This is a genomic window from Erythrobacter dokdonensis DSW-74, from assembly GCF_001677335.1.
GTDB lineage: Bacteria > Pseudomonadota > Alphaproteobacteria > Sphingomonadales > Sphingomonadaceae > Erythrobacter > Erythrobacter dokdonensis.
In genome coordinates, this window is sequence record NZ_LZYB01000002.1 from 223,119 (window position 1) to 279,983 (window position 56,865).

General features: G+C 64.3%; 52 protein-coding genes and 1 tRNA gene (2 of these 53 running past the window's edge). 33 read left to right on the forward strand and 20 right to left on the reverse strand.

All coding sequences use genetic code 11. The features are described from left to right. The 9 genes from pspF to rbfA form a co-directional block, all read left to right on the forward strand. Positions 1-997, forward strand: the 3' portion of a protein-coding gene (gene pspF / locus I603_RS05095) for a phage shock protein operon transcriptional activator (protein WP_068862799.1). It extends 53 nt beyond the left edge of the window; 997 of the gene's 1,050 nt are visible here — the last part of the coding sequence; its start codon lies beyond the left edge, outside the window; its stop codon occupies positions 995-997. Positions 998-1,061: 64 nt separating this feature from the next. Continuing rightward, a complete protein-coding gene (locus I603_RS05100; protein WP_068862801.1) occupies positions 1,062-1,355 on the forward strand; it encodes a hypothetical protein in 294 nt (97 codons plus the stop codon). Positions 1,356-1,457: 102 nt separating this feature from the next. Next, a complete protein-coding gene (locus tag I603_RS05105; RefSeq protein ID WP_068862802.1) occupies positions 1,458-1,865 on the forward strand; it encodes a PilZ domain-containing protein in 408 nt (135 codons plus the stop codon). Between the two features lie 148 nt (positions 1,866-2,013). After that, positions 2,014-2,577: a ribosome maturation protein RimP gene (rimP, locus tag I603_RS05110; RefSeq protein ID WP_068862805.1), complete on the forward strand. Its 564-nt coding sequence runs from the start codon at positions 2,014-2,016 to the stop codon at positions 2,575-2,577. Further along, a complete protein-coding gene (nusA, locus tag I603_RS05115) occupies positions 2,577-4,205 on the forward strand; it encodes a transcription termination factor NusA (RefSeq protein WP_068862807.1) in 1,629 nt (542 codons plus the stop codon). Before rimP ends, nusA begins: the two co-directional genes overlap by 1 nt. Next, positions 4,186-4,977, forward strand: coding sequence for a DUF448 domain-containing protein (locus tag I603_RS05120; protein ID WP_084439861.1), 792 nt, complete (start codon positions 4,186-4,188; stop codon positions 4,975-4,977). The genes nusA and I603_RS05120 overlap by 20 nt, the downstream gene beginning before the upstream one ends. 9 nt (positions 4,978-4,986) lie before the next feature. Then, positions 4,987-7,509: a translation initiation factor IF-2 gene (gene infB, locus I603_RS05125; protein WP_068862809.1), complete on the forward strand. Its 2,523-nt coding sequence runs from the start codon at positions 4,987-4,989 to the stop codon at positions 7,507-7,509. A gap of 151 nt (positions 7,510-7,660) precedes the next feature. Beyond that, positions 7,661-8,107: a PaaI family thioesterase gene (locus I603_RS05130; RefSeq protein ID WP_068862810.1), complete on the forward strand. Its 447-nt coding sequence runs from the start codon at positions 7,661-7,663 to the stop codon at positions 8,105-8,107. Continuing rightward, entirely contained in the window at positions 8,107-8,523 is a 417-nt protein-coding gene (gene rbfA, locus I603_RS05135; protein WP_068862812.1) for a 30S ribosome-binding factor RbfA, read from the forward strand. Before I603_RS05130 ends, rbfA begins: the two co-directional genes overlap by 1 nt. Positions 8,524-8,526: 3 nt before the next feature. Here rbfA and I603_RS05140 read toward each other — a convergent pair whose 3' ends face one another. Then, on the reverse strand, positions 8,527-9,108 hold the full coding sequence (locus tag I603_RS05140) for a YceI family protein (RefSeq protein WP_068862813.1): 582 nt from the start codon (positions 9,106-9,108) through the stop codon (positions 8,527-8,529). Between the two features lie 81 nt (positions 9,109-9,189). On the opposite strand from I603_RS05140, the gene I603_RS05145 reads away from it, so the two are divergent. Continuing rightward, the gene (locus tag I603_RS05145; protein WP_068862814.1) at positions 9,190-9,765 is read left to right on the forward strand and encodes a thymidine kinase; all 576 of its coding nucleotides are present in this window, start codon (positions 9,190-9,192) and stop codon (positions 9,763-9,765) included. A gap of 53 nt (positions 9,766-9,818) precedes the next feature. Next, positions 9,819-10,544 (forward strand): site-2 protease family protein, encoded by a 726-nt coding sequence (locus I603_RS05150; RefSeq protein ID WP_068862816.1) that lies wholly within the window; start codon positions 9,819-9,821, stop codon positions 10,542-10,544. Here I603_RS05150 and glpD read toward each other — a convergent pair. Next, positions 10,502-12,046 (reverse strand): glycerol-3-phosphate dehydrogenase, encoded by a 1,545-nt coding sequence (gene glpD, locus I603_RS05155; protein ID WP_068862819.1) that lies wholly within the window; start codon positions 12,044-12,046, stop codon positions 10,502-10,504. The genes I603_RS05150 and glpD overlap by 43 nt on opposite strands. A 48-nt stretch (positions 12,047-12,094) precedes the next feature. On the opposite strand from glpD, the gene truB reads away from it, so the two are divergent. From truB to I603_RS05180, 5 genes are all read left to right on the forward strand, one after another. After that, complete coding sequence (gene truB, locus I603_RS05160) at positions 12,095-13,111, forward strand: tRNA pseudouridine(55) synthase TruB (RefSeq protein WP_232305252.1); 1,017 nt, start codon at positions 12,095-12,097, stop codon at positions 13,109-13,111. A 13-nt stretch (positions 13,112-13,124) separates the two neighbouring features. Beyond that, positions 13,125-13,394 (forward strand): 30S ribosomal protein S15, encoded by a 270-nt coding sequence (gene rpsO, locus I603_RS05165; protein ID WP_068862823.1) that lies wholly within the window; start codon positions 13,125-13,127, stop codon positions 13,392-13,394. A gap of 175 nt (positions 13,395-13,569) precedes the next feature. Beyond that, positions 13,570-15,852 (forward strand): polyribonucleotide nucleotidyltransferase, encoded by a 2,283-nt coding sequence (gene pnp, locus I603_RS05170; protein WP_068862825.1) that lies wholly within the window; start codon positions 13,570-13,572, stop codon positions 15,850-15,852. Positions 15,853-15,932: 80 nt separating this feature from the next. Beyond that, on the forward strand, positions 15,933-16,610 hold the full coding sequence (locus I603_RS05175; RefSeq protein WP_068862826.1) for a spermidine synthase: 678 nt from the start codon (positions 15,933-15,935) through the stop codon (positions 16,608-16,610). A gap of 58 nt (positions 16,611-16,668) precedes the next feature. Continuing rightward, positions 16,669-17,307 carry a hypothetical protein gene (locus tag I603_RS05180; RefSeq protein ID WP_068862829.1) on the forward strand — a complete coding sequence of 213 codons (639 nt, stop codon included), beginning with the start codon at positions 16,669-16,671 and terminating at the stop codon, positions 17,305-17,307. On the opposite strand, the gene I603_RS05185 is transcribed toward I603_RS05180, so the two are convergent. Both I603_RS05185 and I603_RS05190 read right to left on the reverse strand, forming a co-directional pair. After that, positions 17,304-18,263, reverse strand: coding sequence for a DUF481 domain-containing protein (locus tag I603_RS05185; protein WP_232305253.1), 960 nt, complete (start codon positions 18,261-18,263; stop codon positions 17,304-17,306). The genes I603_RS05180 and I603_RS05185 overlap by 4 nt on opposite strands. Positions 18,264-18,349: 86 nt before the next feature. Beyond that, a complete protein-coding gene (locus I603_RS05190; protein WP_068862833.1) occupies positions 18,350-19,066 on the reverse strand; it encodes a GcrA family cell cycle regulator in 717 nt (238 codons plus the stop codon). A 96-nt stretch (positions 19,067-19,162) separates the two neighbouring features. Between I603_RS05190 and I603_RS05195 the strand changes: the two genes are divergently transcribed. Continuing rightward, entirely contained in the window at positions 19,163-20,065 is a 903-nt protein-coding gene (locus I603_RS05195; RefSeq protein WP_084439862.1) for an ABC transporter permease, read from the forward strand. An 82-nt stretch (positions 20,066-20,147) separates the two neighbouring features. On the opposite strand, the gene hspQ is transcribed toward I603_RS05195, so the two are convergent. Next, on the reverse strand, positions 20,148-20,528 hold the full coding sequence (gene hspQ, locus I603_RS05200) for a heat shock protein HspQ (RefSeq protein ID WP_068862835.1): 381 nt from the start codon (positions 20,526-20,528) through the stop codon (positions 20,148-20,150). A gap of 181 nt (positions 20,529-20,709) precedes the next feature. Between hspQ and I603_RS05205 the strand changes: the two genes are divergently transcribed. Both I603_RS05205 and I603_RS05210 read left to right on the forward strand, forming a co-directional pair. Next, positions 20,710-20,799: transfer RNA gene (locus I603_RS05205), tRNA-Ser, on the forward strand. Between the two features lie 257 nt (positions 20,800-21,056). Then, positions 21,057-23,870, forward strand: a complete 2,814-nt coding sequence (locus I603_RS05210; protein ID WP_068863299.1) for a M16 family metallopeptidase — start codon at positions 21,057-21,059, stop codon at positions 23,868-23,870. A gap of 75 nt (positions 23,871-23,945) precedes the next feature. Here I603_RS05210 and I603_RS05215 read toward each other — a convergent pair whose 3' ends face one another. The 3 genes from I603_RS05215 to I603_RS05225 all read right to left on the reverse strand — a co-directional run bounded on the left by I603_RS05215 (position 23,946) and on the right by I603_RS05225 (position 28,404). Beyond that, positions 23,946-26,228 carry a penicillin acylase family protein gene (locus tag I603_RS05215; RefSeq protein ID WP_068862837.1) on the reverse strand — a complete coding sequence of 761 codons (2,283 nt, stop codon included), beginning with the start codon at positions 26,226-26,228 and terminating at the stop codon, positions 23,946-23,948. Between the two features lie 134 nt (positions 26,229-26,362). Beyond that, positions 26,363-27,385, reverse strand: a complete 1,023-nt coding sequence (locus tag I603_RS05220) for a DUF6733 family protein (protein ID WP_084439864.1) — start codon at positions 27,383-27,385, stop codon at positions 26,363-26,365. A 224-nt stretch (positions 27,386-27,609) separates the two neighbouring features. Next, complete coding sequence (locus tag I603_RS05225) at positions 27,610-28,404, reverse strand: SDR family oxidoreductase (protein WP_068862839.1); 795 nt, start codon at positions 28,402-28,404, stop codon at positions 27,610-27,612. Between the two features lie 198 nt (positions 28,405-28,602). On the opposite strand from I603_RS05225, the gene I603_RS05230 reads away from it, so the two are divergent. The 7 genes from I603_RS05230 (at position 28,603) to I603_RS05260 (ending at position 36,196) form a co-directional block, all read left to right on the forward strand. After that, positions 28,603-31,434 carry a TonB-dependent receptor gene (locus I603_RS05230; RefSeq protein ID WP_068862844.1) on the forward strand — a complete coding sequence of 944 codons (2,832 nt, stop codon included), beginning with the start codon at positions 28,603-28,605 and terminating at the stop codon, positions 31,432-31,434. 13 nt (positions 31,435-31,447) lie between these two features. After that, positions 31,448-32,491, forward strand: a complete 1,044-nt coding sequence (locus I603_RS05235) for a phytase (protein WP_068862845.1) — start codon at positions 31,448-31,450, stop codon at positions 32,489-32,491. A gap of 9 nt (positions 32,492-32,500) precedes the next feature. Then, on the forward strand, positions 32,501-33,862 hold the full coding sequence (locus tag I603_RS05240; protein WP_068862847.1) for an alkaline phosphatase PhoX: 1,362 nt from the start codon (positions 32,501-32,503) through the stop codon (positions 33,860-33,862). A 23-nt stretch (positions 33,863-33,885) separates the two neighbouring features. Further along, entirely contained in the window at positions 33,886-34,449 is a 564-nt protein-coding gene (locus I603_RS05245) for a hypothetical protein (protein ID WP_068862849.1), read from the forward strand. 120 nt (positions 34,450-34,569) lie between these two features. Beyond that, positions 34,570-35,031 carry a Dps family protein gene (locus tag I603_RS05250; protein ID WP_068862851.1) on the forward strand — a complete coding sequence of 154 codons (462 nt, stop codon included), beginning with the start codon at positions 34,570-34,572 and terminating at the stop codon, positions 35,029-35,031. Between the two features lie 71 nt (positions 35,032-35,102). After that, positions 35,103-35,723, forward strand: coding sequence for a 6-phosphogluconolactonase (locus I603_RS05255; RefSeq protein ID WP_068862853.1), 621 nt, complete (start codon positions 35,103-35,105; stop codon positions 35,721-35,723). Then, complete coding sequence (locus I603_RS05260; protein WP_068862855.1) at positions 35,723-36,196, forward strand: NUDIX domain-containing protein; 474 nt, start codon at positions 35,723-35,725, stop codon at positions 36,194-36,196. The genes I603_RS05255 and I603_RS05260 overlap by 1 nt, the downstream gene beginning before the upstream one ends. A gap of 6 nt (positions 36,197-36,202) precedes the next feature. Here I603_RS05260 and dinB read toward each other — a convergent pair whose 3' ends face one another. Further along, complete coding sequence (dinB, locus tag I603_RS05265) at positions 36,203-37,327, reverse strand: DNA polymerase IV (protein WP_068862857.1); 1,125 nt, start codon at positions 37,325-37,327, stop codon at positions 36,203-36,205. 128 nt (positions 37,328-37,455) lie between these two features. Between dinB and I603_RS05270 the strand changes: the two genes are divergently transcribed. Beyond that, positions 37,456-38,709, forward strand: a complete 1,254-nt coding sequence (locus tag I603_RS05270; protein ID WP_068862859.1) for a multidrug effflux MFS transporter — start codon at positions 37,456-37,458, stop codon at positions 38,707-38,709. 122 nt (positions 38,710-38,831) lie between these two features. On the opposite strand, the gene I603_RS05275 is transcribed toward I603_RS05270, so the two are convergent. From I603_RS05275 to crtY, 7 genes are all read right to left on the reverse strand, one after another. Continuing rightward, positions 38,832-40,385: an acyl-CoA carboxylase subunit beta gene (locus tag I603_RS05275; protein ID WP_068862861.1), complete on the reverse strand. Its 1,554-nt coding sequence runs from the start codon at positions 40,383-40,385 to the stop codon at positions 38,832-38,834. A gap of 107 nt (positions 40,386-40,492) precedes the next feature. Further along, positions 40,493-42,364, reverse strand: coding sequence for an acetyl/propionyl/methylcrotonyl-CoA carboxylase subunit alpha (locus I603_RS05280; RefSeq protein WP_068862863.1), 1,872 nt, complete (start codon positions 42,362-42,364; stop codon positions 40,493-40,495). Between the two features lie 106 nt (positions 42,365-42,470). Beyond that, a complete protein-coding gene (locus I603_RS05285) occupies positions 42,471-43,448 on the reverse strand; it encodes a phytoene/squalene synthase family protein (protein WP_068862865.1) in 978 nt (325 codons plus the stop codon). Between the two features lie 10 nt (positions 43,449-43,458). Continuing rightward, positions 43,459-44,040, reverse strand: a complete 582-nt coding sequence (locus I603_RS05290) for an LOG family protein (protein ID WP_068862866.1) — start codon at positions 44,038-44,040, stop codon at positions 43,459-43,461. Continuing rightward, on the reverse strand, positions 44,037-44,462 hold the full coding sequence (locus I603_RS14460; RefSeq protein WP_143736748.1) for a hypothetical protein: 426 nt from the start codon (positions 44,460-44,462) through the stop codon (positions 44,037-44,039). Before I603_RS14460 ends, I603_RS05290 begins: the two co-directional genes overlap by 4 nt. After that, positions 44,459-46,024 (reverse strand): phytoene desaturase, encoded by a 1,566-nt coding sequence (locus tag I603_RS05295; protein ID WP_084439866.1) that lies wholly within the window; start codon positions 46,022-46,024, stop codon positions 44,459-44,461. Before I603_RS05295 ends, I603_RS14460 begins: the two co-directional genes overlap by 4 nt. Then, positions 46,021-47,283 carry a lycopene beta-cyclase CrtY gene (gene crtY, locus I603_RS05300; protein WP_084439868.1) on the reverse strand — a complete coding sequence of 421 codons (1,263 nt, stop codon included), beginning with the start codon at positions 47,281-47,283 and terminating at the stop codon, positions 46,021-46,023. Before crtY ends, I603_RS05295 begins: the two co-directional genes overlap by 4 nt. A 174-nt stretch (positions 47,284-47,457) precedes the next feature. Here crtY and I603_RS05305 point away from each other — a divergent pair, with 174 nt between their 5' ends. Beyond that, entirely contained in the window at positions 47,458-48,486 is a 1,029-nt protein-coding gene (locus I603_RS05305; RefSeq protein WP_084439870.1) for a MipA/OmpV family protein, read from the forward strand. Between the two features lie 16 nt (positions 48,487-48,502). Here I603_RS05305 and I603_RS05310 read toward each other — a convergent pair whose 3' ends face one another. Then, the gene (locus I603_RS05310; RefSeq protein WP_084439871.1) at positions 48,503-49,246 is read right to left on the reverse strand and encodes a DUF2059 domain-containing protein; all 744 of its coding nucleotides are present in this window, start codon (positions 49,244-49,246) and stop codon (positions 48,503-48,505) included. Positions 49,247-49,328: 82 nt separating this feature from the next. Further along, the gene (locus I603_RS05315) at positions 49,329-50,267 is read right to left on the reverse strand and encodes a hypothetical protein (protein ID WP_143736747.1); all 939 of its coding nucleotides are present in this window, start codon (positions 50,265-50,267) and stop codon (positions 49,329-49,331) included. Positions 50,268-50,432: 165 nt separating this feature from the next. Between I603_RS05315 and I603_RS05320 the strand changes: the two genes are divergently transcribed. The 5 genes from I603_RS05320 to I603_RS05340 all read left to right on the forward strand — a co-directional run bounded on the left by I603_RS05320 (position 50,433) and on the right by I603_RS05340 (position 55,526). Continuing rightward, positions 50,433-51,701 (forward strand): metal-dependent hydrolase family protein, encoded by a 1,269-nt coding sequence (locus I603_RS05320; protein ID WP_068862872.1) that lies wholly within the window; start codon positions 50,433-50,435, stop codon positions 51,699-51,701. Between the two features lie 105 nt (positions 51,702-51,806). Beyond that, positions 51,807-52,274, forward strand: a complete 468-nt coding sequence (locus I603_RS05325) for a hypothetical protein (RefSeq protein ID WP_143736746.1) — start codon at positions 51,807-51,809, stop codon at positions 52,272-52,274. 228 nt (positions 52,275-52,502) lie between these two features. Beyond that, positions 52,503-54,371: a phosphomethylpyrimidine synthase ThiC gene (thiC, locus tag I603_RS05330; protein WP_068862875.1), complete on the forward strand. Its 1,869-nt coding sequence runs from the start codon at positions 52,503-52,505 to the stop codon at positions 54,369-54,371. Continuing rightward, the gene (locus I603_RS05335) at positions 54,364-54,972 is read left to right on the forward strand and encodes a c-type heme family protein (protein ID WP_158093660.1); all 609 of its coding nucleotides are present in this window, start codon (positions 54,364-54,366) and stop codon (positions 54,970-54,972) included. Before thiC ends, I603_RS05335 begins: the two co-directional genes overlap by 8 nt. Then, positions 54,969-55,526 (forward strand): DUF3833 family protein, encoded by a 558-nt coding sequence (locus I603_RS05340; RefSeq protein ID WP_068862879.1) that lies wholly within the window; start codon positions 54,969-54,971, stop codon positions 55,524-55,526. The genes I603_RS05335 and I603_RS05340 overlap by 4 nt, the downstream gene beginning before the upstream one ends. Positions 55,527-55,549: 23 nt before the next feature. Here I603_RS05340 and I603_RS14465 read toward each other — a convergent pair whose 3' ends face one another. Both I603_RS14465 and I603_RS14470 read right to left on the reverse strand, forming a co-directional pair. Beyond that, the gene (locus I603_RS14465) at positions 55,550-56,203 is read right to left on the reverse strand and encodes a methyltransferase domain-containing protein (protein WP_143736744.1); all 654 of its coding nucleotides are present in this window, start codon (positions 56,201-56,203) and stop codon (positions 55,550-55,552) included. Continuing rightward, positions 56,193-56,865, reverse strand: partial view of a hypothetical protein gene (locus I603_RS14470; protein ID WP_143736743.1) — the 3' portion only. Its footprint extends 62 nt past the window's final position; 673 of the gene's 735 nt are visible here — the last part of the coding sequence; the start codon falls outside the window, past its right edge; the stop codon is at positions 56,193-56,195. Before I603_RS14470 ends, I603_RS14465 begins: the two co-directional genes overlap by 11 nt.

The window sequence follows — 56,865 nt, forward strand, 5'->3', positions numbered from 1 at the left end:
CGAGCGTGCCAGCCGAGCGGCGGCGATGAACCGCCCGGTACTGGTCATCGGCGAACGCGGGACAGGCAAGGAACTGATCGCTGAGCGCCTCCACAGATTGTCCAGTCGATGGGACGAGCCGCTCGTTACCATGAACTGCGCAGCCCTGCCCGAAACCTTGATCGAGGCAGAATTGTTCGGCCACGAGGCAGGGGCCTTCACCGGGGCCACCAAGGCGCGTGCCGGCCGCTTCGAGGAGGCCGATCGCGGTACGCTGTTCCTTGACGAACTGGGCACGCTTTCGATGGGCGCGCAGGAGCGGCTGCTGCGAGCGGTCGAATATGGCGAGGTCACACGCATCGGCGCCTCGCGGCCCATCCGGGTCGATGTGCGCATTGTCGCTGCCACCAATGACGATCTGCCCGCCCTTGCCACAAGCGGCGAATTCCGCGCTGACCTGCTCGACCGACTGAGCTTCGAGGTCATAACCCTTCCGCCCTTGCGGGTGCGCGAGGGCGACATTGGCGTTCTGGCGGAATATTTCGGCCGTCGCATGGCTGCCGAGCTCGACTGGCACGGCTGGCCCGGGTTCGCGCCGCATGTCATGGAACAGCTGGAGAACTACGACTGGCCGGGCAATGTCCGCGAGCTGCGCAACGTGATCGAGCGCGCGGTTTATCGTTGGGCTGATCCTGAAGATCCGATAGCGCATGTCCAGTTCGATCCCTTCGACAGCCCCTGGCGCCCGCGTCCGCCCGCTCATCGCGGCAGCGCTCCCGGTGTGGCAAAGCCGGCCGCTGCCGCGCCGGCGGTCCAGACTCCCCAAGATCTGGATGCCATCGACGATCTGCGCGCGGCGGTTGATGCGCACGAACGCGCGATCCTTGAACATGCGCTGGGCAAGCATCGCTGGAACCAGCGCCAGACCGCGAGGGCGCTGGGCCTTACCTATGACCAGCTGCGCCACGCGATCCGCAAGCACGGATTGATGGAGGGGCAGGAAGCGAACGGAGCCTAACCGCTTGATAAGGATTTGCGGTTATCGCGCATCCTATCCGCCCTGCTGCACCCGAGACGTTTCCATGCGCGCGTTTATCGAGCTTTTCGAGAACCTCATCAACGGGGTTCGAATCATCATCGGCCTGATTGTTCTGGCGATCATGGGCTTGGGGCTGATGTTCTCTGCAGGCGTCTCTTACGTTGCTCCCAAGGCTGCCGATTCCTTCGCCGGAAGTGCTGAGCGAGTTGGGAGCAAGGCGATCGAGGCGCGACAGAAAGCGCGCTTTGCCGAGGATATGGCAAAGGACGGCTGGAGCTACGACGCCACAACCGTTGCGACCGGTCAAGACGGCGTGGATGATGGCTGGGGTGATTAGGCTCTATTCTCCCGCTTCAATGCGGTAATGATTCTGGGGCAGTAGTAATCCTTAGAGCGCGGTTTCGCGGCGCTTTACCACGCGAGCGCAGATTGCGCGGCGATGCCCCATTCTGGCTTCTCTTGCGAACAGTCGATACTCCCGCCGATCGGACGGCGCGCAGCCGCGCGCCTGCGGCTGGCCATTCCGGCAAGGCTGCGCACCACGCAACGCAATACCGGCTGCGTGCTGCTCGACCTGTCGTGTACCGGAGCGCGGATCGGGATGGAGGGCCCTCTTGCACCGGGCACCCTGCTTTATCTCGAGATTGCCCGGCTCGACATCTTTGCCGAAGTCGTCCGGCGCCATCGTGGGCAAGGTGGCGGCGTCAATGGCTTGCTATTCGACCAACCTCTGTCAGGCGACCAAGTGCTGATGGTGCGGCACCATGCCGAGACATACGAGCAGCGCCAACACGAAGCCTTTCGCGATCAGGTGCGGCGCTGGGTCAGGGGGGAAGGCCACCTGTGAGGCAAGCCGTGCGCTGGGCTCTTGCCAAATCGCGCCGACGCGCCTAATTGACCGCCATCCCGACATTGTCGTGACAAGGTTTGGATGCTGGCGCCGCACGGGGCCGGCCCGAACCGCGTTGCAATGATGCCACCCTGCTGGAGACCCGATGGCCGATATCGCGCGCCTGACTGCATTGATCGAACCCGAGGCTACCGCGCTCGGTTTCGACCTCGTGCGCGTGGCGATGCTGCCTTCGGAGGCGGGTGATGGCGGCATGGCGCTACAAATCATGGCCGAGGATCCGGCCACGGGACAGCTGGTAATCGATCAATGCGCCGCGCTCTCGCGCCGTGTCTCGGATGTGATCGACGCAGCCGAAGAAGCGGGCGAGGTGCTGGTCGAGGGCGCTTACCATCTCGAAGTCTCCTCCCCCGGCATCGACCGCCCGCTGACCCGCGAGAAAGACTTTACCAACTGGGCCGGACACGAGGCTCGGATTGTCATGCTCAAGGGCTTTGAAGGTCAGCGCGTCAATAAGGGACTGCTCCATGGGCTCGAAGGGGGTATGGTGCTTCTCACCGACGCCAAGGCGGGCGATGTGCGCCTGCCGCTCGACCAGATTCATTCGGCCAGGCTCGTCCTCACCGACGCGCTGATCGCCGCCACCCGTCCGCTGGATGCCAGCGGCGCCGACGAACTCATCGAAGAAGAAGAAAAGGCAGACGACTGATGGCCAGTGCCATTTCCGCCAACAAGGCCGAACTCCTCGCGATTGCCAACGCGGTCGCCTCGGAAAAGATGATCGACAAGTCGATCGTCATCGAGGCGATGGAAGAGGCGATCCAGAAATCTGCGCGCAACCGCTACGGCGCGGAAAACGATATCCGTGCCAAGCTCGATCCGCTGACCGGCGATCTGACGCTGTGGCGCGTGGTAGAAGTGGTCGAGGAGGTCGAGGACTACTTCAAGCAGGTCGATTTGAAGCAGGCCGAAAAGCTCCAGCCCGGTGCCAAGGTCGGCGATTTTATCGTCGATCCGCTGCCCCCGGTCGATCTCGGCCGCATCGACGCCCAGTCGGCCAAGCAGGTGATCTTCCAGAAGGTCCGTGATGCCGAGCGCGAGCGCCAGTTCGAGGAATTCAAGGACCGCGCAGGCGAGATCATCACCGGCGTGATCAAGTCGGTCGAATTCGGCCACGTGATCGTCAATCTCGGCCGCGCCGAGGGCGTCATCCGCCGCGACCAGCAGATCCCGCGCGAGGCCGCCCGTGTGGGCGAGCGCGTGCGTGCGCTGATCACCAAGGTCGAACGCAACAACCGCGGCCCGCAGATCTTCCTGTCCCGCGCGCACCCGGATTTCATGAAGAAGCTGTTCGCACAGGAAGTTCCCGAAATCTATGATGGCATCATCGAGATCAAGGCCGCTGCCCGCGACCCGGGCAGTCGCGCCAAGATCGGCGTGATCAGCCATGATTCCAGCATCGATCCGGTTGGCGCCTGCGTCGGCATGAAGGGTAGCCGCGTTCAGGCAGTGGTGCAGGAATTGCAGGGCGAGAAGATCGACATCATCCCCTGGTCGGAAGACACCGCGACCTTCGTCGTCAACGCGCTCCAGCCCGCTACCGTCAGCCGCGTGGTGCTCGACGAGGATGACGGCCGCATCGAAGTGGTGGTCCCCGACGAGCAGCTCAGCCTTGCGATCGGCCGCCGCGGCCAGAACGTGCGGCTGGCGAGCCAGCTCACCGGCCACCAGATCGACATCATGACCGAGGAAGAAGCCTCGGAGAAGCGCTCGAAGGAATTCGCCGAGCGTTCGAAGATGTTCGAGGAAGAGCTCGACGTCGACGAAACCCTCTCGCAGCTGCTGGTGGCCGAAGGCTTCGCCGAGCTGGAGGAAGTGGCCTATGTCGATCTAGCCGAACTCGCCAGCATCGAAGGCTTCGACGAGGAACTGGCCGAGGAACTCCAGAGCCGCGCGATCGAAGCGCTCGAGCGCCGCGATGCCGCGTTCCGCGAACAGCGCCGCGCGCTCGGGGTCGAGGATGCGCTGGCCGATATCCCGCACCTCTCCGAGGAAATGCTGGTCACGCTTGGCAAGGCCGGGATCAAGACGCTCGATGATCTCGCCGATCTCGCCACCGACGAACTGATCGCCAAGAAGCGCGAGGCGCCGCGGCGTCGCAATACCGCTGACGGTCCGCCGATGCGGCGTCCGCAGCGCGAAGGCGACAAGGGCGGGGTGCTGGGCGAATACGGCCTTTCCGAAGAGCAGGGCAACGAGATCATCATGGCTGCTCGCGCACACTGGTTCGAGGACGAGCCGACCGAGGAGGCCGCCGATGCGGACTCCACCCAATGAGCGCCTGACGTCCGACATCGTTGAAGCCCCTCTTCCGGCCACTTCCGGGAGCGAACGGCGCTGCATTCTGTCCGGCGACAATGCCCCGCGCGAAGCGCTCGTGCGGCTGGCGATTGCACCTGACGGTCTGGTGCTGCCCGATCCGGCCGGCAAGGCGCCGGGGCGCGGCGCGTGGATCGGCGTCAGCCGCGCAGCGCTTGAAACCGCGCTGGCGGAGGGCCATCTCAAGCGGGCGTTGATGCGCGCCTTCAAGGGTGCGCCTCTCACCATTCCCGATGATCTGGCCGCGCGTGTCGAAGCTGCGCTGGCACGCCACCTGGCCGACCGGCTTGGGCTGGAACTGCGTTCGGGCAATATCGTGCTTGGCTCCGCCCGGATCGAGGAACAGGCCCGCGCCGGACGGCTTGCGGCCTTGCTCCATGCCAGCGATTCCAGCGAGGACGGGCGGCGCAAGCTGGACCAGGCTTGGCGCGTGGGGCGCGAAGCGGAAGGATCGGGGGAGCGCGGGCTGGTCTTGCCTCTGGACCGCAATGCATTGTCTGTGGCATTGGGCCGCGACAATGTGGTTCACCTCGGCGTTGCCGGCCATTCCGGCGACATGCGCGCTGCGGCGCGGGTGCTGCAGGCGGTCTTTCGGCTATCGCGTTTTGTCTTCGGCGATCCGGCCGATGCGACCGCGGACTTGGTGAACAACCACGGTCGGGATGTGCCCGGCCACGGCGATCGGCCTCAGGCTGGCCGTTCGACACATGATGAATACGTGAAGGATTGACGAGCGATAATGAGCGACGACAACAACCAGCGCCCGCGCAAACCCCTTGGCCTCAAACGGTCGGTCGATGCGGGCGAGGTCAAGCAGACCTTCAGCCACGGCCGCACCAACAAGGTGGTGGTCGAGGTGAAGCGCCGCCGTGTGCTCAAGCCGGGCAGCGAGGCTGCTCCGCCGCCGCCGCCTCCGCCGCCCCCGCCGCCGGTCGCGGCTGCCCCAAAGCCGGCGTCGCGTCCTGCCAAGCCGGCGCCTGCTGGCGAAACCCCGCAGGAGCGCGTCAAGCGGCTCCAGCTCGAGGCTGAGGAAGAGCGGCTGCGGATGGCAGAGGAAGCGCGCAAGCGCGAGGAGGCCGAAGCCCGCGAGCGCGAGGAGGACGAGCGTCGTCGCGCCGAGGAAAACCGCAAGGCCGAGGAAGAGGCCGAGCGGCAGCGTGCAGAGGCAGCTGCGAGCGCTCCGACGGATGCCGAAGCGCCGGTCGCGGAACCGGTCGAGGCGGAGACCCCTGCCGCTCCGGCTGCGCGTCAGGAGGCCGCACCCGCAGCGCGCAAGTTCACGCCGGTCGAGCGCCCCGAACCCAAGCGCCCTGAGAAGAAGAAGAAGGAAGACAAACGCGCCGCACCGATCGACGGCGACAAGGACAAGCGCCGTTCGGGCAAGCTGACCGTCACCCGCGCGCTGAACGAGGACGAGGGCCGCCGCGCGCGCAGCCTCGCCGCCCTCAAGCGTGCCCGCGAGAAGGAGCGTCGCCTGCAGGGCGGCGGCTCGTCCAAACCGCGCGAAAAGCAGGTGCGCGACGTTGTCGTGCCCGAAGCGATCACGGTGCAGGAACTGGCGAACCGCATGGCCGAAAAGGGCGCGGATCTGGTCAAGGCGCTGTTTTCTATGGGAATGATGGTCACCGTCAACCAGACCATCGACCAGGATACCGCCGAGTTGCTGGTCGAGGAATTCGGCCACAATATCACCCGCGTTTCCGAAAGCGACGTCGATATCGACACCAGCGAGGACATGGATCCGGAAGAGACCCTGCGTCCGCGTCCGCCGGTGGTGACGATCATGGGTCACGTCGATCACGGCAAGACCAGCCTGCTGGATGCGCTGCGCGGGACAGATGTGGTCAAGGGCGAGGCTGGCGGTATCACCCAGCACATCGGCGCCTACCAGATCACCACCAAGGACAAGCAGAAGATCACCTTCCTCGACACCCCGGGCCACGCCGCCTTCACCGAAATGCGCGCGCGGGGTGCTAACGTGACCGACATCGTGATCCTGGTCGTCGCTGCCGACGACGGTATCATGCCGCAGACGATCGAGGCCATCAATCACACCAAGGCCGCAGGCGTCCCCATGATCGTGGCGATCAACAAGTGCGACAAGCCCGAAGCCAATCCGCAGAAGGTGCGCGAGCGTCTGCTCGAGCACGACGTTATCGTCGAGGCGATGAGCGGTGATGTGCAGGATGTCGAACTCTCGGCCAAGACCGGCGCGGGGCTCGACAAGCTGATCGAGGCAATCAACCTTCAGGCCGAATTGCTCGAACTGAAGGCTCGCCCCGATCGCGATGCCGATGCCACCGTGATCGAAGCCCAGCTCGACAAGGGTCGTGGGCCCGTGGCGACCGTGCTGGTCACCCGTGGGACGCTGAAGCGCGGTGACAACTTTGTGGTTGGCACCCAGTCGGGCCGCGTGCGCGCGATCATCGATGACAAGGGACAACAGCTCAAGGAAGCCGGTCCTTCGATGCCGGTCGAGGTGCTGGGCCTGGGCGGAGTGCCTTCGGCGGGCGATAACCTCACCGTCGTCGAGAGCGAACAGCGCGCCCGCGAAGTCGCCAAGTATCGTCAGGAAAAGGCTACCGAAAAGCGCACCGCGCTGGCGCCCACCAATTTCGATACCATGTTCAACAACCTGGCCTCCAACGTCATCGAATATCCGGTGGTCGTGAAGGCCGACGTGCAGGGCTCGGTCGAAGCGATCGTGAACGCGCTCCACAATCTGTCGAACGACGAAATCAAGGTGCGCGTGCTCAACGCAGGCGTGGGTGCGATCACCGAGAGCGATGTGCTGCTGGCGGCGGCCTCCAAGGCACCGATCATCGGCTTCAACGTGCGTCCCAATGCCAAAGCGCGGGACCTCGTGAAGCGCGACGGGGTTCGGATGATGTATTACGATGTCATCTATCACCTCACCGAGGAAGTCGCCAAGGAAATGGCCGGCGAGCTCGGGCCGGAGCGGATCGAAACTGTCGTGGGCCGCGCCGAGGTCAAGCAGGTGTTCCCTGCGGGCAAGAAGGACAAGGCGGCAGGTTTGCTGGTGCTGGAAGGCGCGATCCGCAAGGGTCTGTTCGCGCGTCTTACCCGTCAGGACGTTATCGTGTCGGCCACCAAGATCGCCTCGCTCCGTCGCTTCAAGGACGATGTCGACGAAGTGCGCGCCGGGCTCGAATGCGGCGTGGTGCTGGAAGACACCAACGACATCAAGCCGGGCGACATGCTCGAAGTCTTCTCGGTCGAGGAGCGTGAGCGGACGCTGTAGTCCGTCGCGTTCCCGACTTCCGGCGCGGAGTTTGCATGCCTTATAGACCAAACAAGTGGCCTAGATATGCTGTCGCGGTCGGCTTGGCACCGGTCGCTTTGGTCATGCTCTTGTTCGGCCTTTTTGTGCTCTGGGGCACCGGGGTGGGGCTGTGAGTTTCTCTGATCCGCACTACTCAGACGATGCCGGGCAGTCGCCGCACACGGCGCTGCTCGGCTCCGAGTTTGTCAGCTTCGACGAGGCGACCCAGACGGCCACCATGCGCTTTACCGTGAAGCGCGAGATGACCACTTGGCGTGGCGGCGTGCAGGGCGGGCTGATCGCGGGCTATCTCGACGATGTGATGGGCTATGCCTTTGTCGCGGCGACCGGGGGCGAACTGGCGCCGCTCAACCTCGACATTTCCATGACCCTGATCCGCCTGATCCCTGATGGAGCGACCATTATCGGCAAGGGCCGGGTGGTGAAGGCCGGGCGGCGCGTGGTGTTCCTCGAAGGCGAGCTCCTTGCCGAGGACGGTACGATCTACGCCCGCTCGACCTCGACCGCTCTGCCGACGCCGCGCCCGACACCGACCGACACGGGTATGGGCGTCTGATGGCGCGCCAGCCTTTCACCGCCGAGCAGCAATCGGTGCGGGTCCTCAAGGTCGGCGAGCGGGTACGGCATATCCTGTCCGAACTGCTCGCGCGGGGCGAGGTGCATGACGATATCGTCAGCGCCGCGCATATTTCGGTGACGGAAGTGCGCATGACCCCCGATCTGCGCCATGCGACCGCCTATGTGAAGGCGCTGCTCGGGGCGGGCCCGAAAGTCTCGGACGATGATGTTGTCCATGCGCTGCGGCAGAACACCGCCTTCCTCCAGCGCGAGGTCGCCCAGCGGCTGGGCCTGAAGTTCGCGCCCAAGCTCAAGTTCCGCAAGGACGAAAGCTTTGCCGAGGCCGACCGGATCGAAGCGCTGCTGCGCGATCCCAAGGTGGCGCGCGATCTCGACGGGGACGAGGAAGAATAGGTTCTAGCGGGGGACCATTCGCGCCCGCAGCGTAATGTCGACCTTGTTGCCGACAATCAGCTGGTAGCTTTTCATCCCGAATTGTCGCCGGTCGATCGTTGTGGTGCCGGTGAAACTGACCGGCTTGCCCGCGAGCGCAACCGGATCGGCTGCAAAGGTCACGTCAAGTGTTGCCGGTCGGGTCACACCGCGCGCGGTCAACTCGCCCTGCACCGTGCCACGGGTCGGGCTGGTAAGGTCGAGCGAGCGCCCCACGAAGCGGATCGCGGGATATTTCTCGACCCAGAAGAATTTTTCCCCGCGCAGCCGCTTGAGCGTTACTGCGTCGGGCGCCTCGATCGCGGTCGCATCGAAAGTCACGTCGATCACCGCGCGTTCGGGTGCGCCTGGTACGATGGTGACCGCGCCTTGCATCTTGGGAAAGTTCGCGGTCTTGCTGGCAAGGCCGAAAAAGGGAACCTTGGCTGATACATTGCTCGCCGATGCGTCGAGCGTGTAGCGTTGCGGCGCACCGATGTTCGCCAGCGCGAACAGCGCCAGCAGCGGCAGCAACACGAAGCGGGCAAGGGTGTTTCGGTCGTTCATCACACAGACAATACGCACGAGATGGGCAAAAGGTTCAATCATCGTCTCGCGGGGATCACGCCGAACGGGTAGGCAGACGCGATGGCCAAGCTCTATTTCTACTATGCCAGCATGAATGCCGGCAAATCATCGCACCTTTTGCAGGCCGACTTCAATTACCGCGAGCGGGGCATGCGTACCATGTTGTGGACCGCCGCCCTCGACAGCCGTTCGGGCGGGTTGGTCAAGAGCCGCATTGGCCTGGAGAGCGCAGCGCATCGCTTCCACCCCGATACCGATCTTTGGGCGGATGTCAGCGCAGCGCACGCTGCAACGCCGTTCGACTGCGTTCTCGTGGACGAGGCCCAGTTCCTCGGTCCGAAGCAGGTCTGGCAGCTTGCCCGGCTGGCGGACGAGGCTGGCATACCGGTGCTTTGCTATGGTTTGCGAACCGATTTCCAGGGTGAGCTCTTCCCGGGTTCCGCGGTGCTTCTGGGCATCGCCGATGCGCTGGTGGAGTTGAAAGCCGTGTGCCATTGCGGCCGCAAGGCCACCATGAACCTGCGCGTCGATGAAGGCGGGGCGGCGGTGAAACAGGGCGCGCAGACCGAGATCGGCGGCAATGATCGCTATGTCGCGCTATGCCGCAAGCACTTCTCGCAGGCCCTGCGCGCATGAGGGCGCTGGCCTGCCTATGGTTTTCGACGCGCAGGCCTCCTATCTGAACGGCAATGACTGAAACCTTCGCTCTTGCCCTTGTGCTGATCCCCGCGCTGGTGATCGCGATCGTGTTTCACGAGGTCGCGCATGGCTACGCCGCCAAACTCCTGGGTGATCCCACAGCATCCGAACGCGGGAGGCTGACGCTCAATCCGCTACGCCATGTCGACCCTGTCGGCACGCTGCTTGTCCCCGGCGCACTGGCACTTCTGGGCGGGCCGGTGTTCGGCTGGGCCAAGCCGGTGCCGGTCAATAAATGGCGGCTCGACAATCCGCGGTTCGGGATGATGGCGGTCGCGGCGGCCGGACCAGGCAGCAATTTCGTGCTCGCAGGCCTTGGTGCGGTGCTGCTTGGGCTGACCATGCCGGTTGGCATCGGCTTTGGCGGCGATTCCGAGGCAGGGGCTGCGCTGCTGGTCGGCCAGTCGGGCGAGCCGCTGTGGCTTGCGACGGGGCTGTTCTACTTCATCCTGGTCAACATCTTCCTCGGACTGTTCAATCTCCTGCCGATCCCGCCGTTCGACGGGTCTCACATCGTTGGCGGGTTGCTGCCGGCGCGGTTACGGGCTGGTTGGGAGCGGTTGCAGGGCATCGGCATGGTGCTGCTGGTCGGTCTGATCGCGGCCAGTTGGGTGTTCGGGACCAGCTGGCTCGGAGAGGTGCTGATGCCGCCGGTCGGCTATGCGATGGGGTTCTACCTGGCGCTGGCGGACTCGATCGCGGCGCTGATCGCCTGATCTTCTACCCGGGCCCGCGCGAACCAGTGGGCGAGGGCGGCGCGCTCGTCGGCGCTCATATGCAGCCCCAGCTTTGAACGCCGCCACAAGACATCCTCGGCGCTGCGGGCGAATTCGTGGCGGACAAGGTAGATCACCTCTGCGGCTGTCAGTTCGCCCCCGAAATGCTGGCCGAGGTCCTCGAGGGTGCGTGCATCCCCCAGCACCTGTGTCATCCGTGTGCCATAGGCGCGGGCGAGGCGGCGCAGCATGGATCCGGGCAGCCATGGCCGGATCGCGGCTTGCGCGGCGACAAAGCCTTCGAAATCGAGCGCAGGAACATCGCCGCCGGGCAGCGGGGCTTGCGCTGTCCACGATCGCCCGCCGATAGCCAGCTTTTCCAGCGCGTGTTCGGCAAGCTTGCGATAGGTCGTGATCTTGCCGCCGAAGATCGACAGCAGCGCCGGCTGCTGGCCGTCGGGGCCGCGGTCGAGCTCGAAGACGTAATCGCGCGTGACGGTCGAGTTGCTGGCCGACTGGTCGTCATAGAGCGGGCGCACCCCGGCATAGGACCATACGGCCTGATCGGGCGAGACATCGGCGGCAAGATATTCGTTCACCGCATTGCAGATGTAATCCGCTTCCTCCGGGCTGATGGCGATGCCCGCCGGATCGCCCTGGAAAGCGACATCGGTCGTGCCAACCAGTGTGAATTCGCCTTCATAGGGAATGGCAAAGACGATGCGCCCGTCGCGGTTCTGGAAGATGTAGCAATGTTCGCCCTCGTAGAGCCGCGGGAAGACGAGGTGGCTACCCTTGACCAGCCGCAGGTGCGCGGCGTTGCGCCCCGGCATGGCGCGGGCGAGCACCTGATCGACCCAAGGGCCTGCGGCATTGACCACTATCCGCGCGGTCACGCTCTGCTCGCCGGTCGGCCCCTTAAGCCGCGCATGCCAGCCCTCGCGAGCGCGTTTCAGCCCGGTGCATTCGGTGCGGGTGCGGATGTCCGCTCCGCGCTCGGCCGCGTCCATGGCGTTGAGCACCACCAGCCTTGCGTCCTCGACCCAGCAATCGGAATATTCGAAGCCGCGCGTCAGCCGCTCCTCCAGTACCCCGGCATGGGGCGGACGGGTCAGATCGACACCGCGCGCCGGCGGCAGCAGCTTGCGCCCGCCGATATGGTCATAGAGGAACAGGCCGAGCCGCAACAGCCACTTGGGCCTGAGGCCTGCATCATGCGGCAGCACAAAGCGCAGCGGCCAGATGATATGCGGAGCGATGGCCAACAGCCGCTCGCGCTCGATCAGGCTCTCGCGCACCAGACGGAATTCGTAGTGCTCAAGGTAGCGCAGGCCACCGTGGACCAGCTTCGTCGAGGCGGAAGAGGTCGCTCCCGCAAGATCGTCTTTCTCGACGAGGCATACAGACAACCCGCGCCCGGCCGCATCGCGCGCGATGCCAGCACCGTTGATGCCGCCGCCGATAACCAGCAGATCGAATTCTTGGGGCCCGGTAATGTCCATGCGTTACGAAACTTGGCCTTTTGCGCGCGGCTTGGCTAGGGGGGCGAGGTGAACGAGCCTTTGCAATCCTCCCCCCGCACGCCACTTAGCGGCTGGCTGATCCTCGACAAGCCGCGCGGTCTCGGCTCCACCCAGGCGGTCGGAGCGGTCAAGCGCGCACTGCGGCAAGGCGGCTATGCCAAGACCAAGGTCGGCCATGGCGGGACGCTTGATCCGCTCGCTGAAGGCGTGCTTCCGATTGCGCTGGGCGAGGCGACCAAGCTCGCCGGTCGAATGCTGGATGCAAGCAAGATCTACGCCTTCACGATCAGCTTCGGCGAGGAGACCGACACGCTTGATGCAGAAGGTGCGGTGGTGGCACGCTCCGACCGCTTCCCGCCGCTGGCAGCGGTGGCGGCGGTGCTTGACCATTTTACCGGCCCGATCCGCCAATTGCCGCCCGCGTACTCCGCGCTCAAGGTCGACGGCAAACGCGCGTACGAGCTGGCAAGGGCAGGTGAGGAGGTGGAACTCGCGGAGCGCGCGGTGACGATCCATTCGCTTGAACTTGCCGGCGGCAATCCTGGCAGGGAGCCGATTGAATCCGCCTTCCAGACCACTGCAGGCCGGCCTGATCCCTATGATCCTGCCGCCCCGCTAGAATTGGCCGAAAGCGTTACACTCCTCGCGCATGTCTCCAAAGGCACCTATATCCGCAGCCTTGCCCGTGACATTGCCCATGCGCTCGGCACAGTCGGCCACATTACCTATCTGCGTCGCATCAAGGCCGGTCCGTTCCTTCAGGAACAGGCGATTTCGCTGGACAAACTGGAGGAAACCGCTAAGGGCGCGAGCCTTGAACACCTAATCCTGCCGCTGGAGGCAGGGCTGGACGACATCCCGGCCCTTTCCCTCGACCAGACAAGCGCGCAGGCGGTCCGACAGGGCCGGGTGCTGTCTGGCATGCCCCAATCATCCGGGCTCTATCTGGCGAAACTGGGCGATGTCCCGGTCGCGCTGATGGAAATCACGGATGGGACGGCGAAGGTCGTCAGGGGCTTTAACCTTCCCGATGTCGCTGAGTAGAAAGACACAACACATGTCGGTGACCGCCGAAAAGAAGCAGGAAATCATTTCCGATAACGCCCGTGATCCCAAGGACACCGGCAGCCCCGAAGTCCAGGTCGCGATCCTCACCGAGCGCATCCGCAACCTGACCGAGCACTTCAAGGATCACCACAAGGACAACCACTCGCGTCGCGGCCTGCTGATGATGGTCAACAAGCGCCGCACGCTGCTCGCCTACCTCAAGAAGAAGGATGTCGAGCGCTACAACGCGCTGATCCAGAAGCTGGGTCTGCGTAAGTAAGAGTTTAGCGGGAAGGGCGGCTCTAGGGGCCGCCTTTCTTGCATTTGGGGCTAGCGGGCATCCGGCTCGCTGCCTTGGGGCCAAATCAGCGCCCCGCACCGGACCGGGACGGTTCTTTCCCCGGCACAAGAGGCCCCGCCCGGCAATGTGGCCGCGCGGGTCAGAAGGAAAATCCATGTTCGACACGAAAACCGTATCGCTGGAGTGGGGCGGAAAGACCCTCACTCTGGAAACCGGGCGTATTGCCCGTCAGGCCGATGGGGCCGTGCTGGCGACCTATGGCGAAACCGTCGTGCTGTGCGCTGTCACCGCCGCCAAGAGCGTCAAGGAAGGCCAGGACTTCTTCCCGCTCACCGTCCACTACCAGGAAAAGTTCTCCGCTGCCGGGCGCATCCCGGGCGGCTTCTTCAAGCGTGAACGCGGCGCGACCGAAAAGGAAACGCTCACCAGCCGCCTGATCGACCGTCCGATCCGTCCGCTGTTCCCCGAAGGCTTCTACAACGAAATCAATGTTATCTGTCAGGTTCTGTCGTTCGACGGCGAGACCGAAGCCGATATCCTTGCCATGATCGCGGCTTCGGCGGCGCTGACGATTTCGGGCGTGCCCTTCATGGGCCCGATCGGCGCCGCGCGCGTCGGTTATGTCGATGGCGAATACACGCTCAATCCGAAGCAGGACAAGGCGCTCGCCGAAGGCCGTCTCGACCTCGTCGTTGCCGCCACCGACAAGGCGGTGATGATGGTCGAATCCGAAGCCAAGGAACTGACCGAGGATGAAATGCTCGGCGCGGTGATGTTCGCGCATGACGAGATCCGCAAGGTCATCGGCGCGATCGTGGACCTCGCCGAAAAGGCTGCCAAGGATCCGTGGGACATCGACGTTTCCGACAACACCGCCGACATCAAAGCGAAGCTCAAGGAGCTGGTCGGTGCCGATATCGCTGCGGCTTACAAGCTCACCGACAAGTCGGCGCGTTCGAACGCGCTGAACGAGGCGCGGGCCAAGGCCAAGGCGGCATTTGCCGACGAAACCCCCCAGACCCAGATGGTCGCGATCAAGACCATGAAGAAGGTGGAAGCCGACATCGTGCGCACCGCCATCCTCAAGGAAGGTTCGCGCATCGACGGCCGCAAGCTCGATCAGGTCCGCCCGATCGAAGCGATCGTCGGCTTCCTGCCGCGCACCCATGGCTCGTCGCTGTTCACGCGCGGCGAAACCCAGGCGATCTGCACCACCACGCTCGGCACTAAGGATTCCGAGCAGATGATCGATGGTCTGGAAGGCCTGAGCTATTCCAGCTTCATGCTGCACTACAACTTCCCGCCCTATTCGGTCGGTGAAGTGGGCCGCTTCGGAGCGCCGGGTCGCCGCGAAGTCGGCCACGGCAAGCTCGCCTGGCGCGCGCTCAACCCCGTGCTGCCGAGCAAGGAAGACTTCCCCTACACCATCCGCGTGCTGTCGGACATCACCGAGTCGAACGGCTCGTCCTCGATGGCGACCGTGTGCGGCGGCTGTCTGTCGATGATGGATGCTGGTGTGCCGGTGAAGGCTCCTGTGTCGGGCATCGCCATGGGCCTGATCCTCGAAGGTGACGAATTCGCCGTCCTCTCGGACATTCTGGGCGATGAAGACCACCTCGGCGACATGGACTTCAAGGTTGCCGGGACCGCCGAAGGCATCACCACGATGCAGATGGACATCAAGGTTGCCGGCATCACCCAGGAAATCATGGCCAAGGCGCTGGAGCAGGCCAAGGCCGGCCGCCAGCACATCCTTGGCGAGATGGCCAAGGCGCTGACCGGTGCCCGCACCGAAGTCAGCAAGCACGCCCCGCGCATCGAGACGATCCAGATCGACAAGTCGAAGATCCGTGACGTCATCGGTACCGGCGGCAAGGTGATCCGCGAGATCGTCGCCGAAACCGGCGCCAAGGTCGACATCGACGATGAAGGCGTGATCAAGATCTCGTCTTCCAACCTCGACGAGATCGAAGCGGCGAAGAACTGGATCCTCGGAATCGTCGAGGAACCGGAAGTCGGCAAGATCTACACCGGCAAGGTTGTCAACATTGTCGATTTCGGCGCGTTCGTGAACTTCATGGGCGGCAAGGACGGCCTCGTCCACGTCAGCGAAATGAAGAACGAGCGTGTCGAAAAGCCGACCGATGTTGTCTCCGAAGGCATGGAGGTGAAGGTCAAGGTGCTCGAGATCGACCAGCGCGGCAAGGTCCGCCTGTCGATGCGCGTGGTCGACCAGGAAACCGGCGAAGAGCTGGAAGACACCCGTCCGCCGCGCGAACCGCGTGAACCGCGCGGTGATCGTGGCGATCGCGGCGACCGTCGCGGGCCAAAGGGTGGGCGCGGCGGCGATCGTGGTGGTCGCGACCGTGGCGGCGACCGCGGCGGGCGTGATCGCGATAGCGGCCCGGCGGGTCTGCCGGACTTCCTGAAGGACTAACCGTCCGCGAGACCGAACAAACAGCCCGCCGGGAGCAATTCCGGCGGGTTTTTTGTCTCCGCTTGGGCTAGGGGGCACCCATGCTGAAACGCGAACTGATCGACACGGCGCAAATCGAGGATGGTGTGCTGCTCAAACTCTACAGCCACGGGCGCGATTTCATGATCGTGCTGGGGCGCAACGAGCTGATGAGCACGCGGATGCGCTTTTCCGAGGAACAACTGGCGGAACTGACGCTCGCCAAGCTCGGCAAGGACAATCCCCGCATCCTGATCGGCGGCTACGGCATGGGCTTTACCTACCGCGCCGCAGCGGAGCGGCTGGGCGAGCAGGCACAGATCGTGATCGCTGAAATATCGGAAAAGATTGTCGAATGGGCGAGGGGGCCGATGGCCGAGCTGACCGGCGAGAGCCTGTCGGATCCGCGCCTCGACCTGAAAATCTGCGACGTCGCGGCCCTGATCGATGATGCCAATGACGGCACCTGCGAGAAATTCGACGCGATCCTGCTCGATGTCGATAACGGGCCCGATGGTCTCGTGCGCGATGCCAACAACCGGCTGTATTCCCGCACGGGTCTTGCCAAGGCCCGCGACGCGTTGAAGCCGGGCGGTATCCTGAGCGTGTGGTCAGCCGCGCCCGATCCCGCCTTCCGCAAGCGCCTGAAGGATACGGGGCTGGACGTGGAGGAACGCGGCATCCGCTCGCGTCCGGGCAACAAAGGCGCGCATCACATCATCTGGTTTGCCGCCAAGTGATCGCGGGGTAAGCTCGCCCTTGCGATCCGCCACTATGAGGCCGTTCGGGAGACCTTGCATGATTGCTGGCGAACAGTCCGAAGATGCCCGTCTGGTCCGCCGCGCCGGAATTGCCGTCATCGCCCTGCATCTCGCCTACGCAGCGGTCACTATCGCCGGATTCTTTGCGCTTCCGCAGCGCGATGCGCCGATTGCCGATCCGTGGTTCGCCGCCATGGAGTGGCTTATCATCCTCATCGGCCCGTGCGTGCTGCTGTTCTTCGCGGCCTTCGCGCGGGTTGCCGCGGGGCGGACTTGGAGCCTCTGCGCGCTCGTGCTGGCGGCGGTTACCTTCGCCCTCAGCGCGGCGCTCCACGCGGTCATCCTCGCGGTCGGACGCCATGATGCGTTGGTCGCTGGAGTGGGAGCATTGTCCTTCGTCTGGCCTTCTGCGGCCTATGCCATCGATATACTCGCTTGGGACTGGTTCTTCGGTCTCGCGTTGCTGTGCGCCGGCATGGCCCTGCCGGCGTCACCGCGCACGCTGTCCGCGCGGCGGGTGTTCCTGCTCGCCGGAGCGCTGGCGCTGGCGGGTCTGGCCGGTCCTGCGACCGGTGCGATGGAACTGAGGAACGTAGGCATCCTCGGCTACGCGGTACTGTTCCCTGTCGCAGTGGCGCTTGTTCTGCGCGACTTCGGTCGGACGGAACCGGCCTAGAAGTCGTAGATCAGCGTCACGCGGCTCAGCGTGTCGGTCTGCACCGCGCCCGGAGGCGGGTTGCTGTCATACTCGATCTGGTAGGAAAAGCGGGCCGACAGCTTGCTACTGATCGTGGCGTTGAGCCCGGTCACGAAATCAAGCGAGGTGTTGCGCGAATCGATGATCGCCACCGCCGATCCGCCGGTTTCCGCGACGGCATTGGTATCCTGCGTCAACTTCAGCCGGTCGGTGATGTTCCAGTCGAAATCGACCCCGATCAGCCCCGCGATCCGGCTTTCGCTGCGCCCGTCGACGAATTCGGTCACCCGGTAGGCCGGACCCGCCTTCACCGAAAGCTGGATGTCGTCGCGTTTGAGTGCCTGGTAACCGAGCCCGCCCGAGATGGCATAACGCCCCGAGAAGCCCTGGAACCGGTCGCGCTCATACTGCGCCAGAGCATAGGCATAGAAGCGCTCGGAGATCTTCACATTGGGCTCGTAGCGAGCGAGGAACTGCTCGCGCGTGGTGACCCCGTTGGCGCGCTGGTAATCGACCCGACCGGTCAGATTGTGCCGCCAGTCGATCCCCTGCCGGTTGACGGTCAGGCCAGCAGTGATCCCGGTATTGGAGGAATTGCCGGTCGCCCGGAAAGCCCCGAATTCGCCCTTTCCCGACCAGTTTTCGAACAGGCTGGCGGTCCGGATCGCTTCCTCCTTGGCGGCGGCTTCGGCGGCCTTGGCTTCGGCCAACTGTGTCTCGAAGCCGGTCAGGATCGCGTCGATCTCTGCCGTATCGTCAGGATTGGTCTGCTTGGCGAGGTCGACGACTGTGCGCACCGTGGTCTCGTCGCCGGTGGCGATGGCCGCGTCGATCATCGCGCGCACGGGTTCAGGCAGTGCAGCGCGGGCAGGGAAGGGAGCGGCCAAGGTGCAGCCAAGCGCAATGGCGCCCATGACTGGGAAAGATGGTTTCATGAAGGTTCCCCGGACATCTGGCGGGGCAATAGGAGGCAGGGGCGCGATTTCGCAACCCCTGCCATGCCTGTTTCAAGCGATCGCGATCAGCGCACCCGTGGGCCACCGAAGGGCAGCGGCGGAGGCGGGCGGCGCACACCGCGCGGGAGTTGCGCCTGATAGGCACGTCCGCAATGCTCGACGCAGTAAGGGAAGCCCGGGTTCACCGGCTCGCCGCAGAAGTGGAAATCGGGCTCGCCCGGATGCCCCATCGGCCAGCGGCAGACCTTGTCCGACAGATCGAGCAGGCTGGTCTTGTCGGCGATTTCCGGACTTGGCTTGGCAGGCACAAGGCGGCGCGGAGGTGCCGGCGGAATCGGGGCCTGCTGGTCGCCGGGGCCTTGCCGGAGGAAGCCGCCGGGGCCAACCGAGACGATCTTGGGCAGATCGGGCGCCGGATTCGGGACCGGCTGCGATGGTGTTGACGAAGCACCGCCGCCGCTTGCCGCAGGGCTGGCCTGCGCCGGCGCGGGCCGCGCTGCCGGGCGTTCGGCGGCAGCGGGCGCGGTGCCGCGTCCGCCCGACTCGGATCGCGCTTCGGTGGCGGGCTTGGGCGCGGGTGTGACCGATTTCTTGGGCGCAGCCGCTTTCTTCTTTTCGTTCGCCTTCACCGGTGAGGGGCGCGCCTTTAGGCCGAGCCGGTGCGCCTTGCCGATCACCGCATTGCGACTGACCCCGCCGAGTTCGGCAGCGATTTCGCTGGCGGTGGCACCGCCTTCCCACATTTTCCTGAGCGTCGCGATGCGCTCGTCCGTCCAGCTCATAAACTCTTACCTGTTCCTGTATCCGGCATCCTTGCCGTTGTTCCGATGCCGGGCCACGCTTGTCACGAGGACCCTGACGGCCTAGGCGCTTGCCTCATGGCCGATCCTGCTTCAGCGACTTCGAATGGCAACCGCGCCCCCGTGACGCAAAACACGGCCCGTGACAAGACCGGCACGAGCGCCGGGTTTGCCCCGCGCGGTGTTCCGGTGATTACCGGAGTCAATCGCGTCGGCCTTTTCGCCCTCTATATGAAGGAGGTGCGCCGGTTTCTCAAGGTGCAGACGCAGACGATCTGGGCACCGGCTTTTACCACGCTTCTGTTCCTGGCGATCTTTACCGTCGCGCTCGGGCGCGAGGGGCGCGAAGTGCTGGGCGTGCCCTTTGCCAGCTTCGTCGCGCCGGGCCTTATCGTTATGGGCATGATGCAGAATGCCTTTGCCAATTCCAGCTTCTCGTTGCTGTCGGGGAAGATGCAGGGGACGATCATCGACCTCTTGATGCCCCCGCTGTCGCCCGGTGAACTCATGACCGGCATCCTCGCTGCCGCAATCACTCGCGCGGTGGCTGTGGGCTGCACGGTCGCCTTGGCGATGGCGCTGTGGCCCGGCGTCTCGTTGTCGCTGGCGCATGGCTGGGCGATCATATGGTTCGGCCTTATGGGCTCGCTGATGCTGGCGACGCTCGGCCTTGCGACCTCGGTATGGGCCGAGAAATTCGATCATAACGCCGCGATCACCAACTTCATCATCGCGCCGCTCTCGCTCCTGTCGGGCACCTTCTACGTTATCGAGAACCTCGATCCGGCGTTTCAGTGGGTGAGCCGAGCCAACCCGTTCTTTTATGTCATTTCGGGCTTTCGCTATGGTTTCCTTGGCCAAAGCGATATCGGTGATGGCGGCGCGGTGCTTGCTGCGGCCGGCGGCTTGCTGGCGCTCAACGTCGTGCTGGCAGCGGCGGTCTATGCGCTGCTTCGATCGGGCTGGAAGCTCAAGAGCTGAGGCCCCATGGCGAAGCAGGTCGGGCCGCAGGCCGACAAAGGCATTATGGGTTATCGCAAGCCGGAAGGCCTGCGTATGCCGGTCAGTGCGTAAGAGAGCGCCGCATCCGGTAGCGCCCGTCCTTGAAGCTGTCGAACAGCTGGCGGACGGTTGGATGATCGATCGGCCCGCCTTCCGGATCCGCCAGCAAATTCCCCTGACTGACATAGGCGACGTAGGATGAATCCTCGTTCTCGGCGAGCAGGTGATAAAAGGGCTGGTCGCGTCGCGGACGGATGTCCTCGGGGATGGACTGGTACCATTCCTCACTGTTGGCGAAGACCGGGTCGATATCGAACACCACGCCGCGGAATGCGAACAGACGGTGGCGGACAACATCGCCGATGCCGAAGCGGGCGCGGGTCTGGCGCGGGGCAATGATGGTGCGTCCCGCCTGGGTGGAGAAGAACTCTGCGCGTTCCATGGCCGCCAATATGGACCTTTGGCGAGGCAAAACAAGCGCCGCCGTGCTGCGGATGCGAGATATGCCCGCATTTTGTGGTCCCGCAGGGCTTGGCAAGGTTCAAACCCTGCGCTAACGGGCGCGCTTCCTGTCGCCAGCCGCCACGACCACGCGGCCTTGCCAGACGCGCGACAGGCCTCGCGGAGAGGTGGCAGAGTGGTCGAATGCGCCGCACTCGAAATGCGGTATACGGGTAACCGTATCGAGGGTTCGAATCCCTCCCTCTCCGCCAGATTTTCGGTCCTGTTGCCGAAAACCGGTGGTCGCACCGCCTTCCGGTTATTGACGAAGCGGACTTTCTGCTGCCTACAAGCATGGCGCTCGTTCCGGCTCTGTCGGGCAATTCGTCAGCGTGCAGATAGCCTCGATAGAAGGATTGAAATGGCAATGCTTTCCTTCCGACACGCAACCGGCGTGGCCTGTTTCGTCCTTGCTTTTTGCGCGGGTCACGGATCGCTCGGCGCGCAGGACACCGCGAGTGCATCGGCGATGTCCGCGAAAGACACGAATTCACAAGTCGAGGATCAGGCAGACCTCAGCCGCTCGTCCGGCCTGTTGCCGTACGAATCGTTCCAGCTCGAGAACGGGCTGACCGTGGTCTTCCATGTCGATCGCTCCGATCCGGTTGTTGCGGTCAATCTCACCGCGCATGTCGGTTCAGCACGGGAGGTGCCGGGCCGGACTGGCTTTGCCCACATGTTCGAACACCTGCTGTTCCTCGAATCCGAAAATCTCGGCAAGGGCGGCCTTGACCGGCTGAGCGCGCGGATCGGCGGATCGGGTGCCAACGGCTCGACCAGTCGGGATCGCACCAATTATCTGCAGACCGTGCCCAACAATGCGCTCGAGAAGATGCTCTGGGCCGAAGCGGACAAGCTGGGCTGGTTCATCAATACGGTGACAGACCCGGTGCTCGCCAAGGAGAAACAGGTCGTCAAGAACGAGAAGCGGCAGGGTGTCGACAATCGGCCCTACGGCCATCTGTTTTCGGTCCTGCGCAGCAATCTCTATCCCTCAGATCATCCGTACCATTGGGAAGTCATCGGCAGCCTCGAAGACCTTCAGGCGGCCACTCTGGAAGATGTAAAAACCTTCTACCGCAACTGGTACACGCCGAACAACGTGACGCTTGTGGTTGCCGGTGACTTCGACACAGCGCAGGCGCGGGCGTGGGTGGAGCGCTATTTCGCCGAAATCCCGCGCGGTCCGGAAATCGCGCCGCTGGAGCCACGCAGCGCGACGCTCGACACGGTCAAGAGCTTTTATCACGAGGACAATTTCGCCGAGCAGCCGCTGCTCGCGATGATTTGGCCGGCAGTCCCCGAATATCACCCGGATAGCTATCCTCTGGCGATACTGGCCGCGCTGTTGTCCGACGGCAAGAGCGCGCCGCTCAACCAGGTGCTTATCGACGAGCAGAAACTGACGGCAGGGGTTGCGGCTTTCACGCCCACCAACGAGCTTGCCGGGGAGTTCCTGCTCAGTGTTACGGCCTTCGAGGATATCGACCTTGACCGGGTCGCGGCGGCCATCAAGGCCGGCTTCGCCCGGTTCGAGGAAAACGGCATCAGCGAAGATGCGCTCGGCCGAGCCAAGATCGAGCAGGAAGTCGCGTTCTATTCCGGGCTCCAGAGCGTACTCGGCAAGAGCGCCAGCCTCGCCCAATATTCGATCTTTGCCGGCGATCCGGGGTTCGTCGACCAGGATCTGGCGAATATCCAAGCCGTCACCGCGCAGGACGTGATGCGGGTGTACCGCCAGTACATCAAGGACCGGCCCTTCGTCGCGGCGAGCTTCGTTCCCAAGGGCTCGCCCGATCTTGCGCTTGCAGGTGCAGTGAAGGCCGATGTCGTCGAAGAGCAGGTTGTGGTCGGCGCCGAGGAGGAGTTCGACGCCAGCATCGCGGCAACCTACGAACCCACGCCTTCCACCTTCGACCGGAGCATCGAGCCGCCCGCAGGCGCGTCTCCGGTGCTCGCGACCCCAGACATCTGGGAGACGCAGCTGGCGAACGGCCTGACGGTGCTCGGCATCGAGGACAAGGAAATCCCGCTGGTCGAGTTTACCCTGTCGATCGATGGCGGCCACCTGCTTGATACGCCTGAAAAGAACGGGGTGGCCAATCTGCTTGGCGAGATGATGACCCGCGGAACGGCCAAGCGGACGCCTGCCGAACTGGAAGAGGCAATCGCCGCGCTCGGCGCCGAAATTGAAGTTGTCGCCTCAGACGAGGCGATGCTGCTGCGCGGGGAGACGCTGGCGCGCAATTTCGTGCCGGTCATGCAGCTTGTGACCGAAATCCTGCTTGAGCCGCGGTGGGATGAGAACGAGTTCGCGCTGGCCAAGGCCCTGACGGACAGCCGGATCCTTGCCCAGCAGACGGACCCGACCCAGCTTGCCGATCTGGCGGCGCGGTACGTGACCTATGGTGCGGATGATATCCGGTCGCGCAGCGCGCTTGGCAGCCGCACCAGCCTTGCCAGCCTTGGCCTCGATGATCTCAAGGCCTTCTACGCGGCCAACCTCGATCCGCAGATCGCCAGTTTCCGGATCGTCGGCGATGTCCCGCAGGCGGACGTGCTGGCGGCGCTCGCACCGCTGGCTGACGCCTGGCCGCGCGGCACGGCGCAGCGGCCTGCTGCCCAAAGGCCTGCGGTGCCGGACAGGGCCGGGATCTATTTCTACGATTTGCCGGGCGCGAAACAGTCGGTCTTCATGTTCACCCATCCGGCCATGCTACGGACCGACGACGATTATTATCCCGCGACGGTGGCAAACTATCGGCTGGGAGGCGGCGGGTTTGCCTCGCGTCTCACGCAGGAGCTTCGTGAAGGCAAGGGCTACACCTATGGCATCTTCTCCGCCTTCAATTCCACCGCGCGCGAGGGCCGGTTCGACTTGTTCAGCCAGGTCCGCTCTAATGTGACGCTGGAGGCGACCGAACTGGTGCGCGACATCCTGCTCGACTACGCCGGGACCTTCACGACCGAAGACCTTGCCGTGACGAAGAGCTTCTTCATCAATTCCAAGGCGCGGCAGTTTGAATCCTTCCGGGCCAAGCTCGGCATTCTTGCCGATGTCGATCTCTACGATCTGCCCTATGATTATGTCGCAAGGGAGAACGAGATCGTCGAGGCGATCACGGTCGACGAGATCAGGCAGTTGGCGCAGACTTATATTCTGCCCGAGCGGATGAATTATGTGATCGTCGGCGATGCCGAAACGCAGCTTGGACGGCTTTCGGTGCTGGGGCTTGGCGAGCCGGTTGTCCTGAACGAGGCAGTCGACCGGCTCATCCGGTGATGGGCCATCTTGGCTGACGCCGCCCGTCTGGGATCACGGGCAGCGCAGCTCATCGTCATACGCCCCGGGGCGATGCTACTGCGCGATGCGTTTCGGCTTGCCGATCCTTTGCGCCGCAATTTCTTCACGCGAGAAGGGCAGGCGATGCCATTCCTTGCGCGAATAAAGGCGCGTCTGGTCGACGAAATGCGGCGAGGCCGGGTCGGTCGATTGCGAGTAGGACAGGATCGCGTCGGCCACCGGGCCGGTCTGGTCGAAGCCGACGATCTGGATGTAGCTTGTGCCGTGGACAGGAACAAGGCCGCCCGCGGGCGAGGGGCGCGCGTCCTGATAGTTGAGCACACCCGCCGTGCCCGGGCCGCCATGGATCGGAATCGCCTCGCTACTGGCAGTCCAGCGTTGAACGTGACCCCACGGAGCATCGAGCGCGATGCCCGCCTTGTCGAGATCGGCGACCGTCTCGGCCAGCGTGGCGAGCAGCCTTTCGCCCTTTGCGCCCGCGGTGGCGAGATCACGCGGGGTATTGACCGGATCGGCCGGATCAAACTGCACCGCCCACAGATCATTGCGCGACCCGGCCTTGGCCCAGAAGGCACGGAACAGTGCCGCGCCGCGGCTCGACAGCTCGTAGCGGCGATCCCAGCCCGCCAGCGCCGCGCAGCCGCGCGCAAGGTTCGCCTCCTCGTCCGTCGCGCTTTCGCACAGCGCCAGCAGCGGTGTCACGACCATGTCCGCGGCCAGGCTTTTGTTGGCAAAGGCCATCGCCTTCGCGCGGGCGTGATCGATCTTGCCCGCTGCCAGAAGCGCTTCGGTTTCGGTGAAGTTCGAGCGGCTGCGCAATGTCAGAGCGCTGGCATGCTTGCCCAGCACCGGCGAGAGCGCGGGGTGAGGCAGGCGCGGATTGCTGAGCCAGTAACTATCGTTCGAGTTGGTGAGATAGCTGCGCACGATGGTCGCGGCCTGTTCAGTAGCGGGCATCAGGCCGGGGACGGATGTGCCCTCGGCGATCTCCCAATCGCAATCCGACCGCGTACCGTCGAGCAAGGTTGCAAGCGAGGCGAACAGCGGCGAGAGCGGCGTCGAGCAGGCGGCAATCTTGGTCGCCGAAACGTTGGGAACCGCGGTCACATCGGCATGGAGGGCATCGCCGAAGCGGTCGGAAGCGATAGTGTTGACCCAAGGGATGCCCAGAGTTTCGCTTACCGCAGCCTTGACTTCGGTAACATTGCCGGCCTTGCCGATCCGCAGCCAAGTTTCGATCGCGCGTTGGTTGCCGCGATTGGCATCCTTGACCGCATAGGCGCTCGTCGCGCTCCAGATCACGCCCGAATCCGGAGCGACAAAGACCGGGCCAAAGCGGGTGGTGTAGAGTGTGCGGGTGACTTCTGGCGTGCCCTCGGGCATCGGCACGGTGATGGTGCGCGGTTCCATTGCCACGCTTTTCCCGTCGAGCATGTAGCGGGTCGGATCGTTCGGATCGAGCGCCAGCGCGTGGAGCGTGAAATGGCGTGCGGCGGTGACAGTGTGAGTCCAGGCGACATCCTTGTTGAAGCCTAGTGTCGGTATCGGGGTGCCGGCGATGCCCACCCCCATGACATCATAGCCTTCCGGACCGGTGACATGCAGCTGCCAGAAGCGGCTCGGGCCGTTCCACGGAAAATGCGGATTGCCGATCAGTAGGCCGCGCCCGTCTGCCGTGGTGTCGCCCCCGAAGGCCCAGCCGTTGCTGCCAATTCCCAGCTCGCCGGGGCGGGGCAGGGCCATAGCCACCTTCGCCTGTTTGGTGCCGGGAGGCGTTGCACCGGCGATGCCCGGCGCCAGCGCCAACGAGCTTGCCAGCAGCATCTGCTTTTCGGTCAGGCGCAGCACGTCATCGAGTGTGATCGGGCGCACCCATGACTTGCCGCGACACTTTGCGGGAATGCCCTTGGTCCCTGCCTCCTTCAGGAAGCGGTTGTAGCCCGCGACATAACCTTCGGCGAGCCCGCGTGCCTCGCGGCTTTGCGTCTTCAGGCCTTCGCGCAGTGCGGGCAAATCGATTGCAGCGCGGAAGAACACGTCGGAGGCCAGATTGTCGACCTCCTGAAAGCCGAGCACAGCCTTGGCTCCCGGCCCGAAATGACGGGAACGCTCGCCTGCCACGGTGGCGAATTCCTCGGCCAGCATGCACAGGTTGTCCTCGGCATAGGCATAGGCCACGCCGTATCCGACGCCCGCCCATGTATCGGCCTCGATATGCGGGATACCGTAGGTGGTCCGGGTAATGGTCGCCTCGAAGCGGCTGCGCGCTTCGGCTTCGTTCGCCGGGGCCAGCGCAATCGCGGCCAGACAACCAGCCACGAGTGTCATGCGTTTCATGCTCGTCCCTCTCCTCGCGAATCCTCTCGGCAGGAGGCTATGGGAAACCGCGCGGTAAGGCAAAGAGACAAGAAAAAGGGGCGCCCGGCGCAGTGCCGGACGCCCCAGGCGTGTGCCTCAAATCCCGCAGGGGATCAGAAGGTGAAGCCAGCGGTCAGCTTGTAGAAGTCGCCGTCATTGCCGCTTTCAACGTCGGCGCCGGCAGTGAAGCGGGCGAAGAAGCCGTTGTCGGTCTTGAACTGAATGTAGGGGCCGACCCATTGGTAGACCCGTGCGGTCGACCCGCCGGGGAAGGTGTTGCGGGTGTTGCTCAGCAGTTCGTAGTGCGCACCGGCAGAGACATTGTCGCTGAACTTGTAGCCCGCGTTGATCCAGGTGTGCAGGAAGTCGAGCGCGGCATCGCCGTTGCGGTTACGCAGAGCGGCGTAGTAGCCGCCGTAATATTCCGCCTCGAAGGTGTCGTCGGAATAGTTGACGGTCAGGCTCGGCACGATGCCGTCGGCGAAGTTGCCGCCGGTTCCGGCCGGCACACCGTTCGGATCGCGCGCACCGCCCGACAGCAGCGCCCCGTTGGTGAGGCCGATCTGCGGCTTGATCACGAAATTGCCGCTGTAGATGGCAGCGCCGACGCCGAATTCGGTCCAGAGGTCGGAGCCGAGGCCGGTGCCGAAGGCATCGGTGGTCCAGATGATGCCGTAGAAGCTGAAATCGACATTCTCGCTGACCGGGATCAGGCCGTTGAACGCCGGATAGAAGCCGAAGAAGCTGTCCTGGTTCAGCGTGACAGTGAAGGATTCCGAGCGACCGCCATTGTCTCCGCCCTGCGCGGCAGCGGCGGCAGCGGCGGTGATCGCGGCGCTGTTGACGACAACTTCGCCATTGCCCGCGGCAAGGCCCGGCGCTGCACCGGCGGCGGTGAGAACTACCGGGGTCGCTTCACTCGAGGCGGCGATGCTCACGCCCGACAGCGCTTCATTGGATTCGGCATCGACCAGCGGAGTGGTTGCGGCTGCGGCGAGGCTGGCGGCAGCCTTCTCGGTCAGCATGACCGGGGCAGCGGTCTCGAATGCGGAAGCCTGGCCCTGCGCGAGCGCGGGCGCGGAGAGAGCAGCGGCAACGGCGAGGGCCGAGACAGCGGATGCGAAACGGATGATCATGTGGAACGCTCCTTAAGAGAGGTGGGATCGTTCCGCCTGCGTGCTGCGCTTTGCCTCTTGTTGCGTGCGGGCTTGATGCGCGGCAATGAAAGTCATTATCGAAGCATCGCTTCGGCACAAATCTTTTATGACTTCCGCCTGTCACATTATCAATGCTGCGTTGCAATATTGCATCATCTGCAATATTTCCAATCTCTTAAGATATGCAGGCACGGAAGGAACGCTCATTTCGGCGGCATCCGGATCGCGCCGTCGAGCCGGAACTGGTGCCCGTTGATGTAGGAATTGCGCGCGATCTCCAGCACCAGCGAAGCGAATTCCTCGGGCTCGCCGAGGCGTTTGGGGAAGGGGACCGAAGCGTTCAATTGTGCCCACATCGGCGGATTGCGATCCTTCATTCCCAGCATCAGCGGCGTCGCGAAGATGCCCGGCATGACCGAGTTCACGCGGATGCCGAGGTCCATCAGGTCGCGCGCCATCGGCAGCACAAGGCCGTTCACCCCGGCCTTGCAGGAACCGTAGATTACCTGTCCGATCTGCCCGTCCTGCGCCGCTACGCTCGCGGTGAGGATGATGCAGCCGCGCTCGCCATCGGCGTTGACCGGATCGGCATTGGCCATGCCCAGCGCCGAGATCGAAGCGACGCGATAGCTGGCAACAAGGATCCCTTCCGCTCCGAAGGCATAGTCCTCGGTCGAAAGGCGCTTGTAAGCCCCCGCTTCCTTGTCCCAGCCGAGCGTCTTGCCGCGCCGGCTTGCCATGGCGCAGTGCAGCGTCACGCGCTCCTGGCCGTGGGCGGCGCGGGCGGCGGCAAAACCGGCCTCGACGCTGGCCTCGTCCATGATGTCGACATGGTGGAAGGTGCCGCCGATCGCCTTCGCGTGTTCCTCGCCAGCTTCATCGTTGATGTCGAAGATCGCCACTTTCATGCCCGCATCGGCAAAGGCTTTCGCGCTTGCCTTGCCAAGGCCGCTCGCGCCGCCCGTTACCACCGCTGCCATGCCCGCCTCGATCTTCATATGCCTGCTCTCCAGTCTCGGTTGATTGCTTGGACCGGGGCTTAACCGCTGCCGCGGCGCCAGCGCAATTGCGGCATTTGAGCAACATGTTTTTCCGTCACCAATCGGTAACCGCGCGGTCGCCTGTCTGTCACGGCGTGGGCTTAAGGCGCGTCCCGGACACCGCCCGCGACAACGGGCATCGACAGGGGAAATATCATGATTCGCATCCGTCTCGCCTCGGGTAGCGCCGCAATTGCGCTTGCCGCCAGTCTTGCTGTGCCCGCATTTGCGGGCGAGGTCGCCGGGGTGGTGTCCGATTCCAGCGACACCGCAGGCCTGCGTGCTGCCGAAGTGGTGATCGAGGAACTGGGCCGCCGCACCGTTACCGGCGGCGACGGGACCTTCATCTTCAACGACGTGCCTGAAGGCACCTACACCATCACCGCGCGCTATGTCGGGGCCGAGCCGGTGCGCTTTACCGTCAATGTCCCTGCCGACGGGATCGTGCGGCAGAACTTCGTGCTGGGCGATGAAGGTTCGCAGATTCTCGTGCTCGGTCAGGGCGCGAGCCTTGCCTCGGCGCTCTCGCGCAAGCGCGCCGCCGATGGCGTGTCCGACGTGCTGACCCGCGATTCGATCGGTCAGTTTCCCGATCAGAACGTCGCCGAATCGCTGCGCCGCCTGCCCGGTATCAACGTGCTCAACGACCAGGGCGAGGGCCGGTTTGTGACCGTGCGCGGGCTTGATCCGAACCTCAACGCGACCTCCTTGAACGGCGTGCGCGTGCCTGCGCCGGGGATCGATGAACGCGGCGTGGCGCTCGACGTGATTTCCTCGGAGATCATCGAATCGATCGAAGTGAAGAAGTCCCTCACCCCGGACATGGATGCCGATACCATCGGCGCCTCGATCGAGATCAAGACCACCAGCGCCTTCGACCGCAAGAAGGACCTCTACGTCGCCAAGATCGGGGGCAGCTACAACGACTATTCGGGCCAGCTCACGCCGGATGTCGGGTTCGATTTCGCCACCAAGCTTTCCGACAATTTCGGCGTCAGCGGCGGCCTGTCCTATTACAACCGCGAATTCGAGAGCGACAACGTCGAAGCTGACGGGTGGGAGCAGGACGGCAATCTCGTATATGCCGAGGAGGTCCAGTATCGCGATTACGATGTCGAGCGTGAACGCATCAGCGCGACGCTCGGCTTCGATGCGCGCGTGGGCGAGCATACCGAGCTTTACCTGAAGGGCGTCTACAGCGAGTTCAACGATCAGGAATTCCGCCGCGACGTGATCTTCCGGCTGGAAGATGCCAATGTCTCGGGCAGCGGCACCAATGCCGTGTTCGATGACGCGGGCACCGAGATCGAGATCCGCCGCCGGGTCAAGGACCGCTTCGAATCGAGCAAGATCCGCACCGTTGTGTTCGGCGGCGAGAGCCGGTTCGGCGCGTTCAAGGCCGATTATTCGGTGAGCTGGGCCAAATCGGGCGAAACCAAGGACGGATCGCTCGACCCGACTCGGTTCGACGGCAATTTCGAGGATTCAGGCCTGCAGATCGGGTTCGATTACGGTAATCCGCGCATCCCGCTTTATTCGGTGACCGGCAACAATGCCGGCTTCCGCGACCCCGCTAATTACGAGCTGGACTCGATCGAATTCACCGCACGTTCGGTGGGCGAGGACGAGGAATTCGCCGCGCGCTTCGATCTAGGCTATGAAATCTACAGCGATGCCGGGACGCTGACGGTCCAGGGCGGCGTCAAGTCGCGCTGGCGCCAGAAGGACTTCGACGGACGGTTCGAATTCTGGGAGAATGACGATCTGAGGCTTGCCGATGTGCTGGGCGCAGGCCAGACCTATCGCCTGCCGGGTCTCGATCTGGCGCCGCTTCCCGGCTTCACCGAGGCGACCCGGTTCTTCAACGCCAATCGCGGCGATTTCGAACTCAACGACATCGACACCGCGATCGCCAGCAATGTCGAGAATTTCATCGTCGATGAAGACATCTTCGCCAGCTACCTGCTTGGCCGCTGGGAAAGCGACACACTGCTGGTGATCGGGGGCTTGCGCTACGAGCGGACCTTCAACCGCCTGACCGGAAATCTCGTGCAACTGATCGAGGAGGATGGTACCCTCCCGGGCGGCGGCATCGCGCCGGAAGATACGGTGATCGTTACCCCCACCACGATCGAGCGCGATTATGACCACTGGCTTCCCAGTCTCAACATCCGCTATGCCGTGCAGCCGAACCTGATCATGCGGGCGGCCGCCTATCGCAGCCTGGTGCGCCCGAACATCGCCGATCTCGCGCCGCGGATCATCATCGAGGATGACGAGGCCGAGGCCGGCAACCCCGATCTGGTGCCCTACGAAGCCTGGAACTTCGATGCGACGGTGGAATATTACATGTCGAACAACGGCGCGATCACGGCCGGTTTGTTCTACAAGGAAATCGACAATTTCATCTTCGGCCAGCGGATCACCGATCCCGATCCGATCCTGGGGGTCGACATCACCCGGTTGGATACGACCCTTAACGGGGAAACCGCCGAGATCTTCGGGGTGGAACTGGGCTTCTCGCAGCAGCTCGATTTCCTCCCCGGCTTCCTGTCGGGCTTCCTCGTTCAGGCCAACTACACCTTCACCGATGCGAAGGGGCTGATTTCGGACGGCAATATCGCCAGTATCAATGATACGCCGACATTCCGCGAAATCACCTTGCCGAGCGCGAGCAGGCATACCTTCAACGGTGTGCTGGGTTATGAGAAGGGCCCGGTCTCGCTACGTCTGGCGGGCACCTATCGTGACCTCTACCTTGATGAGGTGCAGGGCAGCCCCGAAGAGGACCGCGTCGTCGATGATCTGTTCCAGCTCGATTTCTCGGGCCGCTACAGCATCAACAAGAACTTCCAGCTCTATTTCGAGTGGATCAATATCAACGACGCGGAATTCTTCGCCTTCAACCGGATCGGCGGGCGGGATAATGTGCTGCAGTTCGAGCGCTACAACTGGACAATGAAGGGCGGCGTCAGGCTGACATTCTGATAGGAGCGGCCAGATGATCAGACCCTTCCACGGCTTCGCCCTCGTCGCCTTCGGCATTGTCGCCGCCTGTGCGAGCTTGCCTGCGATCACCGGCGATCCCGCCGTCACCGTTACGGCCCGGGCCGAGACGGTGCCGGTTGGCACCAGCAACGAAGATGCGGCCGATGATCCGGCGATCTGGCGCAATCCGGCTGACCCGGCGGCGAGCCTCATTGTCGGCACAGACAAGAAGGGCGGGCTTTACGTCTATGACCTGACGGGAGCGCAGAAGAGCTTTCTTCCCGCGCCCGGCATGAACAATGTCGATCTGGTCGAGATCGAACACGGGCGCATTCTGGTGATCGCCAGCGACCGTGCCGATCTTGCCACCGCGCATCTGTTCCTTGCGATACTCGATCCGGCGACGGCCGGGCTCTCGCCTGCGGGGCGGATCGCTGTGGGGCAGGGCGAGGGCTACGGCATCTGCATCGCCAAGCCTGCGGGCAAGGACGAGGTGGTGGTGTTCAGCGCGCCCAAGAACGGCACCATCTACCGCACCACCCTGACCGGCACCGCCAAGGACGCGGATTTCGCTGCGACCACCACCACCCTCGCGCAGGTGGCAACCCAGCCCGAAGGGTGCATCGCCGACCCGCGCACCGCCACGCTCTATATCGGCGAAGAGGACGCCGGGCTCTGGGCGATCGACATGAATACGGGCGCCAAGCGCCTCGTCGCCCCGATCGACAACAAGATGCTGGTCGCCGATCTCGAAGGTCTCGCCATCGCGCCCGAGGGCCGCGACGGCGGCTATCTTGTCGCCTCCTCGCAAGGGGACAATGCCTATGCCGTCTACCGCCTGCCGAGCGTTACGCCGGTGGGCCGGTTCCGTATCGCCGCAGGTGCGTTCGGCGGCACCGAGGAAACCGACGGGATCGAACTCGACAACCGCGATTTCGGGCCGCAATTCCCCGGCGGCATTTTCATCGCGCAGGACGGTGTGAACCCGCCGCAGGCACAGAACTTCAAGCTTGCCCGCTGGGACGAAATCCTTGCCGCGCTGGAGAGCGCGCCCTAGATTGCGGGCATGAACCTCTCCGCAATCAGCAGCTCGGACCGTCGCCGCTTCCTCGGCGCCACCGCCTCCGCTTTCGCCGCGCTTGCCGCATCAGGCTGCACGATCCGCACCCGCGGTGCCGACGGTGCGCCCGGCCGGGCACGCCAGCCTGCGAGCTTTGCCGGATATGGCGCGCTGGCGCCGGACCCTGCGGGCCTGATCGACCTGCCGCCGGGGTTTTCCTACCGCGTGATCTCGCGGCTGGGGGACGGCATGGATGATGGCGGCACCGTGCCCGACCGGGCCGACGGAATGGGCTGTTTCGATCTTGGCGGCGGTGAAATCGCGTTGGTGCGCAATCATGAATTGCAGCCCCAGCACGATGCAGGCGGGCCGATCGCCAAGGGCTTCGGCAAGCGCAATGGCGTCTATGTGCCGGGCGGTACCACCACCATTGTGCTCGACGCCGAGACCCTTGCCGTGAAGCGCCAGTTCCGCAGCCTTGGCGGGACGATCCGCAACTGCGCGGGCGGGGTGACGCCGTGGGGCAGCTGGCTGTCTTGCGAGGAAGCCCCGACCGGGCCGGGCCAGCGCTATGGCGACGGGCTCGAACGCAACCATGGCTGGGTGTTCGAGGTGCCTGCCTCTGCGCGCGGGCTGGTCGATCCGGTGCCGCTCACCGCGATGGGCCGCTTCAACCACGAGGCCGCCGCGGTCGATCCGGCCACCGGCATCGTTTACATGACCGAGGACCGCGACGATTCCGTGCTTTACCGCTTCCTGCCCAAGGTGCCGGGCAAGCTGGCCGAGGGCGGACGCTTGCAGGCGATGGTGATCGAAGGTCTGGCCGATACCCGCAACTGGAACAGCCCGGCCATGCCGGTCGGCAAGCGCTATCGCGTCAGCTGGGTCGATCTCGACAATGTCGAGGCGCCCAAGGACGACCTGCGCCAGCGCGCGGCGGCCAAGGGCGCGGCGCTGGTCGCGCGCGGGGAGGGCCTGCATATGGGCGAGAGCGCGATCTTCGCCTGCTGCACCAGCGGCGGGGCCAAGCAGCTGGGCCAGATCCTGAAGCTCACCCCCGGGCTTGCAGGCTCGCCCGACATGGTCGAGCTGTTTTTCGAAAGCGAAAGCACCGCTCAGTTCAATTATGGCGATAACCTTTGCGTCGCGCCCAATGGCCACCTGATCGTGTGCGAGGACCAGTATACCGACGTGGTCGACAACCATATCCGCGGCATCACGCCGCAGGGTAGCGCCTATGATGTGGCGCGGTTGACGACGCAGACCGAGCTTGCGGGTGCCTGCTTCTCGCCCGATGGCAAGTGGCTGTTCGTCAACGTCTATTCGCCTACCGCCACACTGGCGATAACGGGGCCCTGGGCAGCTTGAAGCGCTAAGGGGGCGGGGGCGCCTTGGACAGCTTTCTCTTCTCGCTGCTGCTGGCCTTCGTGCTGGCGCTGGGCGGGCGCGACCAGTGGCTGGTAGCGCGCTGGGCCGATGCGCTCGGGCGCAGTCAGCTACTGCTGCTGGTAGGCCTTGCATCGTCGGCGCTGACGGCTGCATTCATGGCCTGGGTCGGTGCGCAATTCGCCGCCATCCTCCCGCCGCGTGCGGCACAGATGCTGGTCGCCTTCGCGCTGGCGATTGCAGCCGCCGAACTCGCCTGGCCGGTCAAGGCGGATGCACCATACGAGCCGACCCGCTCGCTCGGCGCCATCGCCATCGTGCTGGCCGCACGGCAGTTGGGCGATGGAGCCCGCTTTGCCGTGTTCGCCTTTGCTGCCGGTGCCAGCCTGCCGGCCACCGCCGCACTCGGCGGCGCGCTGGGCGGAGGCGGAGCGATTGCGCTGGGCTGGTCTTTCGGTGCTGCCGGGCTTGCCCGCTGGCCGCTCCAGCTGCTGCGTCGTGGCCTGGCGGCCTGCCTCATTCTTGCGGCGCTCTTCATCGGATTGAACGCTCGTTACGCCACGCTTTAATCGACTTGTTCGATTATTGCGAATTCGATTATTCCGAAACGAAAGCTGTTCTCATCCGTTATAATGATGAACGTATCGAAGGCAGAAAAGCCATCCTGCCCAACAATAAAGGAGACCGCCATGGCTAACGCCAACACCAATTCGAAAGCCGCTCTGGTTGCCGAACTTAACGGACTTTTGGCAGATCATTTCTCGCTTTTCATCAAGACCAAGAACTTTCATTGGCATGTAAAGGGTCCGCGTTTTCGCGACCTGCACCTCTTGTTCGATGAACAGGCGCTCGAGATTCGCGACCAGATCGACCTCATTGCCGAGCGCGTGCGCAAGCTCGATGCCGAGACGCTGACCTCGGTGGGCTCGGTGGCACAGCACACGAAGATCAGGGATCAGGACAGCACCTCGCTCGCCGCCGAGGACATGATTGCCGAACTGCGTGATGATAACGCAGCCGTGGTCGACCGTCTCAAGGGCATGAAGCCGCTGGCCGAACAGGCGGGTGACAATGCCACCGACGGGCTGATCGACGACTGGACCGACATGACCGAACAGCGCGTGTGGTTCCTCAAGTCGCTGCTGGCCTGATCCGCCCGCATAGCTATCCACGCCGGGCCGTCCCCATTGCCGGGGGCGGCCCGTTTGCTATTCATGGGTCCATGCAGGACACCATAATGATCGAGCGTGCCGATGCCGGGGCGATTGCGGACTGGCTTGCCGAGCGTCTGGCCGGTGCGGGGACAATAACGATCCCCGGTGGTTCGACGCCCTTCCCCATCATTGAGGCGCTGCTGGAACGTCATGGCGAGAGTATTGACTGGGCCGGGATTGAAATCTGGCCCAATGACGACCGGATCGTGCCCGAGGATCACCAGGCATCGAACACGGGCAGGATCCGCGCATTGCTTGAACCGTGCGGTGCAAGGATCGTCGCGCTGGCGGAGGGCGCTGCCCCACCGCATTTCACGCTGGCGTGGCTGGGAATGGGGCCTGACGGGCATATTGCCTCGCTGTTTCCCAACACCGATCCGCAGATCGACGATCCGCTGGCGGTGCGCCGCCTGACCCCCGATCCGTTGCCGGCCCACGCGCCTTTCGACCGCATTACGCTGACCATTCCCGCGCTCGCAGATACCGACACGCTGATGTTCACGCTGGGCGGCGGAGCGGACAAGCGGGCCGTTTTCGAGGCGGCGCTGCGCGGCGCGCATGATCTTCCCGTGGCGCGGATTCTGCGCGCGGCCCGGGCGCGGCAGGTCCCGGTGACAGTGTTCACCTGATGACCCGGTTCCTGCCCGCTCCGCTGCACCGCGCACTGCTGCCGCTCGCGCATCTCGTTCGGCACCATTGGCGACGCTGGCGCAAGACGCCGATTGCCGGGGTGAGCGTTGTCATCACCAATCTCGGCGGTGATGTTCTGCTGCTGAAACATTCCTACGGGCCCGAGGTGTGGGGCCTGCCCGGTGGCGGCCTTGCTGCCGGAGAGGACCCCGAGACGGCGGCGCGGCGCGAGGTGCGCGAGGAGCTGGGTATTGAGCTCGCCCGCATCATTGTCGTGACCACGCTCGAGGAGGAATTGTCCGGATCGCCCCACACCGCCTACCTGTTTGCCGCGACCTGTGACCAGCGGCCCCGGCCCGACGGACGCGAAGTGGTGGAGGCACGCTTTTTCCCGTCGCATTCGCTCCCCGAACCGCTCGGCGAAACGACCCGTGCCCGCATCGATGCGTGGCGGCGACGGCGTAACGCCTGACCCTCGCTAGAGCAGCGAGAGCTGCGTATCGTCGCGCGGCGGCCTGTCTTGCTGCTGCCCTTCGAGGTTGCCCAGCGTCAGGCCCATGAGCCTGATCGGTTCGGGCAAGGGCAGCTCCGCTTCCAGCAGCGCGCGTGCGACGGCCGCGAATTCCTCCTTGCCGGTCACCGGATGCGGCAGCGAGGCGGCGCGGGTCATGATGCGGAAATCGGTGAACTTGAGCTTGAGCGTCACAGTGCGCCCGCGTGCCTGGGCTGCTTCGATCCGCTCCCAGACAATGCCGATGATTGTCTCCAGCGTCTCTCGCAAAGCCGGGCCGCTGCCTATGTCCTCGGAGAAGGTGCGCTCCCCGCCCACGGACTTGCGCAGACGGTGTGCGGCGACGGGTCTGAGGTCGATCCCCCGCGCCGCACGGAACAGGTAGTCGGCCATGCTGCCGAAATGCTGGCGCAGGAAGCCGATGTCCTTTGCTGCAAGATCGGCGCCGGTGGCGATCCCCAGCTTGTGCATCTTGCTTTCGGCCTTCGGTCCGACCCCGTGGAACCGCCGGATCGGCAGGTCCGAGACGAACCGCGCGCCTTCGCCCGGGCGGATGACGCACATGCCGTCGGGCTTGTTCTGGTCGCTCGCGAGCTTGGCGAGGAACTTGTTGTAGCTCACTCCCGCACTCGCGGTGAGACTGGTCTTGGCCCGGATTTCCTGCCGGATCAGCTGTGCGATGCGGGTCGCCGAGCCGATCCCGAGCCGGTCTTCGGTGACGTCGAGATAGGCCTCGTCGAGGCTCAGTGGCTCGATGATGGGCGTGTAATGCTCGAACACGCGCCGGATCTGGCGGCTGGCCTCCTTGTAGGCATCGAAACGCGGACGCACGAAGACGAGATCGGGGCAAAGGCGCTGCGCCGTGACCGATGGCATCGCGCTGCGCACTCCGAATTTTCGCGCTTCGTAACTGGCCGCGGCTACCACGCCGCGTCCGCCCGCGCCGCCAACGGCCACCGGCTTTCCGCGCAGCCCGGGATTGTCGCGCTGCTCGACGCTGGCAAAGAAGGCATCCATGTCGACATGGATGATCTTGCGCAGGCCCGGTGTCTCACCGTCCTCGTCGATGGCTGTTGGCATCGTGTTGGCCATGCCTGCCGAAATAGAAGCTTCGCGCCTGTGAAGGAACCATTGCTGGAACTTTCCCGCAGGCTCGCGATTTTGTGCACATGCGAAATGAACAGTGGTCAAACGGCGAACCAGTGGGCAAAGGGCCCGTCATGGCCACATCGCTTGCCCAATCCCCGCCGCTTCGCAAGGCGCTCGGAGAGACCGAGCTCCTGTGGATGATGGCCTTGCTGATGGCGCTCAATGCCTTCGGCATCGACGCGATCCTGCCCGCGCTGGATGAACTGGCGGTCGATCTCGGGGTGGACGGCAATGCCCGCCAGTTCGTGATCGGAGTCTACCTGCTGACTGCCGGCATTGGTTCGCTTGTGCCGGGCGCGCTGGCTGACCGCTTCGGACGCCGGCCGATCCTGCTGGGCGCGATTGCCGTCTATATTCTTCTATCGGTATTGAGCGCGCTTGCACCGACTTACGACATGCTGATCGCAGTGCGTGCGGCGCAGGGATTCTTTGCCGCCGGCATCATCGCCCTGCCGCCCGCGATTATCCGCGACCGGGTAGGCGGGGACAAGATGGCGCGCATGATGAGCCTGATCTTCGTGATCTTCCTGATGGTCCCCGCAGTCGCCCCCAGCATCGGCGAGGCTATCCTGCTGGTAGCGGATTGGCGCGCGATCTTCGGGGTCATGGCGGTGATGGGTCTGTTTGTGGGGGCATGGGTTCATTTCCGCCTGCCCGAAAGCCTCAGCCCGGAAAATCGCCAGCCGATCATCCCGCGCACGATCGCTGTCAACATGACCCGCGCGCTCGCCCTGCCGAGCGTGGTCGGCTACGTCTTCGGCAGCGCGCTGGTGTTCGGCGCACTGTTCGGCTTCATCAATTCCTCGCAGCAGTTGATCACCGAGACATTCAGCGCGGGCGATATTTTTCCGATGATTTTCGGCATCTGTGCAGGATCCATGGCGCTGGCGAGCTGGTCGAACTCGCGCATCGTCGAGCGTTTCGGCGCCCGCCGCGTGAGCCATACCGCGCTGTTCGTGTTTATCGCGGTTGCCGCCGCCCAGGTGTTCTTCGCCTTCCAGCCGGAAGAAAGCCTGTGGGTGTTCGTGCCGCTGATGGCGATCAACATGGCGCTCTTGGGCTTCATCGGCAGCAATTTCGGCGCGATCGCGATGAACCCCTTCTTCGCCATCGCCGGCGCAGCGAGTTCGGTCCACGGCTTCATCCGCATGACCACGGCCGCGCTGCTGGGCGGGGCGATCGGCTATGCCTTCGATGGCACTGCACGGCCGCTGGCGCTGGCGCTGCTGGCGAGCGGGATCATCTGTCTGGTGCTGGTGCTGCTGAGCGAGAAGGGCAAGCTGTTCGGGCCGTCGGATGCCGAGGCGGGGATGGGTAGGGGCTGATCCCTCCAACCCCTCGTTATTGCGAGGAGTCGAAGGCGCCGCGGCAATCCATCGACTGCCGCCGTCCTGCCAAGCAGCGTTGGTTCATGGATTGCTTCGCCTGCGGCTCGCAATGACGAAATCTACCGCTCGCTTTCGAGCTTTCTCCAAGCCAGCACGGCAAACTCGCACAGCAAGGGCCGGGTGTCGCGCGGGTCGATGATATCCTCGACATTGAAGCGCTCGGCACTGCGGAACGGCGAGGTGACTTTCGCCAGCCTTTCGCGGATTTCCTCCAGCAGCGCCGCGGGATCGTCGGCGGCTTCCAGTTCCGCCTTGTAGGCAACCTCCAGCCCGCCCGCGATCGGCAGGCTCCCCCAGTCGCCCGAGGGCCAGCAATAGCGGTACTGGTAGCGGTCGGCATTGCTCATCGCGCTTCCCGCAATGCCATAGGCGCGGCGCATGACGATGCTCGCGAGCGGCACGGTCGCTCGGTAGATCGCGTTCATCGCGTTGACGCCGTAGCGGATCGTCCCCGCCATCTCCGCCTCGCGCCCGATCATGAAGCCGGGGTTGTCGACGAGGTGGACGATGGGCAGGCGGAACTGCTCAGCCAGTTTGACGAAGCGTTCGACCTTCTCCGAAGTCTTGGCCTCCCACGATCCGCCCAGATAGCTCGGATCGCTGGCCACCACGCACACCGGCCAGCCATCCAGCCGGGCGAGGGCGGTGATCGCTGCACGGCCCCAATGCTTGCCGATCTCGAACACTGTGTCGCTGTCGAACACCATCTCCATGCAGCGGCGCATCGAATAGACCTGCTTGGGGTCGCGCGGGACGAGGGATAGCAGAGCGTCTTCGCGGCGGTGGACAGGGTCGGTGCAAAGCGAGCGGCGGGCGGGCTGGCCGACATATTCGGGCATGAAGCTGAGGAAATGCCGCGCGCGGGCGAAGGCTTCGGCCTCGCTGGCGACCTCGTCGTCGACCACGCCGTTGCGGGTGTGGATTTCCGACCCGCCGAGGCGTTCCTTCGCTTCCTCGTGGCTGGTGGAGCCGTCCTTGTAGGCTTCTCCCAGCCCATCGACCACGGCAGGGCCGGCGGCAAAGATCTGGCTGAGGCCCTTGACCATGATCGAGTAATGGCTGGCGACCGTCCGCGCAGCGCCGAGGCCTGCTGTCGGCCCCAGAGCGAGCGCCACCACCGGCACGGTGTCGAGATTGGTCACCACGTCGCCCCAGCCGGGCACGGCGGGGATATAGGTCGCGCCGATCTGTTCGAGCGTCTTCACGCTGCCGCCGCCGCCGGTGCCGTCGATCATGCGGATGATGGGCAGCTTCAGCTCGTGCGCCATCCGTTCGGCCTGCACCATCTTGCGCGCGATCCCCGCATCCGCCGCACCGCCGCGAATGGTGAAGTCGTCGGCGGTGGCGACCACCGGGCGGCCATTGATCAGCGCCTTGCCGAAGAGGAAGGGGGCGGGGGTTACCGAGGCGAGGTCGCCATTGGCGTCATACTTCGCCGAGCCTGCGATCTTGCCGATCTCGCGGAAGGAGCCTTCGTCGACGAGCGCCGCGAGCCGCGCGCGGGCGTCCATCTTGCCGCGCGAATGCTGGCGCGCGACCTTGTCGGGCCCGCCCATCTGCTCCGCGAGGGCTTCGCGCCGGCGCAGTTCCTCGAGTTCCTTCGCCCAGGTCATTCTCTCTCCCCTCGGGCCCACCCCTAACCCCTCCCGCAAGCGGGAGGGGGACTGGCCGCGCTCGCTTCTCCCCTCCCGCTTGCGGGAGGGGCCGGGGGTGGGCAAGTCTATTCTTTGCTAGCAGGCATCACCTTGCACAGCACCGCCTCGACCTGCACCTGCGATCCCGCGTCTACGGCCAGCCCCTCGACCACCCCGTCGAAGGGCGCGGTGAGGGCGTGCTCCATCTTCATCGCCTCGAGTACCATGAGGCGCTGGCCGGCTGTAACGGCCTGACCCTCGGCCACATCGACCGTAATGACCTTGCCCGGCATCGGCGCGATGATTGCGCCATCGGCGGCGGAGGCTTGGCCGGTGCCGCGTGCTGCGAAGGGCCGCAAGGCGAAGGTTTCGCCCGCTTCGTTAAGCCATACGGTCTCGCCATCATTGAGTTGCAGGACTCCGGCGGCGGGCCTTGAGGCATTTCCCGACACAATCTCGCTTCCAAGCATCATCGCCACTTCGCTCCGGTCGGGCGCGTTGAGGCGGAAGCCGGGGGTCTGAACCGATGCATCGGAGGGCTGGCGGTGCAGCATCGCGTGCGCCGCCTGATCCCGCGCGGCTTGCGAAAGGGCGACCGCATCGGCCCATTCCGGGTTGCGACCGATGAGGCCGGTGTCGAGCCGGGCCGCCATGAAATCTTCCGACAGCAGGGCGCGCAGCAGGAAGGGGGCGTTGGTCCTGACCGGGAAGACGAGCTGTTCGCTGAGGCAGTCCTCCATGCGCCAGATCGCCTGTTCGCGGGTCTCGGCATGGGTGACGATCTTGGCGATCATCGGGTCATAGAAGGGCGAGATCGCATCGCCCTGTGCCACACCGGTTTCGATTCGGGCATAGCCGTCGTCGATCGCGAACATCTCGAGCGTGCCCGTGCTCGGCAGAAACCCCTTGGCGGGGTCCTCCGCATAGAGCCGGGCCTCAATCGCGTGGCCGTTGATCGACAGTTCCTCCTGCCGCTTGGGCAAAGGCTCCCCGCTTGCCACCAGCAACTGCCATTCGACCAGATCGACCCCGGTGATCTCCTCGGTGACGGGATGCTCGACCTGAAGCCGCGTGTTCATCTCCATGAAGAAGATGCGGTCGGCGCGCAGGCCTTCGCTGGCATCGGCGATGAATTCGATGGTGCCTGCGCCCTCGTAATCGACCGCCTTGGCCGCGCGCACGGCGGCGGCGCAGATCGCCTCGCGGGTGGCGGCGTCCATGCCGGGGGCGGGGGCTTCCTCGATCACCTTCTGGTGGCGGCGCTGGAGCGAGCAGTCGCGCTCGAACAGGTGGACGACACTGCCGTGGCTATCGCCGAACACCTGCACCTCGATATGGCGGGGCGAGGTGATCCACTTTTCGAGCAGCACCTCGTCATTGCCGAAGCTGGCCTTGGCCTCACGGCGGCAGCTTTCGAGCGCGGCAGCGAAATCGGCGGGGGCATCGACCTTGCGCATCCCCTTGCCGCCGCCGCCCGCGACCGCCTTGATAAGGACGGGGTAGCCGATGGCCTCGGCCTCCTTGGTCAGCCGCTCGACCGACTGGTCCGACCCGTCATAGCCCGGCGTCACCGGCACGCCCGCTGCGCGCATCAACTGCTTGGCCGCATCCTTCAGCCCCATCGCGCGGATGCTCGCAGGCTTGGGGCCGACCCAAATCAGGCCTGCGTCGATGACCGCCTGCGCAAAGTCGGCATTCTCGGAAAGGAACCCATACCCGGGATGAATCGCGTCCGCGCCCGTCTGCTTGGCCGCCGCGATGATCTTCGCGCCCACCAGATAGCTTTCGGCGGCGGGCGAGGGGCCGATATGCACCGCCTCGTCGGCCTGGCGCACGTGCAGCGCCTTGGCATCGGCATCGGAATAGACCGCGACCGTCGCAATCCCCATGGCGCGGGCGGTGCGGATGATGCGGCAGGCAATCTCGCCGCGGTTGGCGATCAGGAGCTTGGTAATCATGGCCGAGGGTTAGCCCGGCTTGGTTGCAAAAGAAACCACGTCTTCCCGGCCCCTGAGCCGGAACCCCGCTTCCTTCGTGCCCGCTCAGAACAAGTGGGGCCCCGGATCAAGTCCGGGGCGGCGGAGTGGGCGCGGAAGCGGGCCGATAATCCGCGATCCCCCAGTCGATCCCGCCCGGCGGCATCTTCTCACGGTTGATCACCGCCGACAGGAAAGCGCGCACGCCGTAGAGCGCCTTTTCGCCGCGCGGCACGTAGGTGCGGCTGTTCCACGCCTCGGCCCCGCGCTTCCTGACCTTGCGCCCGATTGCGCCATAGATGCGCGCCGCCGAAAGCACCGCCCAGCGGCTGCGGAAGGGGAGCTTGGCCGCGCCCACCCGGGCCGCGGCCTCGTGCTTTTCGACCAGCGCCACCAGCCGGGCGGCCATTGCGGCGAGTTCTGCGCGGTGGTGCGGCTTGGTGTGCTGGCCGGGCTCGATGTCCTCCTCCGCCAGCCACTCCATCGGCAGGTAGCACCGCCCCGCCGCGTCATCCTCGACGATGTCGCGCGCGATGTTGGAAAGCTGGAAGGCAAGGCCGAGATCATTGGCCCGGTCAAGCGTCTCCTGATCCTCGGGCGAGACGCCCATCACCACTGCCATCATCACGCCGACCGCGCCCGCGACATGGTAGCAATAGCGCAGCATGTCGGCCTCGGTGCGCGGGCGCCAGTCCTCGGCGTCGAGCTGGAACCCGGCGATCACATCCTCGGCCATCTGCTCGGTGAGGCCCACCTCGGCGGCGACCACGCCGAGGGCGTCGAAGGCCGGATCGCCTGTCGGCTGCCCTGCAAAGGCTAGGGCGGTCAACCGGCGGATATGCGCCAGCCGCTCGGCAAGGTCGGACTGGTCACCCAGTTCCCCGCCCATATCCTGATTGTCGGCAATGTCGTCCGCGCGGCGGCACCAGGCGTAAAGCAGCCAGGCCCGCTCGCGGGTCTCGCGGTCGAACAGGCGTGCGGCGGCGGAAAAGCTCTGCGAGCCCTTCTTGATCGACAGCCGGGCATGCTCGACCAACGCGGCGCGGGTTGCTGCATCGACCGCCATAGCGCCGACCTTACAGCTCCTCGGCCTTCATGCGGAAGATCGGGGTGTGGGGCTGGTAGGCTTCCATCTTGGCGAGCAGTTCGTGGATCGAGGTCGCTGCGATCAGGATGTTCTGGTGCGCAGGCCGGACAAATCCGACCGCCGCCATCTTCGCGTTGAAGGCCAGCAGATCGTCGTAAAAGCCGAAAGCGTTGAGGATGCCGACCGGATCGGAGTGGTATCCCAGCTGCGACCAGCTCATCGCCTCCCACAGCTCGTCCATGGTGCCGACCCCGCCGGGAAGGGTGATGAAGCCGTCGGAGAGGTCGGTGAACTTCTGCTTGCGCTCGTGCATTCCGCTCACGGAGATCAGCTCGTCGCAATCATGGTTGGCGACTTCGGCCTTGACCAGCGCCTCGGGAATGATGCCGATGACCTCGCCCCCGTTGTCCTTCGCGCCCTTTGCGACCGCGCCCATGAGGCCCAGCTTCCCCCCGCCATAGACGAGCCCGATGCCCCGAGCTGCCAATTCGGCGCCAACATCATAGGCAAGTTGGATATAGCGCGGATCCTCCGGCGAAGCAGAGCCGCAATAGACGGCGAGACGTTTCATGGAGCCCAATCTTCTCCGCAAACAGCGCGCATCATTGATCGGACCTCAGCCGTTTCAATTTCAGGTATTGATCGGAAACTTGGCCGGGGCGCATGACCCACCCATGGTTCAGCACGTTTTCCATTCGCAGCTTCGTCCATTTGCGCCAATTGATTGGTACTGCAATCGACAGCCCAAGCGGCGTCCACAAAGGCATACCATTTGCTCAACCAGTGGTCATTGCTGGGTATCTGCCGCAATACGATTTTTGGATACTCAACGCCATCAATGCTGGCCTTATCAATGGCGTTCTTGTCCCACCATACCTTGCCGGATTCTTCCTCCCCTAACGGTTGCCAGTCGTGCTCGTGCGTGGGATCGACGAGAGGTGAGAGGCCAAATTGCGCGGGAGGGGATGCAGCAAGAAGAAGTGCGCCGATCACACCGCCCCCTTAACCGCCAGATCCTCCAGCATCAGCCCCGCGGTCGCCTTGGCGCTCCCGACCACGCCCGGGATCCCCGCGCCCGGGTGGGTGCCCGCGCCGACGAGATAGTAGTTGTCGATCACGTCATCGCGGTTGTGGCCGCGCAGCCAGGCGCTTTGCCACAGCACGGGTTCAAGGCTGAAGGCGCTGCCCATATGGGCGTTCAAGTCGGCCTTGAAGTCGGTGGGCGCGTAGCTGAACTTGGTCACGATCCGGTCGTGAATATCGGGGATCAACCGGCGGCCGAGCTCGTCGAGGATCATCTTTTCGAGCTTGGGCGCAACCTCGTCCCAGTCCAGCGGCATCTTGCCCATGTGGCTGACGGGCACGAGCGCGTAGAAGGTGCTCTTGCCCTCGGGCGCCATGCCGGGATCGGTGACGGTAGGGTGATGCAGATAGATCGCGAAATCCTCCGGCACCACGCCGTTCTTGTAGATGTCGTCGAGCAGGCCCTTGTAGCGCTTGGCGAACAAAATCATGTGGTGCGGGATGCCGGGCCAGGTGCCCTCCAGCCCGAAATGCACCACGAAGAGCGACGGACTGAAGCTCTTGCGGCCCAGCGACTTCGCCATCTGCTTGCCGCGCGCGCTGCCCGAGAGCAGGTCCTTGTAGGAATGCATGATATCGGCGTTGCTCGCCACCGCATCGAAGCGCTGCTTGAAGCCGCTCTTGGTCTCCACCTCGGTCGCCTTGGTGCCGAGCGTGTGCACCTGCACCACCGGATCGCCGACACGCATCGTGCCGCCAAGGCGCTCGAAGTGGCGCACCATCCCTGCAATCAGCCGGTTGGTGCCGCCGCGCGCCCACCATACGCCGCCGTCCTTTTCCAGCTTGTGGATCAGGGCGTAGATCGACGAGGTGTTCATCGGGTTGCCGCCGACCAGAAGCGTGTGGAAGCTCAGCGCCTCGCGCAGTTTCTCGTTCTGGACATAGCTCGACACCATGCCGTAAACACTCCGCCACGCCTGTTCCTTGATCAGGGCAGGGGCGGCCTTCAGCATCGACTTGAAGTCGAGGAAGGGCTTGGTGCCGAGCTTCAGGTAGCCTTCCTTATAGACCCGTTCCGAATATTCGAGGAAGCGCGCATAGCCCGCCACGTCCGCCGGATTGAGCTTGGCGATCTCGGCGTTGAGGCTTTCCTCGTCGTTCGAATAGTCGAAATTGGTGCCGTCGGGCCAGTTGAGGCGGTAGAAGGGCATCACCTTCATCAATTCGACATCTTCGGAAATGTCGTGGCCGGTCAGCGCCCAGAGTTCCTCAAGGCAAGGGGGGTCGGTGATCACGGTCGGCCCGGCGTCGAAGGTGAAGCCGTCCTTTTCCCAGAAATAGGCTCGCCCGCCGGGCTTGTCGCGGCTTTCGATGACGGTCGTGGCGATCCCGGCCGATTGCAGCCGGATGGCCAGCGCCATGCCGCCAAAGCCCGATCCGATCACGCAGGCGCTGCGGCCTGCATAGCGTTCGGCGAGGGCGGGGTTCACTCCCTTGTGGCCCGAGAGGTTGAGCTTCGCATCGGCGTTCATGCCGGGGTCTCCGTGTTGAGAGGCTTGGTGTCGAGAGGTTTTCCTGAAGAAAACAGCGCGCGGATTGCGCGCGGGATAGGTACGGGCGGCTTGCCGCTAAGGATGCGCAGCCGGTCCGGCCAGGTCGAGCGCCCGGCGTAGAAGCGTTCGACCAGCCGGCCGCGCAAGGCATAGAAATGTTCGAACACCACCACCCGCTTGTCCGGCTTGGCGGCCTCGAACAGCATGCGGCTGAGCATCCGGTAATAACCGGTCGCGCGCCAGTGGCGCTTGGCGCGGCGTTCGCAGAAGGCGGCGAGTTCGTTGCCCGAAACGCCCGGGCGGGTGGCAATCAGCCGCGCGATCGCCAGTGCGTTGTCGGCGGCAAAGGGCAGGGTGTAGCTGGTGAGCGGATGCGAGAAGCCTCCGCGCGCGCCTGCCAGTGCGACACCGGGTATCGCGATCTCGGCCAGCGCGGCGCGGAAATTTCCGCCGGAGACGACGGGAAGAATGCCCGCTTCCTGATCGATCACCTCGCCCTTCCAGCCCTTGGCCCGTGCATAGGCGGCAACCCGGCCTTTCAGCACTTCGGCGTCCATCTTCGGCTGGTCGGCATAATAGGTGTCTTCGACAAAGACCTCGGTCGGCGACAGCGGCAGGACATAGACAAAGCGGTAGGCGGCCTCGTTGCCATACGGCGCGCTCTGTTCGACGCTGGCATCCATGATCACGGGGCGAGTGAGGCCATGCGGTTCCTCGCAAGCGAAATGCTGGCCGAGAAATACCTGCCAGCCGCCCGCCAGATGCCGGGAGGCACGGAACGGACGACAGTCGATTACCCGCCGCGCGTCAATCCGCCTGCCATCGGCCAGCGTCACGCCGTCGGCATCGAGCTGCGCGGCCTTGGTCTCCAGCATCACCTGCTCGCGCGGCAGTTCGGCCATCAGCCGCGCGTGGAATTCGGCGCTGGCGAGCGAGCGGTAGGAGGTCGGCAGGGTGCGCCCGAGGCCTGGGAAGGTGATGTCATAGCCTTCGTCCCAGCCGTTGAGGTCGAAGCCCGCCATCAGGGCGCGCGCCTGCGGGGCAAGATCGGTCTCGAACCAGCTCCAGCGGTGATGCCCGCCCAGCGTGCGTCCGGCCTCGATCAGCAGGAAGCGGCAATCGGGAGCATGGCGATGCAGCGCCAGCGCGATCAGCCCGCCCGCAAGCCCTCCGCCGACGATGACGATATCGTGCGGAGCCATGCTGTCTGGGGCGGGATGGTGCAGTGAATCATTCATGCGCGTTCAGCCCTAGGCGAGCCCGGCCCGAACGGCAATGTTGCGCCGTAACCCAAACAGCGAAAGCATGTTGCAACATCACCTTCGGGAACATAAGGGCCGCCTCGCGGCTTTTGAGACAGGTTCGCATCAAGCCGCAAGCCCCGATAGGCCAACCCCGCAAAGGATCGCACCGTGAAGCCCTTCATCAAGCCCATGTCCGTCGTGTCCCCGATTGCCCCTTGCGTCGGTGCACTATTGCTCGGGGCATCCCCCGCGCTGGCCGGCGAGACGGAGGCTGAGGACAGCCTTGCGGCCGATGCTGCTGCAGCTGCGACCGGTGCAGAGGCGTCCACGGCGACAGTGCAATCCGGGCAGGCTCAGGGTGGGCCTCAGGGCCAACAGGCCGGCGCGCCCGCCGGGATGCCGCCGGGCGGCCCGCCGTTCAAGACCGTGTTCGACAAGAACTGGATCACCGTCGGGCTGGGCGCCGGCCTCGTGCCGACCTATGCCGGTTCGGACAATTTCCAGTTTTTCCCGCTGCCGCTCGTCGTGGGCCGGGTCGGCGGGGTCGGTATCCGCCCTTCCGCAGCTGGTCTGACGCTCGATTTCCTCTCGCCGCAACCCACCCTCGTATCGCGCAAGAAGAAGCCGACGGTCTCGCTCGGCCCGACCTTCCGGTTCCGCAACGACCGCGCGGTGGACAGCGGCGATGACGTTGTGAATGCCGCCGGCCGTCTCGACAATGCGCTGGAAGTCGGCGTCAACGCCGGCCTCAGCTTTCCCGGCGTGTTCAACCGTCTCGATTCGCTCACGGTGTCGGCCAATGTCCGCTGGGACGTGCTGGGCGCGCACGAGGGCCGGGTAATCGAGCCCGGCGTCACCTATGCCACCCCGATCGGTCGCGGGATGCTGGTGCAGGTCGGCGCGACGGCAGAGTTCATCGACGACAATTTCGCCGATTACTACTTCTCCGTCTCACCGGCCCAGAGCGCGGCGAGCGGCCTGCCGGTATTCTCCGCAGACGGCGGGCTCAACCGCATCGGTACGCTGGCGATCGTGACCGTCGATCTGGACGGCAACGCGCTCAATGGCGGGCTCAACGTCTATGGCCTGACCGGCTATTCGCGGATGCTGGGCGACGGGGCGGACAATCCCTACACCGCCTTGCGCGGCGATCCCAACCAGTTCCTGGTGGGGCTGGGGCTGGGTTACACGTTCTGATCTCGCGCGGTGCGCGTCACTGTGCACCGAAGCGTCGATTGAACACGTCCTCGATCACCGCCACCACCGCGGCGTCCTCCTCCGCGGTGAGCGGCTCGTTCTCCATCTGCACCCGCAGTTCCTGCACGCCCTTGCCGATCAGCGAGATCTTGAGCAGCGCAGGATTGGCCATCGCCATCTCGCCCAGTGTCGTCATGTCCTCGGGCGTGAGCGCCGATAGCGCCGCACCGGTTGCCTGACTGATATCCGCCTCCACCTGCTCGCGGGTGACGGGCCCGTCCTCCGCCAGGTTGGACAGTGTGGCATCGGGCGAATAATTGCGCGCAAGACCGCCCATCAGCTTGCGCCCGATGTCCGAACGGTAGAAGGCCGCGATGCTGCCCGCCTCGGCCGCGGTAAGGTGACGGGCGAAAAGGGCTAGCGTTGCAGGGCGGTAAAGCTGCCGCACCCGCTTTGACTGGGCCACGAAGATCGGGCGCAATCCGGCCGTAACCTCCGCGATCAGGCCCGGGCTCCGGGCTTCGGCTCCGGCGAATTCGGGCGTGGCCGCGAATTGGCGGGCAAGAGCCTGGAGCGCGCTGTCGGCCATCTGTTCCTGATCGACCGATTCCTGCATGGCGCTGTAGAGATCGGCATAGGCGGCGTCCGGCGCCTCGCCTGCCTCCGCCGCTGCCGGACCGGCCGCGGCAAACGATGACAGCGGCACCAGCGCCAATGCAAGCGCGGCACAGGTATGGCGAAGCAGCTGTATTCCTCTCATGGCCTGTCCCCGCAAGATCGTGGCAGCGCAAGCATAGCCGCGCCACGCCCCGTGCCAAGGCCCGGCTCTCGCGCTTGCCGCGCTACTTGGCGGCGAGGATATAGCCTTCCTCGTCCAGAGCCTCGATCGCGCGCAGGGCAATGGCGGAACGCACGGCGCCTGCCCGCCAGTTCTGGCGGTCTGCGTAAAATTCGCTCAGGACAGCCCGGTCGAGCTTCGACATTTCCGGTGCCGCATCCGGATTGCCGCCGGTATCGGTGAACAGGTTGAGGATCGAATCCGTCGGGATCTCCGGGCGCGAACCCGGGCGGAGTTCGACCAGCATCTGCATGGTGAGGTAATCGCCCAATTGCTGGGTCGTGATGCCGTCCAGCGCGTCGATATCGATGACCGTAAAGCTGTGCGAGATTGTGACAGGCGCCATCCAGCTGTACATGATGCCGCCCGGTTCAAATCCGACCGGCTGGAACTGGAGTGCGAGCTGTCCGGCGCGTACGGGCGCCGTCGGCTGGTTGCCGAACTTCATGCGCATCGCCTCGTTCGGGATATAGGCCCAGTTGTAGACCGGACGCTGCTTGCGGATCAGTCGGCGCTTTTCGGGTTTGTAGAGCGCCTGGAACGCCTCGACATGGTTATCGTCGAGCCAGTTGACGAACTTGTGCGCGTCATCGTGAAACACCACCACCGAATTGGCGCGGCAGCCCGGTTCGCCCATCGCGATCCCGAATTGGGCAAGATTGGCCTCGATCCGTGCCCTGACCGGCTCGGCAAGTTCGGGTGGCGCATTGTCGATCCCCACGCACAGCGGCTCGCTGCGTCTGGCGATCACGCGTTCGGTATTGTTGAGGCTGCGCCACAGGAAGGTGCGGATTTCCTTCTCGGTGTAGCCGTCGACGATGATTTCGCCGGTTTCGGCCTCGCCTGCGCCGACTGCCTCGTCCGGTTGCTGCGCCGACAAGGCGGTCGTCGGAACAAGCGCGGCGGTTGCGGCGGCAAGCAGGGCAGTGAAAGCAGGTTTCATCGCGGACTCCTCGAATAACCAGCATGTTATCATCACCCACCTGTAAATGCCAAATGAATGCTGACGGGGCGGGTCGGCCTTGCGAGGCTTGCCATCGGCGCCGCTGCGGCGCATCAGACGCGCGGGGTCGGTGATTTTGCGGAGAGAGAGAGAATGACGGGACACATGCGCCGGGCAGCCGGCCTTGCGGGACTTGCGGCGCTGGTTGCGGCCACCCCGCTCGCGGCGGAAACCGTGGCGATCCGCGCCGGAGCGGTGCTGGCCGATGCGGCGGGCGAGCCGAGCGGTCCGGCTACCATTCTGGTCGAGGATGGCAGGATCGTGTCGATCACCCCCGGTCACGGCGCGGTTGCCGCCGACCGCGAAATCGACCTTGCGCGCCTGACCGTGCTCCCCGGCCTGATCGATCTCCACACCCACCTGACCGGCGATCCGGGCGGCGATTTCTGGAAGAAGGCGACAGAGCCTGACGAATGGGGCGTGGTGGTCGGCGCCAAGAACGCTCTGTTGACGGTGCGTGCCGGCTTCACCACCGTGCGCGAGGCGGGCAGCGGGCGGGATACGGCCTTTGCCCTAAGGCGCGGCACCGCCGAGGGGGTTATTCCTGGGCCACGGATCGTGGCTGCTGGCCCGGCGCTCTCGATCATCGGCGGTCATGCCGACGTCAACGGCTTCCGTTCGGAGGTCAACGAACTGCTCGATAGCGGCTTCAACTGCACCGGCCCGGTCGAATGCGCTGCCAAGGTGCGGCTCGCCAGCCAGAACGGTTCGGACGTGATCAAGATCACCGCCACCGGCGGCGTGCTGAGCCAGCAGGGGCGCGGGCTGGAGGCCCATTTCACGCCCGAGGAGATGAAGGCGATTGCCGACACGGCGCATTCGCTTGGCCTGAAAGTCATGGCCCATGCCCATGGCGCGCGCGGCATCCAGCAGGCCGCCGAAGCGGGCATCGATTCGATCGAGCACGGCACCTATCTCGACGAAGACGCCGCGAAGGCGATGAAGGCCAACGGCACCGTGCTCGTCCCCACCCTGATGGCGCTGGAGGGCGTTTCCGAAGGGCTGGGCAAGGGTGTTTATACCCCCGTCGTCGAAGACAAGATCCGGGCCGTCCAGCCGCTGATGGCCTCGCTCGTTTCCCGCGCCCGGCAGTATGGCGTTACCGTCGCCTTCGGCACGGATGCAGGCGTCTACAGCCACGGCCGCAATGCCGAAGAACTGGCGCTGATGCGGAAACAGGGCATGAGCGACCGCGAAGTGCTCGCCAGCGCGACCACCGGGGCCGCCAAGGTGCTCGGCATGGAAAGCCAGATTGGCCGCCTCGCGCCCGGCTATTCGGCCGATATCATCGCGGTGGATGGCAATCCGCTGGCCGATGTGAGCGTGCTGGAGAAGGTCGACTTCGTGATGGTGCGGGGAAGGGTGATCGAATAGCGGCGCGGGCGATACGGCCGGGCGCGCGATGCGGTTTTGCGCGCACAAGGTGGAATGGTCGAGCCGGAGATTGACTTGGCCGATAGGCGGCGCATTGTCCCGGACATGAACCCAGCAGCCCTACTTGCCGCCTTTGGTGCGGCCTTGTCGCTTGGTGTGCCCGTCCATGCCAGCACCGCTCAATGTCCCGATCCTGCCACCGCGCCCGCAGAGATCGAACAGACCATCCACGATTTCTTTGCTGCCCTGCGCGTGGCGGACAAGGCTCCGTTCGAGCAGGTGACGACCTCCTCCTTCTACGCTTTCGATGTGGGCCAGCGCTTTCCCGGCGCGGCGCTTGTCGACGCGGTTGTCGATGCCCTCGGCAACGGGGTCGAGATCAACTGGAACCTCGGCCCGATGGACACCAACCTGCGCTGCGATGTCGCGTGGTCGCAGTGGGAGAATACCGGCAGCGCAGGCACGCCGCCCGATGTGCGGCCTGTGCGCTGGCTCGAATCCGCCGTGCTGGTTCATGACGGCAAGCGCTGGAAGCTCGATTTCTTCCATTCGCAGCGCGCCGCCGCCCGGTAGGGCGCGCGCCGGGCGCGGCCAAGGCGCCCCGCCTGTGCCGAACCGCTGGATTTGTCTGCGGTGACGCGCTAATGATGGCCCATCCCCGGGGAGCCGCTTGGCTGAGAGGGGCGCGTAGCACCGCCCGACCCGTCGAACCTGAACCGATTAGCATCGGCGGAGGGAGTGGGCTGGTCACTGTGCCGTGGTACCCGCGCTCTTTTCCGCCTGTTGGAGAGAGAACGCATCATGGCCGACATCAATTCCCCCGTCGAAATCGGCGTCACCACCGGGCCTATCCGTGGCAGCCGCAAGGTTTATGTCGGCGCGCGCACCGGCAGCGGCATCCGCGTGGCGATGCGCGAGATCGATCTGGAAGGCGGCGAGCCTTCGGTGCGGGTCTACGACACCTCCGGTCCCTATACCGACCCTGAGGCGCTGATCGACATCAACGCCGGCCTTGCCCCGATCCGCCGCGACTGGATCATGGCGCGCGGCGATGTCGAGGATTACGCGGGCCGCGAGGTGAAGCCGGAGGATAATGGCCAGCTCGGTCCCGATCGTTCGGGCGGCGTTCCGGGCTTTCCCAATGTCGTCAAGCGGCCTTTGCGCGCGAAGGCGGGGATGAACGTCACGCAGATGCATTATGCCCGCCGCGGCATCATCACGCCGGAAATGGAATATGTCGCCGAGCGCGAGAACCTGGGGCGCGAAATCGCTGCCGACCTGATCCGCGATGGCGAGAGCTGGGGGGCGGAAATCCCCGATGTCATCACCCCGGAATTCGTCCGCAGCGAAGTCGCGCGGGGGAGGGCGATCATCCCGTCCAACATCAACCACCCCGAAAGCGAGCCGATGGCGATCGGGCGTAACTTCCTCGTCAAGATCAACGCCAATATCGGCAACTCCGCGGTGGCGAGCGACGTGGCGCAGGAAGTGGACAAGATGGTCTGGGCCACGCGCTGGGGCGCGGACACGATCATGGACCTGTCGACGGGGCGCAACATCCACGACACCCGCGAATGGATCATCCGCAACAGCCCCGTGCCGATCGGCACCGTGCCGATCTATCAGGCGCTGGAGAAGGTCGGCGGCATTGCCGAAGACCTCACCTGGGAAATCTTCCGCGATACGCTGATCGAGCAGGCCGAACAGGGCGTCGACTACTTCACCATCCACGCCGGTGTGCGCCTGCCCTATATCCCGATGACCGCCAGGCGCGTGACCGGCATCGTCTCGCGCGGCGGCTCGATCATGGCCAAGTGGTGCCTCGCCCACCACAAGGAGAGCTTCCTCTACGAGCATTTCGACGAGATCACCGAGATCATGAAGGCCTATGACATCGCCTATTCGCTGGGCGACGGCCTGCGCCCGGGATCGATCGCCGACGCGAACGACGAAGCCCAGTTCGCCGAGCTCTACACCCTTGGCGAGCTCACCAAGCGTGCCTGGGAACAGGACGTGCAGGTGATGATCGAAGGCCCCGGCCACGTGCCGATGCACAAGATCAAGCAGAACATGGAAAAGCAGCTCGAAGCCTGCGGCGAGGCGCCGTTCTACACGCTTGGCCCGCTCGTCACCGACATTGCGCCGGGCTATGACCACATCACCAGCGGCATCGGCGCGGCGCAGATCGGTTGGTATGGCACGGCGATGCTCTGCTACGTCACCCCCAAGGAGCACTTGGGCCTGCCCGACCGTGACGATGTGAAGGTGGGCGTCGTCACCTACAAACTCGCCGCCCACGCCGCCGACCTCGCCAAGGGGCATCCGGCGGCACAGGTGCGCGACGATGCGCTGTCGAAGGCCCGCTTCGAGTTCCGCTGGCGCGACCAGTTCAACCTCAGCCTCGATCCGGAAACCGCCGAGCAATACCACGACCAGACGCTGCCGGCGGAAGGCGCGAAGTCGGCGCATTTCTGCTCGATGTGCGGGCCCAAGTTCTGTTCGATGAAGATCACGCAGGAAGTGCGCGATTTCGCCGCCAAGCAGAACGCCGCCCCCGAGACGTTCCTTGCCGCCGAGGACGCCGAAAAGGGCATGGCCGAAATGAGCGAGAAGTTCCGCGAGATCGGCGGGCAGCTCTATGTCGGCGCGCCCGACCGCGAGCATGACTGAGGCCATGCGCCCCGCTGTCCCTGCCATCGCGGCGCTGTTCGCGCTCGCGGCCTGTTCGGGCGAGAGCGAACCGCCCGCGCCGGTGCTGGACGAAGCAGCGGTAATCGCCGCCTCGGTGCCGGTCGCGCAAGCCTTCCAGGGGGACCTCAAGGCCCAGCTTCAGGCGGCGCTTGAAGCGGGCGGGCCGGTGGAGGCCGTCTCGGTCTGCCAGCAGGTCGCGCCCGCCATCGCGCAGGCGCAGAGCGAGGCGAGCGGGGCCGAGGTCAGCCGCATCGCCGCGCGGCACCGCAACCCCGCAGGCGGGGTGCCGGAGGAGTTGGCACAGGCCTATGCCGCATTGGAAGCCGCGCCGCTGGCCGACGGCAAGCCCGCCGTGCAAATCGTCCGCACCGGAGACGGCGCGGGTGCCAAGGTGCACTTCCTCTCCGCCATCCCGATGCAGGACCAGCCCTGCTCGGTATGCCACGGCACCAGCATCGAACCCGCCCTCAGGGCGCATATCGATCAGCTTTACCCAGGCGACCTTGCCACGGGCTTCAAGCCGGGCGAGCTGCGCGGCGCGCTGCTGGTGAGCTGGAACGCGGAGCGCTTCCTGAAATGAGCCGCCGCGCCCTTGCGCTGCTGGCCCCGCTGGCCTTGCTGCCGGGCGCCTGCGTCTCCACCCCCGAAGCCGCCGCCCCGATCGCGCGGGCCGAGGCGCCGCGCTTCGATCCCTTCGTGTTCTTCCTCGGGGCAAGCCGCGGGGAGGGGACGCTGGACAAGGTGCTGTCCGATCCCGTCACCGTGCGGGTCGAAAGCCGCGGGCGCATAGAAATCGAGCCGCACCACGAAGCCAGCTGGGACGCCGCCGATACCCGCGTGCTGGTGCTCGATCAGACCGTCACCGAGGGCGACAAGCGCCCCCGCAAACGCCAGTGGCGCCTGATCGAGATCGCGCCGGGCTATTACGAGGGCAGCCTGACCGACGCGATCGGCAAGGTCACCGGGCGCAGCGAGGGTAACCGGCTGGTGCTCGAATACCGCATGAAGGGCGGCTTTCAGGTGCGGCAGGAGCTGACGCTGTGGGAGGACGGGCGCCGCGCGGCGAATGTGCTCAAGGTGAGCCATCTGGGCGTGACGGTTGCCGTGCTGGCGGAGGAGATTGTGAGGGGGTGAGGGGGTGAGGGGGTGACTCGGAACTAGACCGGTCTCGCCCGGATGTAACATGTGCCCTCATGCAGATCGCGCTTCTCTACGGAAAAGCCAGCAAGTTCGAATAGAGCTTGGAGTTGGTCAGGACTAATGAATCCGTAGAAGGAAGTGCCTCTGAGGTGATCGATGATGATGCCATCTCGAAACTGTCGCGCGTTGTGCATTGCCGCCATACGGGTGAAATCGGAATTTCTGTACTGCACGCAGGAAAAAATCTCACCATCCCGGCGAAGTTTTCTTCGAATCCTTCGCAGAATTTCAATACGAATTTTGGGTATTGGTATGATCTGCAGTACATTTAGTAAAAACGCACGATCAAACTCATCTGAAAGTTCAATAAACTCTTTTGTATTTATCGCTCTAACACTATTTTTTGCCTCTACGATGTCCTTTATCGAACACGTCTTTTCATGCAATTTCTGTTCGCGCTCAATTTGCACTAAAGAATCGACGACTGTTAGTTGATTCGTAGTCTGCAGAATTTCTGTCAAATATCGTAATTTGCCGGTTCCATAGTCGACCGTATTTTCAACCGGAGCTAGTTCAGAAATCAGACCCAGAAGAAATTTGTTCTTTTGGGCTACTGGCTTTGCGGCATTTTCCGAACGAATAATGCCGTATTTCGGTATCCTATAGCGCATTTATCACCTTGCGAACGGAGGCTTTGGCGTCCGGATCGTGTGCGATCTGTTCGATTTGCGCTCTCGCGGTGCTCGACAGTCTTGGCCACTGCTGGCGCATTGCAAACGCCGCGACGGGGCATATGGCAATCACTGCGGCTGCAGGTAGCCACATTTGAAAGGAAATAAAAATCAACGAGAAAACGAGGCACAAAAATATGAGTTCTTCGAGTACCCAAAAATTACTCCAAAGCCAAAGCGCTTGATGTATATCGTGCTTGTCAACGACAGTATTATCTTTGGTTGAGGATGCAAACCTATAAAAAATCTGCCTCATCGTCGGATTTCTGTTTCTTTTGAATTTTAAGATTTTGCTTTCGCTCGGATTGATCCCGACCAATCGAGCGAGAGGCACGAAAATATAGTTCGTGTCGAATTTTTCTCGTATTTTTATTGGCTTTTGTATCTGATCGTGAATTTGGAAATAGTAAAAACTGAAGGCTGTTAATAAAGATGTGATTATTGTTGGCACATGAATCCATCGAAGCTCCTCTGGAAGTGCTTCTCTGGGTAGAAGATTTAAAAAGGAATCTTCAAAAATTCGATCAAATTTAGGGTTCTGTCTGAGAACGTAGATTAAAATTGTGGCTTCCCAGAACGTGAATCCGGCGAGTTTTTGCAGC

Bases quoted from the DNA above. Each gene is read 5' to 3' on its own strand.
- I603_RS05260 (WP_068862855.1), top strand. From the start codon at position 35,723: ATGACCCGGTTCCTGCCCGCTCCGCTGCACCGCGCACTGCTGCCGCTC.
- I603_RS05235 (WP_068862845.1), top strand. From the start codon at position 31,448: ATGATCAGACCCTTCCACGGCTTCGCCCTCGTCGCCTTCGGCATTGTC.
- I603_RS05310 (WP_084439871.1), bottom strand. From the start codon at position 49,246: ATGAGAGGAATACAGCTGCTTCGCCATACCTGTGCCGCGCTTGCATTG.
- I603_RS05295 (WP_084439866.1), bottom strand. From the start codon at position 46,024: ATGAACGCCGATGCGAAGCTCAACCTCTCGGGCCACAAGGGAGTGAAC.
- I603_RS05140 (WP_068862813.1), bottom strand. From the start codon at position 9,108: ATGAACGACCGAAACACCCTTGCCCGCTTCGTGTTGCTGCCGCTGCTG.
- I603_RS05145 (WP_068862814.1), top strand. From the start codon at position 9,190: ATGGCCAAGCTCTATTTCTACTATGCCAGCATGAATGCCGGCAAATCA.
- I603_RS05240 (WP_068862847.1), top strand. From the start codon at position 32,501: ATGAACCTCTCCGCAATCAGCAGCTCGGACCGTCGCCGCTTCCTCGGC.
- I603_RS05220 (WP_084439864.1), bottom strand. From the start codon at position 27,385: ATGATCATCCGTTTCGCATCCGCTGTCTCGGCCCTCGCCGTTGCCGCT.
- I603_RS05275 (WP_068862861.1), bottom strand. From the start codon at position 40,385: ATGACCTGGGCGAAGGAACTCGAGGAACTGCGCCGGCGCGAAGCCCTC.
- I603_RS05315 (WP_143736747.1), bottom strand. From the start codon at position 50,267: ATGAAACCTGCTTTCACTGCCCTGCTTGCCGCCGCAACCGCCGCGCTT.
- I603_RS05340 (WP_068862879.1), top strand. From the start codon at position 54,969: ATGAGCCGCCGCGCCCTTGCGCTGCTGGCCCCGCTGGCCTTGCTGCCG.
- I603_RS05335 (WP_158093660.1), top strand. From the start codon at position 54,364: ATGACTGAGGCCATGCGCCCCGCTGTCCCTGCCATCGCGGCGCTGTTC.
- I603_RS05270 (WP_068862859.1), top strand. From the start codon at position 37,456: ATGGCCACATCGCTTGCCCAATCCCCGCCGCTTCGCAAGGCGCTCGGA.
- I603_RS05225 (WP_068862839.1), bottom strand. From the start codon at position 28,404: ATGAAGATCGAGGCGGGCATGGCAGCGGTGGTAACGGGCGGCGCGAGC.
- I603_RS14465 (WP_143736744.1), bottom strand. From the start codon at position 56,203: ATGCGCTATAGGATACCGAAATACGGCATTATTCGTTCGGAAAATGCC.
- I603_RS05185 (WP_232305253.1), bottom strand. From the start codon at position 18,263: ATGAAACCATCTTTCCCAGTCATGGGCGCCATTGCGCTTGGCTGCACC.
- hspQ (WP_068862835.1), bottom strand. From the start codon at position 20,528: ATGGAACGCGCAGAGTTCTTCTCCACCCAGGCGGGACGCACCATCATT.
- I603_RS05190 (WP_068862833.1), bottom strand. From the start codon at position 19,066: ATGAGCTGGACGGACGAGCGCATCGCGACGCTCAGGAAAATGTGGGAA.
- I603_RS05195 (WP_084439862.1), top strand. From the start codon at position 19,163: ATGGCCGATCCTGCTTCAGCGACTTCGAATGGCAACCGCGCCCCCGTG.
- I603_RS05210 (WP_068863299.1), top strand. From the start codon at position 21,057: ATGTCCGCGAAAGACACGAATTCACAAGTCGAGGATCAGGCAGACCTC.
- glpD (WP_068862819.1), bottom strand. From the start codon at position 12,046: ATGGACATTACCGGGCCCCAAGAATTCGATCTGCTGGTTATCGGCGGC.
- I603_RS05120 (WP_084439861.1), top strand. From the start codon at position 4,186: ATGCGGACTCCACCCAATGAGCGCCTGACGTCCGACATCGTTGAAGCC.
- I603_RS05250 (WP_068862851.1), top strand. From the start codon at position 34,570: ATGGCTAACGCCAACACCAATTCGAAAGCCGCTCTGGTTGCCGAACTT.
- infB (WP_068862809.1), top strand. From the start codon at position 4,987: ATGAGCGACGACAACAACCAGCGCCCGCGCAAACCCCTTGGCCTCAAA.
- pnp (WP_068862825.1), top strand. From the start codon at position 13,570: ATGTTCGACACGAAAACCGTATCGCTGGAGTGGGGCGGAAAGACCCTC.
- I603_RS05105 (WP_068862802.1), top strand. From the start codon at position 1,458: ATGCCCCATTCTGGCTTCTCTTGCGAACAGTCGATACTCCCGCCGATC.
- I603_RS05320 (WP_068862872.1), top strand. From the start codon at position 50,433: ATGCGCCGGGCAGCCGGCCTTGCGGGACTTGCGGCGCTGGTTGCGGCC.
- I603_RS05290 (WP_068862866.1), bottom strand. From the start codon at position 44,040: ATGAAACGTCTCGCCGTCTATTGCGGCTCTGCTTCGCCGGAGGATCCG.
- I603_RS05230 (WP_068862844.1), top strand. From the start codon at position 28,603: ATGATTCGCATCCGTCTCGCCTCGGGTAGCGCCGCAATTGCGCTTGCC.
- I603_RS05285 (WP_068862865.1), bottom strand. From the start codon at position 43,448: ATGGCGGTCGATGCAGCAACCCGCGCCGCGTTGGTCGAGCATGCCCGG.
- nusA (WP_068862807.1), top strand. From the start codon at position 2,577: ATGGCCAGTGCCATTTCCGCCAACAAGGCCGAACTCCTCGCGATTGCC.
- I603_RS05180 (WP_068862829.1), top strand. From the start codon at position 16,669: ATGATTGCTGGCGAACAGTCCGAAGATGCCCGTCTGGTCCGCCGCGCC.
- rbfA (WP_068862812.1), top strand. From the start codon at position 8,107: ATGGCGCGCCAGCCTTTCACCGCCGAGCAGCAATCGGTGCGGGTCCTC.
- I603_RS05255 (WP_068862853.1), top strand. From the start codon at position 35,103: ATGCAGGACACCATAATGATCGAGCGTGCCGATGCCGGGGCGATTGCG.
- rpsO (WP_068862823.1), top strand. From the start codon at position 13,125: ATGTCGGTGACCGCCGAAAAGAAGCAGGAAATCATTTCCGATAACGCC.
- crtY (WP_084439868.1), bottom strand. From the start codon at position 47,283: ATGAATGATTCACTGCACCATCCCGCCCCAGACAGCATGGCTCCGCAC.
- rimP (WP_068862805.1), top strand. From the start codon at position 2,014: ATGGCCGATATCGCGCGCCTGACTGCATTGATCGAACCCGAGGCTACC.
- I603_RS05150 (WP_068862816.1), top strand. From the start codon at position 9,819: ATGACTGAAACCTTCGCTCTTGCCCTTGTGCTGATCCCCGCGCTGGTG.
- I603_RS05280 (WP_068862863.1), bottom strand. From the start codon at position 42,364: ATGATTACCAAGCTCCTGATCGCCAACCGCGGCGAGATTGCCTGCCGC.
- I603_RS05175 (WP_068862826.1), top strand. From the start codon at position 15,933: ATGCTGAAACGCGAACTGATCGACACGGCGCAAATCGAGGATGGTGTG.
- dinB (WP_068862857.1), bottom strand. From the start codon at position 37,327: ATGGCCAACACGATGCCAACAGCCATCGACGAGGACGGTGAGACACCG.
- thiC (WP_068862875.1), top strand. From the start codon at position 52,503: ATGGCCGACATCAATTCCCCCGTCGAAATCGGCGTCACCACCGGGCCT.
- I603_RS05325 (WP_143736746.1), top strand. From the start codon at position 51,807: ATGAACCCAGCAGCCCTACTTGCCGCCTTTGGTGCGGCCTTGTCGCTT.
- I603_RS05100 (WP_068862801.1), top strand. From the start codon at position 1,062: ATGCGCGCGTTTATCGAGCTTTTCGAGAACCTCATCAACGGGGTTCGA.
- I603_RS05215 (WP_068862837.1), bottom strand. From the start codon at position 26,228: ATGAAACGCATGACACTCGTGGCTGGTTGTCTGGCCGCGATTGCGCTG.